Here is a 53,117-nt window from a genome sequence, read left to right as displayed (position 1 = left end):
CGTGGCAATCGCATTGAAAAGCAGACTTGCCACATCACCGTGACCGTAGGCAATTGAGGGGTTAGCAATGGGTCAGAAGATTCATCCGACGGGTTTCCGTCTTGCCGTGACTAAAAACTGGTCTTCGAAGTGGTTCGCCAGCTCCCAGGATTTTCCGGGCATGCTGAAGAAGGACATCGAAGTCCGTGAGTTCCTGAAGAAGCGTCTCGCACACGCTTCGGTTGGCCGCATCGTCATCGAGCGTCCGGCCAAGTCCGCCCGCATCACCATCCACAGCGCCCGTCCGGGTGTCGTGATTGGCAAGAAGGGTGAAGACATCGAACTGCTGAAGCGCGAGCTGCAGAACAAGCTTGGCGTGCCGGTTCACGTGAACATCGAAGAAATCCGTCGTCCGGAAACCGACGCGCAGATCATCGCTGACGGCATCGCCGCCCAGCTCGAGAAGCGCGTGATGTTCCGTCGTGCGATGAAGCGTTCCATGCAGAACGCGATGCGCATGGGCGCCCAGGGCATCAAGATCATGAGCTCGGGCCGTCTGAACGGTATCGAAATCGCACGTACCGAATGGTACCGCGAAGGTCGCGTGCCGCTGCACACGCTGCGTGCGGACGTTGACTACGCGACCAGCGAAGCCAAGACGACCTACGGCATCATCGGCATCAAGGTTTGGGTGTACAAGGGCGATCTGAAGCCGGGTCAGGTTCAGGCCGCACCGGTTGCCCCGGAGAAGAAAACGAGAAAGGCAGGGGCACGAAATGCTGCAGCCAACTAGACTCAAGTACCGTAAACAGCACAAGGGCCGCAACACCGGTATCGCCACTCGTGGCAACAAGGTGAGCTTCGGCGATTTCGGCCTGAAGGCTGTCGGTCGTGGCCGTCTGACCGCGCGTCAGATCGAAGCTGCCCGTCGTGCGATGACCCGTCACATCAAGCGTGGCGGCCGCATCTGGATTCGCGTGTTCCCGGACAAGCCGATTACCTCCAAGCCTGCTGAAGTGCGTATGGGTAACGGTAAGGGTTCCCCGGAATTCTACGTGGCTGAAATCCAGCCTGGCAAAATGCTGTACGAAATGGACGGCGTGGCTGAAGAACTGGCCCGCGAAGCATTCCGTCTGGCTGCTGCCAAGCTGCCGATCGCTACGATGTTTGTGACTAGACAGGTGGGTCAGTGATGAAAGCGTCCGAACTGAGAGCTAAAAACGTGGACGAGCTGAAGGCGGAACTGCTGAGCCTTCTGAAGGCACAGTTCGCCCTGCGGATGCAGCATGCCACGCAGCAACTCGCCAAAAACAGTGAACTGAAGAAAGTGCGCCGCGACATCGCTCGCGTCCGTACCGTTCTGAAAGAGAAGGCTGCTTGATATGAGCGAAACCAAAGTGGTACGTACGCTGACCGGCAAAGTGGTCAGCGACAAGATGGACAAGACCGTGACCGTCCTGGTCGAGCGCAAGGTCAAGCACCCTGTCTACGGCAAGGTGATCCGTCTTTCCAAGAAGTTCCACGCGCACGACGAGGGTAACGAGTACCGTGAAGGCGACATCGTTGTTATCAGCGAGTCCCGTCCGCTCTCGAAGACCAAGACGTGGGTCGTGACCAGCCTGGTCGAGAAAGCTCGTCAGGTGTAAAGCTTGCAGAGGGGGCGACCCCTCTGTATAATGGCCACTTTCCTGCCCTGTCTGGCAGGATTCTGCCCTTACGGGGTCCAAAACTGGCCGTTTGATACGCCGCATTCGCGGCGTTTCATCTGTAAAGCCGCTCAAACATGCAGCGGTGGATCAGGTGAAAGTGACGGGTTAAGTTGGATAGAAAAGGTAATCAAATGATCCAAATGCAGACCATGCTTGAGGTCGCAGACAACACTGGTGCGCGTCATGTGCAGTGCATCAAGGTGTTGGGCGGCTCCAAGCGTCGCTACGCAAGCGTTGGCGACATCATCAAGGTGAGCATCAAGGATGCTGCTCCGCGCGGTCGTGTCAAGAAAGGCGACGTCTACAACGCAGTTGTGGTTCGTACCGCCAAGGGCGTTCGTCGTCCTGATGGCTCGCTGATCAAGTTCGACGGCAACGCCGCCGTTCTGCTGAACGCCAAACTCGAGCCGATCGGCACCCGCATCTTCGGGCCTGTTACGCGTGAACTGCGTACCGAGCGCTTCATGAAGATCGTGTCGCTGGCACCGGAAGTGCTGTAAGGAGCTAGCATGCGCAAGATTCGCAAAGGTGATGAAGTCGTAGTAATCACTGGTAAGGACAAGGGCAAGCGCGGCACCGTTCTGCGCGCTCTGGAAGGCAAGGTCGTGGTTGAAGGCATCAATGTCGCTAAGAAGCACATGAAGCCGAACCCGGTTCGCGGCATCGCCGGCGGCATCGTCGAAAAGACCATGCCTGTTGACGTTTCCAATGTTGCCATTTTCAACCCGAACACCCAGAAAGCTGACCGCGTTGGCTTCAAGACGCTGGAAGACGGCCGCAAGGTACGCGTCTTCAAGTCGTCCGGTGAAGTGATCGGGGCTTAAGGAGTCAACATGGCACGTCTGTACGATTTCTACAAAGAAACGGTTGTCGCCGAGCTGACCAAGCAGTTCGGTTACAAATCCATCATGGAAGTACCGCGCATCGAAAAGATCACCCTGAACATGGGTGTTGGTGAAGCGGTTGCCGACAAGAAGGTCATGGAATTCGCCGTGGGCGACCTGGAGAAGATCGCCGGTCAGAAGCCCGTGGTGACCACCGCCCGCAAGTCGATCGCCGGCTTCAAGATTCGCGATCACTACCCGGTCGGCTGCAAGGTGACTCTGCGCCGTGAACGCATGTACGAGTTCCTCGACCGCCTGGTGACGATTTCGCTGCCGCGCGTTCGCGACTTCCGTGGTGTTTCCGCCAAGTCCTTCGACGGTCGCGGCAACTACAACATGGGCGTCAAAGAGCAGATCATCTTCCCGGAAATCGAGTACGACAAGATCGATGCTCTGCGTGGTATGAACATCACCATCACCACCACGGCGAAGACTGACGAAGAGGCCCGCGCTCTGCTGGCTGCGTTCAAGTTCCCGTTCAAGGGTTAAGCACATGGCAACACTTGCACTGATTAACCGTGAAGAGAAGCGCGCCAAGCTGGTAGCCAAGTACGCTGCCAAGCGCGAGCAACTCCTCGGCATCATCAACAACGAAAGTCTGTCGGACGAAGAGCGCTTTGCTGCTCGTCTGAAGCTGCAACAGCTGCCGCGCAACGCTAGCCCGGTTCGCCAGCGCCGCCGTTGCGCCATCACCGGTCGTCCGCGTGGCGTATTCCGCAAGTTCGGCCTCGGCCGCAGCAAGCTGCGTGAAATCGCCATGAAAGGTGAAATTCCTGGCGTAACAAAGGCCAGCTGGTAATAGGAGAACACGAATGAGTATGCACGATCCTATTTCCGATATGTTGACCCGCGTGCGCAACGCCCAGCGCGCTTCGAAGACCACGGTTTCCATGCCGTCGTCGAAGCTGAAGGTTGCGATCGCCCAGGTTCTCAAGGAAGAAGGCTACATCGAAGACTTCGCCGTCGCCGGTGAAGAGAAGAAGCCGTCGCTGGACATCCAGCTCAAGTACTACGCCGGTCGTCCGGTCATCGAGCGCATCGAGCGCGTTTCCCGTCCTGGCCTGCGTGTTTACAAGGGCTCCGGCGAGATCCAGAAGGTGATGAACGGCCTGGGAGTAACCATCCTGTCGACCTCCAAAGGTGTGATGACCGACCGCAAGGCACGTGCTGCCGGCATCGGTGGTGAACTCCTTTGCATCGTGGCGTAATGGGAGGATTACATGTCTCGCGTAGCTAAAAATCCCGTTGCGATTCCGGCAGGCGTTGAAGTCAAATTCACCGCCGAAGAAATCGTCGTAAAAGGCCCGATCGGCACGCTGAGCACTGCACTGTGCGCAGACGTCGACGTCAAGCTCGACAACAACGAGCTGACCTTCGCAGCCAAGAGCGACAGCAAATTCGCGCGTTCCATGTCCGGTACGCTGCGTGCGCTGCTGAACAACATGGTGACCGGTGTTTCCAAGGGCTTCGAGCGCAAGCTCCAGCTCGTCGGCGTGGGCTATCGTGCCCAGGCCCAGGGTGATGCCGTGAACCTTTCTCTCGGTTTCTCCCACCCGGTCGTCCACAAGATGCCGGCAGGCGTCAAGGTCGAGACCCCGTCTCAGACCGAGATCCTGATCAAGGGTGCAGACAAGCAGCAAGTTGGCCAGGTCGCGGCAGAAATCCGCGCCTACCGTTCGCCGGAGCCTTACAAGGGCAAGGGCGTGCGTTACGCCGACGAGGTTGTGGTTCTGAAAGAAACCAAGAAGAAGTAATTGAGGCACTGACATGGATAAGAAACAAGCTCGACTCCGCCGCGCACGCAAAACCCGTGCCCGGATCGCGGAGCTCAAGATGGTGCGTCTGTCGGTACATCGTACCAACTGCCACATTTACGCTCAGATCATCGATGCGACCGGCAGTAAAGTGCTTGCCAGTGCTTCCTCCCTGGAAGCAGAAGTGCGCGCCGACATCGCCAACGGTGGCAACACCGCTGCTGCAGCGATCGTGGGCAAGCGCATCGCCGAAAAGGCCAAGGCTGCCGGCGTCCAGCAGGTCGCCTTTGACCGCTCGGGTTTCAACTACCACGGCCGTATCAAGGCCCTGGCAGATGCAGCCCGTGAAAACGGCCTGCAATTCTAATTCGGAGTGAAGAATGGCTAAGCACGAGATTGAAGATCGTGGCGACGGTCTGATCGAGAAGATGATCGGCGTCAACCGCGTCACCAAGGTGGTGAAGGGCGGTCGCATTATGGCTTTCTCCGCTCTCACCGTTGTCGGTGATGGCGATGGTGGCATCGGCATGGGCAAGGGCAAGTCGAAAGAAGTGCCCGTTGCCGTGCAGAAAGCCATGGAGCAAGCACGTCGCAATATGGTGAAGATCCCGCTGAAGAACGGCACCCTGCACCACGCAGTGGAAGGCCGTCACGGTGCAACCACCGTGTTCATGCAGCCGGCCAAGGACGGCGCTGGTATCAAGGCTGGTGGTCCGATGCGCGCGATTTTTGACGCCATGGGCGTTCGCAATGTATCCGCCAAGATCCATGGTTCGACCAACCCGTACAACGTGGTTCGCGCCACCCTGGACGGCCTGATGAAGATCTACACCCCGGCTCAGATCGCCGCCAAGCGTGGCCTGACCGTGGAAGACATTCTGGGGGCAAACCATGAGTGATCGTAAAACCGTCAAAGTGACCCTGGTGAAAAGCCTGATCGGTCGCCTTGAGTCGCACAAGGCATGCGCTCGCGGTCTGGGTCTGAAGAAGATCCGCCAGACCGTCGAAGTGCTGGATACGCCTGAGAACCGTGGCATGATCAACAAGATCAGCTACCTGCTGAAATGCGAGGGCTAACATGGAACTCAATACCATTCAAGCCGGCGTAGGCGCCAAGCACGCCAAGCGTCGCGTGGGTCGTGGCATCGGTTCCGGCCTGGGCAAGACCGCTGGTCGCGGTCACAAGGGTCAGAAGAGCCGTGCCGGTGGTTTCCACAAGGTTGGCTTCGAAGGCGGTCAGATGCCTCTGCAGCGTCGTCTGCCGAAGCGCGGCTTCAAGTCGCTGTCGGCTGGCAAGACCTGCGAAGTACGTCTGTCCGACCTGGCTGCCCTGCCGGTTGACGAGATTGATCTGCTCGCACTGAAGCAGGCTGGTCTCGCGACCATCCAGGCTCTGTCTGCCAAGGTGATCCTGTCCGGCAAGATCGAACGCGCCATCAAGCTGCGTGGCGTTGCTGCCACTGCCGGTGCCCGTGCCGCGATCGAAGCTGCTGGTGGCTCCATCGTTGAATAAGGCGTAAGTACGTGGCGAATACTTCTCTAGCGGCAAACACCAATAAGTTTGGTGATCTCAAGCGCAGGATCTGGTTTCTGGTCGGTGCGCTGATCGTTTACCGTATTGGTGCGCATATTCCGGTTCCCGGGATCAACCCTGCCGAACTAGCGAAGTTGTTCCAGTCGTCACAAACGGGCCTGCTGGACATGTTCAACATGTTCTCCGGCGGTGCCCTGTCGAGATTTACGGTATTTGCCATCGGCATCATGCCGTACATCTCGGCCTCCATTATTCTGCAGCTGGCTGGGGAAGTGATTCCCCAGCTCAAGCAGCTGAAGAAGGAAGGCGACGCGGGACGTCGTAAGATAACCCAGTACACGCGTTACGCCACCGTTCTGCTCGCGACTTTCCAGAGTTTCGGCATTGCGGTGATGCTTTATAAACAGCCCAACCTGGTGGTTGTCGGCCAATGGGAGTTCTATCTCTCGACGGTCGTGACCCTGGTGACTGGCACCATGTTCCTGATGTGGCTCGGCGAGCAGATCACCGAGCGGGGTATTGGCAACGGTATCTCGCTGATCATCTGTGCCGGTATCGCGTCCGGTGTGCCGTCGGCGATCGGCAAGACCCTGACCCTCGCGGGCCAAGGGTCGCTGCCGGTGCTGCTGACCATCCTGTTGTTTGTCGGCGTGATTGCGGTGACCTACCTTGTCGTGTTCGTCGAACGCGGCCAGCGCAAGGTCCTGGTCAACTACGCGAAACGCCAGGTCGGCAACCGCGTGATGCAGGGTCAGAGCACGCACCTGCCGCTGAAACTGAACATGGCCGGCGTAATTCCGCCGATCTTTGCGTCCAGCATCATCCTCTTCCCGGCAACGGCCCTCGGCTGGTTCGGGAGTGGTGAAGGCGTAGGCTGGCTGAAGTCCATTGCAGACAAGCTGCATCCGGGCCAGCCGCTCTACGTTCTGCTCTACGCAGCAGCCATCGTCTTCTTCTGTTACTTCTACACCGCCCTTGTGTTCAACCCCAAGGAAACGGCAGACAACCTGAAGAAGAGTGGGGCTTTTATCCCCGGCATCCGTCCTGGTGAACAGACTTCCCGTTACATCGAGAAGATCATCATGCGGCTGACCCTGATCGGGGCCGTCTACATCACTCTGGTGTGTCTGCTGCCAGAGTTCCTGATCCTGAAGTGGAACGTGCCGTTCTATTTCGGCGGGACCTCGCTGCTGATCATCGTGGTGGTGACGATGGACCTGATGACCCAGGTGCAGTCGTACGTGCTGTCCCACCAGTACGAGAGCCTGTTGAAGAAAGCAAACTTCAAGGGCGGCGGCCTCAGCCGCTGAGTCCGGGGTTAGCTGGGTTATCTGGCTAGGCAAACGATCCAGATTCGCCGGGCCGCCTGCGGGCGGTTCCGGTGCTCTTCTGTCCCGCCAGGCGGGGTAGTCGGGCGTCTGGCTGGTGGTAACGGACACCACCCGGTGTCGATGGCTCTTCGGGAGCCGGTTGACCGGCCCACGGCCGGTTCGACCTTTTGTGTTCGATAAGGAACTGATATGCGAGTACAACCCTCGGTAAAGAAAATTTGCCGTAACTGCAAGATCATCCGCCGCAACCGTATCGTGCGCGTGATCTGCACCGACCCCCGTCACAAGCAGAAGCAAGGCTAACATTTGTTAGACCTTCATTTGCGTGATACAATCGCAAACTTTTCAAGGTCTTAAGGATAGACTATGGCCCGTATTGCAGGGGTAAACATCCCCAATCATGCGCATGCCGTCATTGGCCTGCAGGCAATCTACGGCATCGGTCAGACGCGCGCTAAGCAGATTTGTGCTGCTACTGGCGTGAATCCTTCCTCCAAGGTTAAGGATCTGACCGACGCAGAGATGGAAACGCTTCGTGAAGAAGTGGCCAAGTTCACCGTAGAAGGTGACCTGCGCCGCGAAATCACCATGAGCATCAAGCGTCTGATGGACATGGGCTGCTACCGCGGCTTCCGCCATCGCCGTGGCCTGCCGTGCCGCGGTCAGCGTACTCGCACCAATGCTCGTACTCGTAAGGGTCCGCGCAAGCCGATCGCTGGCAAGAAGTAATTTTAAGGATCTCTGATAATGGCTAAAGCAAACACAGCAGGTCGTGTACGCAAAAAAGTGCGCAAGAGCGTAAGCGAGGGCATCGTCCACGTTCACGCTTCCTTTAACAACACCATCATCACCATCACCGATCGTCAAGGGAATGCTTTGTCTTGGGCTACCTCCGGCGGTGCTGGTTTCAAAGGGTCGCGCAAGAGTACACCGTTTGCAGCACAGGTTGCTGCAGAACATGCTGGTAAAGTTGCCCAAGAATACGGTGTCAAGAATCTGGAAGTTCGCATCAAGGGCCCTGGCCCGGGTCGCGAATCTGCAGTTCGTGCTCTCAACTCGCTTGGCTTCAAGATTACCAGCATCTCCGACGTGACGCCGGTACCGCACAACGGTTGCCGTCCGCCCAAGAAACGTCGTATCTAATTCGGAGATTTTGAGAAGATGGCACGTTATATCGGCCCCAAATGTAAACTTGCGCGCCGCGAAGGCACCGATCTCTTCCTGAAGAGCGCGCGTCGTGCGCTGGACTCCAAGTGCAAACTCGACACGCCGCCGGGCCAGCATGGTGCCCGCAAGCCGCGTCTGTCGGACTATGGTTCCCAGCTGCGCGAAAAGCAGAAAATCCGCCGCATCTACGGCGTGCTGGAGCGTCAGTTCCGCAACTACTTCGCTGAAGCTGCCCGCCTGAAGGGTTCGACCGGCGAAAACCTGCTGCAACTCCTCGAGTCCCGTCTGGACAACGTGGTGTACCGCGTAGGTTTCGGTTCGACCCGTGCAGAAGCGCGTCAGCTGGTCAGCCACAAGGCGGTTACAGTCAATGGCAAGACCGTGAACATCCCGTCCTACCAGGTGAAAGCCGGTGACGTGGTCGCCATCCGCGAAAAGAGCAAGAAGCAGGTTCGTATCCAGGAAGCTCTGGCGCTGGCCGAGCAAATCGGTCTGCCGGCCTGGGTGTCCGTTGACGCCAAGAAGATGGAAAGCGTCTTCAAGTCCGTTCCGGAGCGTTCCGAGCTGTCGAGCGACATCAACGAACAGCTGGTTGTGGAATTCTATTCCAAGTAATCGCTAGCCAGAGGAATGTCTATGCAAAACAGCGCTTCGGAATTTCTTAAACCCCGTCTGATCGACGTGCAGCCGGTAAGCGCCACGCACGCCCATGTCTCCATGGAGCCGTTCGAGCGTGGTTACGCGCATACCCTGGGTAATGCGCTGCGCCGTATCCTGCTGTCCTCGATGCCGGGCTTTGCTCCGACCGAAGTGACCATCGCTGGCGTTTTGCATGAGTATTCCGCACTTGACGGTGTTCGGGAGGATGTCGTCGACATTCTCCTGAACCTCAAGGGCGTAGTGCTTAAGCTGCATGGTCGTGACAGCGTCGTGCTGACCCTCAAGAAAGAGGGTGAGGGCGCAGTCCTGGCCAGCGATATCGATCTTCCGCACGATGTGGAAGTGGTCAACCCCGACCATGTCATCTGCCACCTGTCGGCAGGCGGCAAGGTCGAGATGGAGATCAAGGTCGAAACGGGCCGCGGTTACCAGCCGGTATCCGCCCGTGTCAACAGCGAAGATAACCGTGCGATCGGTACCATCCAGCTCGACGCGTCGTTCTCGCCGATCAACCGTGTAAGCTTTGCTGTCGAAAGCGCACGCGTTGAGCAGCGTACCGACCTCGACCGCCTGGTTCTGGATATCGAGACCAACGGCGTGATCGAGCCTGAAGAGGCTGTTCGTGCCGCCGCACGCATCCTGATTGACCAGCTGTCCATTTTTGCCGATCTCCAGGGCACGACGGTCGAAGTCATCGAAGAGAAGCAGCCGCCGATCGATCCGATCCTGCTGCGCCCGGTCGACGATCTCGAACTGACGGTTCGCTCCGCGAACTGCCTGAAGGCCGAGAACATTTATTACATCGGCGATCTGATCCAGCGCACCGAAACCGAGCTTCTGAAGACTCCGAACCTCGGCCGCAAGTCGCTGAATGAGATCAAGGAAGTTCTCGCCTCCAAGGGTCTGACGCTCGGCATGAAGCTTGAGAACTGGCCGCCGGCAGGTCTGGAAAAACCGTAAGCTACGGGATAAAAGGACAAAAGAATGCGTCATCGTTATAGCAATCGTAAACTGAACCGCACGACCAGCCATCGTCTGGCGATGCTCCGCAACATGGCGAACTCGCTGCTGCGTCACGAAGTGATCGTGACCACGCTGCCGAAAGCCAAGGAGCTGCGTCGTGTAGCCGAGCCGCTGATCACCCTCGGCAAGAAGCCGTCGCTGGCCAACCGTCGTCTGGCCTTCGATCGCACCCGCGACCGCGAAATCGTGGTCAAACTGTTCGACGTGCTGGGTCAGCGTTACGCTACCCGCAACGGCGGTTATGTTCGCATCCTGAAGTACGGTTTCCGCAAGGGCGACAACGCCCCGATGGCTCTGGTTGAGCTGCTGGACCGTCCGGAAGGCGAAGCCGTCGTCGTTGACGAAGCCGAGTAATCGGAGGGCGCAAGCCCTGGCAAAAAGGCCACCCCTAGGGGTGGCCTTTTTCATTTGTGGCGCAGCGTGCCGAGGAAGTCCCACAAGCGGCTGTTGCGGCTGTAAGCGACGTTGAAGCGCCACCAGTCGGCGTGGCTGCCGTCGCAGGAAAACAGCCTGCCCGGCGCGAGGACGATGCCGGCGTCGCGCGCCTGTTCGGCGAGTACCGGTGCGGCGTGCGGCGGGCGGGCGAGCAGGAAGAGCCCGTGCGCGGGACGGGCGAACAGCGTCCACCCCGCCGCTTCGAAGCGTTGCTGGCACACATACTGTGCCTCCTGCAGCGCCTCGCGCGCTTCATTCAGCTGGCGGCGGCTGCCGGCCGCTTCAGCCAGTTCCATCGCGAGCATCTCGTTGAGGACCGGTGTGGTCAGGCCGGTGATCATCTTGTAGCGCAGCAGCCGCTCTATCCTTTCATGGCTGGCGACCACGTAGCCCACGCGCAGGCCCGGCGCGAGCGATTTGGAGAAGCTGCCGATATATACATGCCGTTCCGCGCCACCCAGCGAGCACAACGGTGGCGGCGGTGCCGGGTGGAAGGGCTGTGCGACGTTATCCTCGACTAGGGTACACCCCGCGTCGTCCAGCAGCTTCATCACCCGGTAGGCGGTTGACAGCGTGTAGCTGGCACCGCTCGGGTTGTTCAGCAGCGGGTTGCTGAAGAAGAGCCGCGGCTTATGTTGCGCGAGCAGGGTTGCCAGGCGTTCGCAGTCGGGCCCGTCGGCGTTCCACGGCACGCCTACCGGCTTGAAGCCGCGCAGGCGCAGGCAGGAAATCAGGTTGCAGTAGCCCGGTTCGTCGATCAGTACGGTGTCGCCCGGTTCGGCGAGCGTGCAGGCGACCATGTCGAGCGCCTTGCTCGCGCCCTGCGTCATCAACACCTGGTCGGCACCGACATGCAGGTGCTGCGTGCAGAGGCCGCGCGCGATCTCCCTGCGCAGCGGCTCGTAACCCTGCGGGTCGCCGTAGGGGTGGAAGGGGGCCTTGCGGCGGGCGATGCTGCGCATCGCCGCGCTATTGGCGTCGCGGTCGTACCAATGGTCAGGCAACCAGCCGCAGCCGGCGTACAGGATGGACGGGTCGCGCTGGTAGATGCGGCTGAGCAGCCAGTCGTCGTCGATCGGCAGGGTCGACAGCGCCGGTAGTGCCTCGCGGGGCCGGCCTAGCGGCGGCGCGACGAAATAGCCGGCGCCGCGGCGGGCGACCAGCAAGCCGCGTGTGGTCAGGCGCTGGTAGGCGTCGCTGACCGTGAAGGTGCTAATGCCGCGGCTGCGCGCCGCCTCGCGCACCGAAGGCAGCCGCTCGCCGGGGCGCAGGCCGCCGCTCTCGATGCGGCGGGTAATTTCTGCCGCCAACTGCTCGGCGAGCGCGACTGTACTGGTCGATTGTGCGTGTTCCGGCATGGCTTGTCGGTCAATCTGATAATTGCCCAGCATACATGGCCAATTGATCCGCTTCCAGCGCCGGCCGTACGTCAACCGTGCAGGTATTTAATCTGTACGGCCATGCATTCTTCCTTCCAACTGTCGCTGTTGTCTGCCAGCCGCGCTGGCTACATTCAGCGCAGGGCACAACGGTGCCGACAAGGAGAACAAAGATGAAGCAGGAGACCATGCAGGCTTACTGGATGCCGTTCACCGCCAACCGGCAATTCAAGTCGGCGCCGCGGATGCTGGTGAGCGCCGACGGCATGTACTACAAGGACGACGCCGGCCGCGACATCCTCGACGGCAGCGCCGGCCTGTGGTGCGTGAACGCAGGGCATAACCGCAAGCCCATCGTCGAGGCGATCCAGCGCCAGGCGGCGACGCTCGACTACGCGCCGCCCTTCCAGCTTGGCCATCCGCTCGCCTTCGAGGCGGCCGAGCAACTCGCCGCGATGGCCCCCAAGGGGCTGGGCAAGGTGTTCTTCGTGAACTCGGGCTCCGAGGCGGCCGACACCGCGCTGAAGATGGCGATCGCCTACCACCGCGTGCGCGGCGATGCGGCGCGCGTCAAGCTGGTCGGCCGCGAGCGCGGCTACCACGGCGTGAACTTCGGCGGCATCTCGGTCGGCGGCATCGCCGGCAACCGCAAGCTGTTCCCGGTGACACTCACGGCGACCGACCACCTGAAGAGCACGCACGACCTCGCCCGCAACGCGTTCAGCCGCGGCGAACCGGAATTCGGCGCCGAGCTTGCCGACGAACTGGAAGCGCGCATCACCACCCTGCACGACCCGTCGACCATCGCCGCGGTGATCGTCGAGCCGATGGCCGGCTCGACCGGCGTGCTGATCCCGCCCAAGGGTTACCTCAAGCGCCTGCGCGAGATCTGCGACAAATACGGCATCCTGCTGATCTTCGACGAGGTGATCACCGGTTTCGGCCGTCTGGGCGCCGACTGGGCGGCCAACCGCTTCGACGTGCTGCCCGACATCCTGACCTGCGCCAAAGGCCTGTCCAACGGCGTGGTGCCGATGGGCGCGGTGCTGGTCAAGCCCGAGATCCACGACGCGTTCATGGCTGCCGCCGGCGAGCGGATGATCGAGTTCCCGCACGGCTACACCTATTCGGCGCACCCGCTCGCCTGCGCGGCGGCGATCGCGACGCTTAACCTGTACCGTGACGAAGACCTGTTTGGTCGTGCGGCCGCGTTCGCGTCGCGCTTCGAGGAGAAGGCACACGCCCTGCGCGGCGAGCGCCACGTCAAGGACATCCGCAACCTGGGCCTGGTCGCCGGCATTGAGCTGGACAGCCGGCCGGGCGCGGCCGGCCAGCGCGGCTTCGACGTGTTCCTCAAGTGCTGGGAGAAGGGCGTGCTGGTGCGCTTTACCGGCGACATCATCGCCTGCTCGCCGCCCCTGATCATCGAAGAGCAAGAGATCGACCGACTGTTCGCCGTGATCGGCGAAGCCATCCGTGAAACCGAATAAACAGGACCACAAGATGCAGCATATCCAGCATTTCATCGGCGGGCAGAGCGTCGCCGGCCAGGGCGGCCGCAGCGCCGACGTGTACAACCCGGCGCTGGGCGAAGTGGTCGCCCGCGTCGCGCTGGCCGACCGGGCCGACGTCAACGCCGCGGTCGCCGCCGCGCGTGCCGCGTTCCCGGCGTGGGCCGACACCTCGCCGCTGCGCCGCGCCCGCGTGATGTTCAAGTTCAAGGAACTGCTTGAAGCCAACCAGCGCAAGCTCGCCGAGCTGATCTCGTCCGAGCACGGCAAGGTGGTGTCCGACGCGATGGGCGAAGTCACCCGCGGCCTCGAGGTCGTCGAATTCGCCTGCGGCATCCCGCAACTGCTCAAGGGCGAGTTCACCGAGCAGGTCGGAGGCGGCATCGACAGCCATTCGATGCGCCAGCCGCTGGGCGTGGTCGCCGGCATCACCCCGTTCAACTTCCCGGCGATGGTGCCGCTGTGGATGTTCCCGGTGGCGATCGCCTGCGGCAACACCTTCATCCTCAAGCCGTCCGAGCGTGATCCGTCGGCCGCGCTGCTGCTCGCCGAGCTGCTCAAGCAGGCCGGCTTGCCGGATGGCGTATTCAACGTGGTGCACGGCGACAAGGAGGCGGTCGACACCCTGCTGACCCACCCGGACGTGTCGGCGGTGAGTTTCGTCGGCTCGACGCCGATCGCGCAGTACATCTACGAGACCGGCGCGCGCCACGGCAAGCGCGTGCAGGCGCTGGGCGGCGCCAAGAACCACCTGGTGGTAATGCCGGACGCCGACCTCGACGGCACGGTCGAGGCGCTGACCGGCGCCGCCTTCGGCTCGGCCGGCGAGCGCTGCATGGCGATTTCGGTCGCGGTCGCGGTCGGTGACATCGCCGACGCGCTGGTCGACAAGCTGGCCGCGCGCGCGAAGACGCTGAAGATCGGCGTCGGCGCGGACGGCGAGGCGGAAATGGGGCCGCTGGTGACCCGCGTGCACCGCGACAAGGTGAAGGGCTACGTCGACACCGGCGTCGCCGAGGGCGCCAGGCTGGTGGTCGACGGCCGCGGCTACCGCCACCCGGGCTACGAGAGCGGCTTCTTCCTCGGCCCCTGCCTGTTCGACCAGGTGACGCCCGAGATGACCATCTACCGCGAGGAGATTTTCGGGCCGGTGCTCGCCGTGGTGCGTGTGCCGGACTTCGAGAGCGCCGTCGCGCTGATCAACGCGCACCCGTACGCGAACGGCACCAGCATCTTCACCCGTTCCGGCGCTGCGGCGCGCGAATTCAGCCACCGCATCCAGGTCGGCATGGTCGGCGTCAACGTGCCGATCCCGGTGCCGATGGCGTTCCACAGCTTTGGCGGCTGGAAGGCGTCGCTGTTCGGCGACCACCACATGCACGGCCCGGAAGGCGTGCGCTTCTACACGCGGATGAAGACGATCACCAGCCGCTGGCCCGAGCGGCTGGACGCCGAGTTCGTGATGCCGACGATGAAGTAAGGGTTGACTCGTGGGGAGGTGGGGCCGGCGCATGCCGGCCCTTTTTTCATTCAGCGCCGGCGCGCCAACAGGCTGCCCGCCACCAGCAGCAGGACGCACAGCAGCAGCATGGGCAGGTTGCCCGTGCGCATATACGGGGTCAGCCCGCTGCGGCCGGTCACTTCGACGTTCAGCACCTGCGTGGTGTTCGGCGCGGCGAGCGCCTTGACGGTGCCGTCCGCCTCGATAAGCGCCGTCATCCCGGTATTGGTCGAGCGCAGCATCGGCCGGCCGGTCTCGAGCGAGCGGGCTTGTGACAGCTGCAGGTGCTGGTCCATGGCGACGCTGTCGCCGAACCACGCGAGGTTGCTGACGTTGGCGAGCAGGGTCGCGTCGCGCGCCGGACCGATCAGTTCCTCGCCGAAGCTGTCTTCATAGCAGACGTTGAACGCGACCTGCTGGCCGGCCAGCGCGAGCGGCGCCTGCGCGCTGCCGCCGCGGCTGAAGCCTGACAGCGGCATGTCCATGTAGCGGTAGATCCAGCCGATCAGCGAGGGCAGCGGGATGAACTCGCCGAACGGGACCAGGTGGTCCTTCGCGTAGTAGGGCAGGCGCTCGTCGCTGAAGGCAACCACCGCGTTCAGATAGCCCTGGCCGTCGTCGGTGCGGCGCGGGATGCCGACGGCGACCGCCATCTTCTTGGCGTGCGCCTCACGCTGGATCATGGTGATCACGCCGGAGGGCAAATCGTCGAGGAACAGCGGGATCGCCGTCTCGGGCAGGATCAACAGGTCGGCGCGCGCGGTCGCGATCATGCGGAAGTAGCGTTCCAGCGTCAGCTGCTGGAGGTCGGGGTTCCACTTGAGTGATTGCGGGATATTGCCCTGCGCCAGCGCGACGCGGGTCGGCGTGCCGACCGGCTGCGTCCAGCTGATGCCGCTCAAGGCTGCGCCGCCGCCCCATGCCGCGGCAACGAGCGCGGCCATGGCGAGCCTAGCGCGCGTGTTCGACAGCGGCAGTTGCGCGAGCACGCCGGCGGTGAGGGCGACGAGGAAGGTCACCGCGTGGATGCCGCCGACGGCTGCGTAGCCGGCGAGCGGGCTCTCGTTGATCTGGCTGTAGCCGACCGCACCCCACGGAAAACCGGTCAACAACCAGCTTCTCAACCATTCGGCCAGCGTCCACAACGCCGGGAACAGCACGAGGTGGGCAAGCAGCGCTCGCCCGCGCGCGAGGCGGTGGGTCAGCGCGAGGGCGGCGGCCGGGAACAGCGCGAGGTAGGCGGGCAGCAGCAGCGTGGCCGCCGCCGCCGGCAACGACGGCAGGCCAGCTACCGTATGCAGGCTGTGGTAGATCCAGTTGAAGCACGCGGTATACGCGGCGAGGCCCCACAGGTAGCCGGTCAGGAAGGGGCGGGCCCCTGCGCGCGCGGACAGCGCGAGCGGCACCGCCAGCAGCAGCGGCATCAGCCAGAACAGGCGGTAGGGCGCGAACGCGAACAAGACGGCAGCGCCGCTGGCGACCACCAGCGTCCAGTAAAGCGGCGCTCGCATCAGGCGTCCTGCTCGGGGGCGGGGGGCTCGGCCTCGCGCCTGGGGGTGACGATCAGCGTGTGCAGGCGACGGCTGTCGGCGCGCAGCACCGTCACGTCGAGCCGGCCGAGGCTCACCCGCTCGCCGCGGTGCGGCACGTGGCCCATCGCGCCGAGTACCAGGCCGCCCAGGGTGTCGGCGTCCTCGTCGGCGAAGTCGGTGCCGAAGAAAGCGTTGATGTCCTCGACCTCGGTGGTCGCCTTCACGCGGTAGCGGCTGCCGCGGATCGGCACGATATTGTCTTCGGTCTCGTCGAAGTCGTATTCGTCGTCGATGTCGCCGACGATCTGCTCGATCACGTCCTCGATGGTGACGAGGCCGGACACGCTGCCGTACTCGTCGACCACGATCGCCATATGGTTGCGCGCGTTCCTGAAGTCGCGCAGCAGCACGTTCAGCGGCTTGGACTCGGGGATGAACACCGCCTGCCTGAGCGAGTCGTGCAGGTCGAAGTTCTTCGGGTCGTGGAAGTAGCGCAGCAGGTCCTTGGCCAACAGGATGCCGACGATATTGTCCTTGTCGCCATCGATCACCGGAAAGCGCGAATGCGCGGTGTCGATCACCATCGGCAGGAAGCGCTCGATCGGCTCGTCGGTGCGCACCACGTCCATCTGGCTGCGCGGCACCATCACGTCGCGCACCGACAGCTCGGCGAAACCCAGCACGCTCTCGATCATCGACAGCGCGTCGGCGTCCATCAGGTTGCGCTCGAACGCCGCGCGCAGTTGCGCGAGCAGCTCCTCGCGGTCGTCCGGTTCGTGGGTGAAGCGGTTGAGCAGGCGTTCGAACCAGTTGGGCGTGGGTTTGCCGTCGTCCATCAGGCGTTCCCCTTCTCGCCCTGGTAGGGGTCGGCGAAGCCCAGGCGGGCGAGGATGCGCGTCTCCAGCGCCTCCATGGTGTCGGCCTCCTGGTCGTCCTCGTGGTCGAAGCCCTGCAGGTGCAGCATGCCGTGCACGGTCAGGTGCGCGTAGTGCGCGGCCAGCGGCTTGCCCTGCTCGGCCGCCTCGCGCTCGACCACCCCGGCGCACAGCACCAGGTCGCCGCACAGCGGCATGCCGGGGATGGGCTCGCCCTCGTTCAGCGCGAAGCTCAGTACATTGGTCGCGTAGTCCTTGCCACGCCACTGGCCGTTCAGCTCGCGGCCCTCTTCGGCATCGACCACGCTAAGGCTGATCTCGGCGCGCTCGTCGCCGCCTTGCAGCGCGGCGCGCGCCCAGCGCTCGAACAGCGCGCGGCTTGGCAGTGCCTGCGCGCTGCTGCGGTTGTCGTAGGCGAGGGTCAGGCGCGCGGCGCGGCGCGCCAGCAGGGGGTTACGCTTGGCTTTTTTCATCTTGTTCGGTCGCGTGTCGGTCGTAGGCGTCGACGATCTTCTGCACCAGCGGGTGGCGCACGACGTCTTCGCTCTGGAAGTGGTGGAAATGGATGCCGCGCACCGTGTTGAGGATGCGCTCGACCTCGACGAGGCCGCTCTTCTGGTGGCGGGCAAGGTCGATCTGGGTGACGTCGCCGGTGACCACCGCCTTCGAGCCGAAGCCGATGCGGGTGAGGAACATCTTCATCTGCTCGGGCGTGGTGTTCTGCGCCTCGTCGAGGATGATGAAGGCGTTGTTCAGCGTGCGCCCGCGCATGTAGGCGAGCGGCGCGATCTCGATCAGGTTCTTCTCGAACAGCTTGGCGACGCGGTCGAAGCCCATCAGGTCATAGAGGGCGTCGTACAGCGGGCGCAGGTAGGGGTCGACCTTCTGCGCGAGGTCCCCCGGCAGGAAGCCCAGCTTCTCGCCGGCCTCGACCGCCGGGCGCACCAGCACGATGCGCTTGACCGCGTCGCGCTCCATCGCGTCGACCGCGCAGGCGACCGCGAGGTAGGTCTTGCCGGTGCCGGCAGGGCCGATGCCGAAGGTGATGTCGTGTTCGAGGATGGCCTTGATATAGCCGGCCTGGCGCGGCGTCCGCCCCTTGAGGTCACCGCGGCGGGTGATCAGCACCGGCGCGTCGGCCAGGGCGGTGCGGTTCAGGTGCTGGCGGATCTCGACCAGCGTCAGCTGCACGTCGTCGACCGACAGTTCCTGCTTTTCGCTCAGGAGGTAGAGGCGGGTCAGCGCGTCGGCGGCGTCGCGCGCGCGCTCGCCCTGGATGCGGAACGCTTCGCCGCGGCGGGTGATGGTGACGTCCAGACCGGTTTCGATCTGCTTGATGTTCTCGTCGAGCACGCCGGCCAGACGGGCCAGCCTTTCGTTGTCGACAGGGGTGAAGCTCAGGTGTTCGCTGTGGGACATGGTATCCGTGTGAGGGGCCGCCGGCAGGCGGCCCCGGGGTCGTCATGCCCTGATGGTATTACACCGACTCGGTCGTGACTACCTCGCCGCCCAGCGAGTGCGGGTACGCCTCGGTGATGCGCACGTCTATCATCCGGCCCAAGAGGCGCGGCTGGCCGACGAAGTTGACCACGCGGTTGTTGGCGGTGCGCGCGGCGAGCATGCTGGCGTCGCGCTTCGACACCGACTCGACCAGCACGCGCTGGGTGGTGCCGACCATCGCGCGGTTGATCGCGTAGCCGTTCGCCTCGATCACCTCGTTCAGCGCTTCCAGGCGGCGCACCTTCTCGGCGTGCGGCGTGTCGTCCGGCAGGTTGGACGCCGGCGTGCCCGGGCGCGGGCTGTAGATGAACACGAAGCTGAAGTCGAACGCGAGGTCCTGCACCAGCTTGAGCGTCGCGTTGAAGTCGGCCTCGGTCTCGCCGGGGAAGCCGACGATGAAGTCCGAGCTCAGGCAGATGTCGGGGCGCACCGCACGCAGCTTGCGGATGATGGACTTGTACTCGAGCGCGGTGTAGCCGCGCTTCATCGCCATCAGGATGCGGTCGGCGCCGCTTTGCACCGGCAGGTGCAGGTGCGAGACCAGCTTGGGCAGCCGCGCGAAGCAGTCGATGATGCGGTCGGTGAATTCGCGCGGGTGGCTGGTGGTGAAGCGGATGCGCTCGATGCCGGGCACCTCGTGCACGTAGTCGAGCAGGAGCGCGAAGTCGGCGATCTCGCCGTCGGCCATCAGGCCGCGGTAGGCGTTGACGTTCTGGCCCAGCAGCGTCACTTCCTTGACGCCCTGCGCGGCGAGGCCGGCGATCTCGGTCAGCACGTCGTCGAACGGACGCGACACTTCCTCGCCGCGGGTGTACGGCACCACGCAGAACGAGCAGTACTTCGAGCAGCCTTCCATGATCGACACGAAGGCGGCGCCGCCGTCGACCTTGGCCGGCGGGATGTGGTCGAACTTCTCGATCTCGGGGAAGGAAATGTCGACCTGCGAGCGGCCCTCGGCGCGGCGTGCGCGGATCAGCTCGGGCAGGCGGTGCAGCGTCTGCGGGCCGAACACCACGTCGACGTAGGGCGCGCGCTTGACGATCGCCTCGCCCTCCTGGCTCGCGACACAGCCGCCGACGCCGATCACCAGCGCCGGGTTCTTGTCCTTCAGCTCGCGGATGCGGCCCAGGTCGGAGAACACCTTTTCCTGCGCCTTCTCGCGCACGCTGCAGGTGTTGAACAGGATGACGTCGGCGTCCTCGGGACGGTCGGTCTTGACGGCGCCTTCGGCGAGACCGAGTACGTCGACCATCTTGTCGGAGTCGTATTCGTTCATCTGGCAGCCGAAGGTCTTGATGTAAACCTTTTTCATCTGTCTTGCGCTCGGGAAATGATAAATGCCAGCAATGTCCCGCCTGATTCCCGTCGCCGGGTGCGGTTTTTTGCTGGCAAATGAATGGCTTGCGCGCGAGTGTACCACAGGCGCGGCAAAACGGTCGGGGCCGCCTCAGTGCATCAGCGGCGCGAGCATGCCTTCGGCGCCGTCGCCGTAGCACGCGAGCTTGCCGCGGCCAAGCGGGTAGGGCTTGAAACCCAGCTTTCGCCAGTAGCTGGCGGCGCCCTGTACGGCGACCAGCCGCGCGTAGCGGTAGCCACGGGCCCGTGCCGAGCGTAGCGCCTTTTCCATCAGGCGTGGCGCGACGCCGCGCCCGCGCAGCCGTTCGCTGATCGCCATGTCGTGCAGGAATAGCGTGTCGCAGTGCTCGGGCAGTGCCGGTAAGGGGGTGTCCAGCGCCGGCGGCGTCTCGCCTTGCCAGGGGTGGGCGAACAGGTAGCCGCGCACGCGGCCGTCCTCTTCGGCGACAAAGCAGGTGTCGGGCGACAGGCGCTGGCGGGAGGCCAGCGCGTCGCGGCTTTCGATCAGCTCGGCGCGGTAGCATTGCGACTGCACGGCGAGCACGGCGTCGATATCGGCCGCGCGCATCGCGCGCAGCGTGACCTCCGCCTGCGGGCGGGAGGCAAGGTTCTGGCTTGGCATGGTTGGGCAGGCGCGCTCGGGTCGCGCCGTATGTTTTTATACAATCTACAGTGGATTGTCGCGATGCAGCATGAATACGTCAAGGCGGGGCTGAATGCAAAAAAGCCAGCGCAGTGCGCTGGCTTTTTTATTGGTGGCGAATCAGGGACTCGAACCCCGGACCTGCGGATTATGATTCCGTCGCTCTAACCGACTGAGCTAATTCGCCGTGAGACCTGACAAGTCAGATCCCGGTAAAACGGGTGGTGGCGAATCAGGGACTCGAACCCCGGACCTGCGGATTATGATTCCGTCGCTCTAACCGACTGAGCTAATTCGCCACGCTTTCGATGCCTTGGCATCGAGGCTGCGAACTATAAGGGCAGCCCGATGGGCTGTCAACCCTGGCCATGACAAAATCCGCCATTTTCCGTAGTGTCCGCCGGTTTTTTGGCCGGATTGTGCCTAAGGATCAATGGCTTGGGTTTTTTATAGCGTGTGGCAGCGGTCGCCCTGAGTGAAGCCCGTCCAGTCAATGCCGACACCGCGGCCGAACGCGACCACCTTGAAGAGTTCGCCCATCTCGGCCGGTGACACCAGTTTCTGCGCGGCGGCCGCCTGCGGCGCGTAGCGCGCGGCGTCGCTACTGTCCAGACGCGACAGCTCGTCGGCGAGCCCCGCGTTGACGAGGAACTGCGCCTGCGACAGGTAGCCGATCAGGTCGAGCCCGGCTGAGAGTCCCGCCTCGGCGACAGCGGTGAAGTCGACGTGGCAGGTGAGGTCCATCAGGCCGGGCAGGAATAACGGGTCGTCGACCGTGTGGTGGCGGTAGTGGCCGATCAGCGTGCCGCGGCTGCGTTGCGGGTGGTAGTACTCGGCGCGCGGGAAGCCGTAGTCGATCAGGATGACCGCGCCGCGAACGAGGCGCGCACCCAGCGTGGACACGAAGGCCGCGTTGGCCGGGCTCACCTCGCTGACGTAGCCGGGGAGGGCCGGCAGGCAGGCGTCGGCACGTTCAGCGAGTGCCGCGTCGGCGGGGCGGTCGGCGAAGGCGAAGGCGGCGCCCTCGCGTACCACGCCACGGCGCAGCACGGCGCCATTCTCTCCGCGTACCACCAGCTCGCACGGCATCGCGTCGAGCACCTCGTTGCCGATCACCACGCCGTCAAGCCGTTCAGGCAGCTCGCCCGCCCAGCTGACGCGGTCCAGCCACGTCGGCGCCTTGGCCGCCAGCAACGCCTGCTGGCGATCGATCAGGTCGGGCGACAAATCGATAATCACGTAGCGCTCGGGCAGGCAGCCCAGTTCGGCGAGCCGCGCGAGCAGGTCGGCGGCGAGGCGGCCGCTGCCGGCGCCGAACTCGTAGACGGTGCCGCCGGTTTGCGGCAGCAGTTCGGCAATCTGGCGGGCGAGGGTGGCACCGAACAGCGGGGTCAGCTCAGGCGCGGTGGTGAAGTCGCCGCCGGCGCCGAGCTTGGCGCTGCCCGCCGCGTAGTAGCCGAGGCCAGGCGCGTACAGCGCGCGCTCCATGTAAACGGAGAACGGCAGCCAGCCGCCGGCGGCGTCGATTTCGGCGCCGATCAGCGCGCACAGTTGTTCGCTTGCGGCCTGGGCGGCCGCGTCGGGAGCGGGAAGCTGGGTCATCACGGGATTCCGGTACAATATGACGAGATTGTCTGCCAAAGCCCCGGCCATGAGAAGGGCATGGCAGGGGAACGGACCGCAGGAGGCGAGATGGACGACAAGGTGGTGCTGGTAACGGGGGCCGCCCGGCGGGTCGGCGCGGGGATCGCGCGGTACTTGCACGCTCGGGGCTGCAAGCTGGTGTTGCACTACCGCGGCTCGCGTCTTGAAGCCGAGGCGCTGGCCGATGAGCTTGAGCGCGTGCGCGCGGGTTCGGTCTGCCTCGCGCAGGCCGACCTGACCGCGGCGGGCGCGCCCGAGCGGCTGATCGCCGAGGCCGTGGCTGCCTTCGGCCGGCTCGACGCGCTGGTCAACAACGCGTCGAGCTTCTACCCGACCGAGGTCGGGGCAATCGGCGAGGCCGACTGGGACGACCTGATCGGCTCCAACCTGAAGGCGCCGCTGTTTCTGGCGCAGGCAGCGGCGCCGCACCTCGCGGCGAGCCGCGGCGCGATTGTCGGCATCGTCGACATCCACGCCGAGCGGCCGATGGCGAAGCATCTGGTGTACAGCGTCGCCAAGGCCGGCCACGCGCAGCTGATCCGTGCGCTGGCGCTGGAGCTTGCGCCGCGGGTGCGCGTCAACGGCGTCTCGCCCGGGGTCAACCTGTGGCCGGAGGACGAGGTGTCGTTCGACGCGGCCGAGCGCGCGCGCATCGAGGCGAGCATCCCGCTGGCGCGCACCGGCGGGCCGGACGACATCGCGCGGGCGGTCGCCTTCTTGCTGCTGGATACCGGCTACGTGACCGGGCAGATCCTGGCGGTCGACGGCGGGCGCAGCGTGGTGCTGTAGCGGCGCTGGCGAAAGCGGGCGGTTTGGCGCTAAAATCGCCGGCTTTTCAGCCCCTTACAGCCTGCCATGACTGATTCGAACGACGCCGCCCTCAAGGCGGACAAGGCCGCCTACGAGGGCAACAAGCTCACCAAACGTCTGCGTCACCATGTCGGCGACGCGATCAACGATTTCAACATGATCGAGGACGGCGACCGCGTGATGGTCTGCCTGTCCGGCGGCAAGGACAGCTACGCGCTGCTCGACATCCTGCTCGGCCTGCAAAAGTCGGCGCCGATCAGTTTCTCCATCGTCGCCGTCAACCTCGACCAGAAGCAGCCGGGCTTTCCGGCCGACGTGCTGCCGGCCTACCTCGAGTCGATCGGCGTCGAGTACCGCGTCGTCGAGGAAGACACCTACTCGATCGTCAAGCGGGTGATCCCCGAGGGCAAGACCACCTGCAGCCTGTGCTCGCGCCTGCGCCGCGGCGTGCTCTACCGCGTCGCCGAAGAGCTGGGCGCGACCAAGATCGCGTTGGGCCACCACCGCGACGACATCCTGCAGACGCTGTTCCTCAACATGTTCTACGGCGGCAAGCTCAAGGCGATGCCGCCCAAGCTGGTGTCGGACAACGGCAAGCATGTGGTGATCCGCCCGCTCGCCTACTGCCGCGAGAAGGACCTCGAGCGTTACGCCGAGCTGCGCCAATTCCCGATCATCCCGTGCAACCTGTGCGGCTCGCAGCCCAACCTGCAGCGCCAGGTGGTGAAGGAAATGCTCAACGACTGGGACCGCCGCTTCCCCGGCCGCATCGAGACCATGTTCCGCGCCCTGCAGAACGTGGTGCCGTCGCACCTGGCCGACACCCAGCTGTTCGGCTTCGTGGACCTGGTCGCGGGCGAAGTGCCGGCGGCCGGCGGCGACACGGCCTTCGACAAGGAAGAGTTCCACGACCCGCAGCCGGTGGACGAGGACGGGCAGGCGAGGAAGCGGATCAGCATCCTTGACTCGCGTCCGAAGGAGAGCGCCTGTGGCGGGTAAGGCGCGCCACCCGTTCCGCCGCCGCGTGCGCGGCGGCGTCGACGCGATGCCCGAAGTCGAGATCTCGGAGACTGGCAACATCCGCTCGCTGCACCTCGGTTCGGAGACCGTGCAAAGCTCGATGAACCTCGACGAGCCGTCCGAGCTGGTGCTCAGCTACACGCGGGCGATGGCGGGCTTCCTGCTGTTCAGCGAGGCGCCGGAGCACATCCTGCATATCGGCCTGGGCGGCGGCTCGCTGGTGCGCTTCATCGACGAGTACCTGCCCGACGCGCGCCAGGTCGCGGTCGAGATCAATCCGCAGGTGGTCGCGGTCGCGCGCTCGTTCTTCCAGCTGCCGCCGGAGGGCGAGTACTTCGAGATCGTCGAGGCCGACGGCGCCGACTACGTGAAGATTCCGCGCGATTCGGCCGACGCCATCCTGGTCGACGGCTACGACGGCCTGCAGATCGTCGACGCGCTGGTCAGCGACGACTTCTTCGAGGACTGCAAGCGGGCGCTCAGCCCGCGCGGCGTGTTCGTCGCCAACTGGTGGAGCGGCGACAAGCGCTATCAGGGCTTCCTCGAGCGGCTGCTCGCGGTGTTCGACGGGCGCGTGCTCGAGCTGCCGTCGGCCGGCCACGGCAACGTCGCGGTGCTGGCGTTCAGGCAGAGCCCGGTGCCGACCGCGTGGGACGCGCTGGAAGAACGCGCCGCCCGCCTGGAATGCCGCTACGGCGTCGAGTTTTCCGACTTCGTGCGCCGCCTGCGCGAGAGCAACCTGCACAGCGCCGGACGATTGCTGGTCTGACCCTGCGATCCGCCTGTCCAGCCCGCCTTCCGGCGGGTTTTTTCTTGTGCGCGACAGCGGGCTGTCGAGCCCTATTGCATGGAGGAATAAGGCGTATAATCGCGACTTTTGCGGCTTCGCGCCGTGCCGGCCACCTGCGTCGCCGGCGGCCGCGTCCTGCTTGCGGACGCGCCCGGGTAATCACTTCCGTGGAATCCATCGTGATCAGACAGCAACTTCTCTCCCGCATTGCCGACAAGTCGGCGGTCATCGGCATCGTCGGCCTGGGCTACGTCGGCCTGCCGCTGATGCTGCGCTTCGCCGAAGTCGGCTACAAGGTCATCGGCTACGACATCGACCAGCGCAAGGTCGACGCGCTGATGAACGGCAGCAGCTACATCGAGCACATCAGCGCCGACAGCATCCAGCGCGCGCTGATGGACGGCTTCGAGGCGACCTGCGACTTCGCGCGCGCGGGCGAGGCCGACGCGCTGATCCTGTGCGTGCCGACGCCGCTCAACAAGTACCGCGAGCCGGACCTCTCCTTCGTACTGAACACCATCGATTCCCTGGTGCCTTACCTGCGCAAGGGGCAGCTGGTGTCGCTCGAGTCGACCACCTACCCGGGCACCACCGACGAGGAGCTGCTGCCGCGCATCGAGTCGCGCGGGCTCAAGGTCGGCCAGGACGCCTTCCTGGTGTTCTCGCCCGAGCGCGAAGACCCGGGCAACCCGAACTTCACCACCCGCACCATCCCCAAGGTGTGCGGCGGCGTCACCCCCGCCTGCCAGGAAGTCGGCGTCGCGCTGTATGGCGCGGTGATCGACCAGGTGGTGCCGGTGTCGAGCACCCGCGCGGCCGAGATGACCAAGCTGCTGGAGAACATCCACCGCGCGGTGAACATCGGCCTCGTCAACGAGATGAAGATCGTCGCCGACAAGATGGGCATCGACATCTTCGAGGTGATTCGCGCCGCGGCGACCAAGCCATTCGGCTTCGTTCCCTACTACCCAGGCCCGGGCCTGGGCGGGCACTGCATCCCGATCGACCCGTTCTACCTCACCTGGAAGGCGCGCGAGTACGGCGTGAACACCCGTTTCATCGAGCTGGCCGGCGAGGTGAACTCCGGCATGCCCGACTGGGTGGTCGCCAAGGTGGCGTCTGCCTTGAACGGTCGCAAGAAGGCGATCAACGGCAGCCGCGTGCTGGTGCTGGGCATCGCGTACAAGAAGAACGTCGACGACATGCGCGAGAGCCCGTCGGTGTTCCTGATGGAAAAGCTGCGCGCGCTGGGTGCCGAAGTCGCGTATAGCGACCCGCACGTGCCGGTGTTCCCGCTGATGCGCGAGCACCACTTCGACCTGGCGAGCACCGAACTTTCCGCCGCCTCGCTCGCGTCGTTCGACTGCGTGCTGCTCGCGACCGACCACGACAAGTTCGACTACGCGCTGATCAAGGCGAACGCGAAGCTGATCGTCGACACCCGCGGCAAGTTCCTCGAGCCGGCCGACCATATCGTGAGGGCGTAAGCGATGCACTCATTCGAAACCATCCGGGGCCGCAAGGTCCGCTTCGCGCTGGTTGGCTGCGGCCGTATCGCCGCCAACCACTTTAACGCGCTGGAAAAACACGCCGACCGCGCAGAGCTGACCGACGTGTGCGACATCGACCCGGCGGCGCTCGCCGCAGCGGTTGCGCGCACCGGCGCGCGCGGCCACGCCAGCATCGACGCGCTGCTGGAAGCGAGCGACGCCGACGTCGTGATCCTGACCACACCGTCCGGCCTGCACCCGGCGCAGAGCATCGCCGCGTCGCGCGCGGGCTTTCACGTGATGACCGAAAAGCCGATGGCGACGCGCTGGGAAGACGGCCTCGCCATGGTGCGCGCGGCCGACGAGGCCGGCCGCCGCCTGTTCGTCGTCAAGCAGAACCGCCGCAACGCGACCCTGCAGCTCTTGAAGCGCGCGATGCAGGCCAAGCGCTTCGGCCGCATCCATATGGTCAACGTCAACGTGTTCTGGACGCGGCCGCAGTCCTACTACGACCAGGGCGCCTGGCGCGGCACCTGGGAGTTCGACGGCGGCGCCTTCATGAACCAGGCCAGCCACTACGTCGACCTGCTCGACTGGCTGATCGGCCCGGTCGAGAGCGTGCAGGCCTATATGGCGACGCTCTCGCGCGACATCGAGGTCGAGGACACCGGTACCGTCAGCGTCAAGTGGCGCTCCGGTGCGATGGGCAGCATGAACGTCACCATGCTGACCTACCCGAAGAACCTGGAAGGCTCGATTACCATCCTGGGCGAGAAGGGCTCGGTGCGCGTCGGCGGCGTCGCCGTCAACGAGATCCAGCACTGGGAGTTCGAGACGCCGCACGAGATGGACGCCGAGATCAAGGACGCCAGCTATGCGACGACCAGCGTGTACGGCTTCGGCCACCCGCTCTATTACGACAACGTGATCCGCGTGATGCAGGGCGAGGCCACGCCTGAGACCGACGGCCGCGAAGGGCTGAAGTCGCTCGAGCTGCTGATCGCGATGTACCTGTCCGCGCGCGACGGCCGCCGCGTCAGCCTGCCGCTCGACTACTGAGCGCACGCACGAGGAACAAGGGATGAGTGAAACGATGATCCACCCGACCGCCATCGTCGATGCGGGCGCACAAATCGGTGAAGGCACCCGCGTCTGGCACTGGAGCCATGTCTCGGCCGGCGCGCGTGTCGGCGCCGGCTGCTCGTTCGGCCAGAACGTGTTCGTCGCCAACGACGTGGTGATCGGCGACAACGTGAAGGTGCAGAACAACGTGTCGATCTACGACGCGGTGACGCTGGAAGACGACGTGTTCTGCGGGCCTTCGATGGTGTTCACCAACGTGAACAACCCGCGCAGCCACGTCAGCCGCAAGCACGAATACCGCCGCACCGTGGTGAAGAAGGGCGCGACCATCGGCGCCAACGCCACCGTGGTGTGCGGCCACGTGATCGGCGAGTACGCGTTCATCGGCGCCGGCGCGGTGGTTACCAAGGATGTGCCGCCTTACGCGCTGATGGTCGGTACGCCGGCCAGACGCATCGGCTGGATGTGCCAGTGCGGCGAGCGCGTCGACAGCACGCTGGGCGAGCACGAGTGCGCTGCCTGCAACACCCGCTACCAGGTCACCGGCAACAGCTGCACGCCTGTCTGACCAAGGCGCCGGGCGGGTGAGCCGCAGAGCGGCGCCCGCCCGGTTTTCCGTTTTCCGTCCCGGCTTTCGCCCGCAGGGCAACAAGGTTTACCCATGTCCATCCAGTTCATCGACCTCAAGGCGCAGTACCAGCATCTGAAAGCCGACATCGACGCGCGCATCCACGCGGTGCTCGACCACGGCCAGTACATCATGGGCCCGGAAGTGGCCGAGCTTGAGGCGGCGCTCGCGTCCTACGTGGGCGTCAAGCACGCCGTCGGCGTCAGCGACGGCACCACCGCCTTGCAGATCGCGATGATGGCGCTGGGCATCGTCCCGGGCGACGAGGTGATCACCAGCCCGTTCACCTTTATCGCCACCGGCGAGATGATCGCGCTCTTGGGCGCCAAGCCGGTGTTCGTCGACATCGACCCGACCAGCTACAACCTCGACCCCGCGCTTGTCGAGGCGGCGATCACCCCGCGTACCCGCGCGATCATGCCGGTCAGCCTGTACGGCCAGTGCGCCGACTTTGCCGCGATCAATGCGATCGCCGAGAAGCACGGCCTCGCGGTGATCGAGGACGGCGCGCAGAGCTTCGGTGCGAGCCAGCGAGGCCGCCGCTCGGGCAGCCTGTCCACCATCGGCTGCACCAGCTTCTTCCCGTCCAAGCCGCTGGGCTGTTATGGCGATGGCGGCGCGTGCTTCACCGACGACGATGCGCTTGCCAAGAAGATGCGCGAAATCCGCGTGCACGGGCAGGACAGGCGCTACCACCACCCGGTGATCGGCCTCAACGGCCGGCTCGACACCCTGCAGGCGGCGGTGCTGCTGGCCAAGCTGCCGAGCTTCCCGGATGAGGTCGAGGCGCGCGCGCGCATCGGCGCGCGCTACAGCCGCCTGCTGCAGGATGTCGCCCGCGTGCCGGTGGTGGGCGAGGGCAATACCCATGTCTACGCGCAGTACACCATCGAAGTCGCCAACCGCGAGGCGGTGCAGGCCAGCCTGAAAGAAGCCGGCGTGCCGACCGCGGTGCACTACCCGATCCCGCTGCACCTGCAGCCGGCGTTCGCTGGTCTTGGCCAGGGCGCGGGCAGCTTCCCGGTCGCCGAGGCGGCCGCGGCGCGGGTGATGAGCCTGCCGATGCACCCCTTCCTCGACGAGGCGAGCCAGGATGCGATCGTCGCCGCGGTGAGGCAGGCGCTGGCGTGACGGGTGGCTTGATGCGGCGCGCGCGCGCGCTGTTTGCCGGCGGTTTCGCCCGCAACGTGACGCTGCTCGCCGGCGGCGCCGCGCTGTCGCAGTTCCTGCCGCTGATGGCCGCGCCGCTCTTGACCCGGCTCTACACGCCGGCCGACTTCGGCGTGCTGGCGATCTACACCGCGTGGCTCTCTTCGCTCGCGGTGCTGATGACCGCACGCTACGACATGGCGATCGTGCTGCCGCGCGAGGAGGCCGACGCCGAACGGCTGATGGCGCTCTCGCTGCTGCTGTCGTTTGCCCTGTCCTTTGTCGCCATCCTGCCCTTGTGGCTGGCCGGCGACGCGCTCGCCGCGTGGGCGGGCGAGGCATCGCTCGCCCGGCTGTTGCCGTGGCTGCCGCTCTCCCTGTGGCTGGGGGGGCTGATGCAGGCGTTCACCAGCTGGAACAACCGCCACCAGCGCTACCGCGCCAACGCGGGCGGCCGCCTCGCGCTGGGCGGCAGCCTGGTCGGCGTGCAACTGGCGGCGGGTTTCGCGGGGATGGGGGCGACCGGCCTCGTGCTTGGCCAGTTGGCCGGGCAGGCCGCGTCGACGCTGGTGCAGGCCTGGCAGGACATCCGCGCGAAGTTCGGCTGGCGGCGCGGCGTCGACCGCGCGGGGCTCGCCGCCGTGGCGCGCCGCTACCGCGAGTTTCCGCTGATCAACGCGCCGCACGCCTTCGTCGCGTCGCTGCAGGACATGCTGACGGTGACGCTGCTGACCGCAACTTCCGGCTCGGCGACCGTCGGCCTGTATGGCCTCCTGATGCGGGTGCTGAAGCTGCCGGCGGCGCTGGTCGGCCAGGCGGTCGCGCAGGTCGCCTACCGCGACCTTGCCGCTGCGCACGCGGCGCATGAGTCGCTGCGGCCCCTGCTCGCGCGGCTAATGGCCATCCTGTTCTCGCTCGCGCTGCCGCCCTTCGTGGTGATCGTGCTGTGGGGGGATGCGCTGTTCGCGTGGGTGTTCGGCGAAGCCTGGCGGCAGGCGGGCGAATACGCGCGCATGCTCGCCCCCTACATCCTGTTCCATTTCGTCGCCTCGCCACTGGGCATGGTGCCCTTGGTGATCGGCCGCCAGCGCACCGCGTTCGCGTTCACCGTCGTCGGCATCTCGTTGTTCCTCGCGGCGCTGTCATTCGGTTTCGAGCGATTCGGCGACGTCGGCGACGCTTTTGCGTTAGTCTCGGCAGTGATGACTGTCTATTTTTCTGCTTACTTTGTCTGGTTGTGGAAGGCGGTGCGGCGATGAGGCTGTGGCGCGCCCTGTTGTACCGGCTCTCCGGGCTGATCGGCCCGCGCATGGTGGTCGGCTTCACCCGCTACGACGGCGTACGCCTGCCCCGCGTGCGCGTCTCCAACATGACGCGGATCGAGCACCCGCACCAGCTGATGGTCGACGACAACGTGTTCATCGGCCACTTCAACCTGATCGACGCCTCCGGCGGCCTTGCCATCGGCGAGGGCTGCCAGATCACCAACTATGTGTCGCTGCTCACTCACTCCAGCCACGACGCGCTGCGCCTCTATGGCGCGGCCTACCTCGACCACCGCGAGCATGTGGCTTACCTGAAAAAGCCGACTGTGCTCGGCAAGTACTGTTTCGTCGGCCCGCACTCGGTGCTGATGCCGGGCGTGCGGCTGGGCAAGGGGTGTCTGGTGTCCGCGTATTCGCTGGTGGAGGCGGGCGACTACCCCGACTTCGCGGTGCTCGCCGGCAACCCGGCGCGCGTGGTCGGCGACACCCGCAGCCGCGACGAGAAATTCCTCGCCGCGCATCCCGAACTCAAACCCCTGTACGAGGCCTGGGCCCATGATTGACAGACTCTTGGTGGTGGGCTCGGCGTCGGTGCACACCTGGCGCTACCTCGCAGGCATCGCGCCGCATGTGCGCGAAGTGTGGCTGGCGACCAGCGACGAGGTGCCGCCGGCGCGCCGGCCGGCCAACCTGGCAGGCGTCCTACGCGTCGACTTCCGCTTCTCCTCGTTCTCGGCGGTCGGCAAGTTGCGCGGCTGGATGAAGTCCATCCGCCCCGACGTCGTGCATATCCACCAGGCCAACAGCGTCGCCTGGCACGCGACGCGCGCCGCGCGCGGCCTTGGCATTCCCATCGTGCTCACCGCGTGGGGGTCGGACGTGCTGCGGCTGCCGCAGCAGAACCCGCTGATGGGGCAGATGGTGAAGGCCAACCTCGCCGCCGCCGACCTGATCACCTCGGACTCGCTGCATATGGCGGCGAAGATCCGCGAATTCACCGGGGAGAAGGCGCGCATCGCGGTGCTCAACTACGGCATCGACGCGCTGCCGGCTGCGGTCGACGTCGCCGCCAAGCCCTATCAGGTGCTGTCGTGCCGGCTGCACAAGAAGCTCTACCGCGTCGATGCAATCTTGCGCGCGTGGGCCGAAGTCGAGGCCGACCCGCGTTATGCGCGCTGGAGCCTGACCGTCGCCGCCAGCGGCGAGGAGACCGACGCCTTGCAGGCGCTCGCCGCCGGGCTGAACCTCTCGCGGGTGGTGTTCACCGGCTTCGTGCAGGCCTCGCGCCTCGCCGAGCTTTACTCGCAAAGCCGGGTGTTCGTCAGCGTGCCCGAGTCGGACGCGACCAGCATCAGCCTCTTGGAGGCGATGGGGCACGGTTGCCTGCCGCTGCTCTCCAACCTGCCGGCCAACCTCGAGTGGGTGATCGACGGCATGGGCGGGGTGATCGCCGAAGATATCGGCCGGCTGGGCGACGCGCTCAAGGGCGCGCTCGACACTGCCGGCGATGACGCGCAGTTGACCGACGCCGCCATGCTCAACCGGCGCCTGGTCGAAGCCAAGGCGCTCCACCACGAAAACATGGCGAAATTCGCCGCGCTCTATACGGAAGTGACCGGCGCCGCCCGCGCCGCAGAGAAAGCATGAAAGTTGTCCATCTGACCAGCGCGCACCCGCGCCACGATATCCGCATCTTCGTCAAGGAGTGCCAGAGCCTCGCCGCCGCCGGCTTCGACGTCAGCCTGATCGTCGCCGACGGCCAGGGCGAGGAGATCCGTGGCGGCGTGCGCATCCACGACGCCGGCGCCAAGAGAGGCGGCCGCTTCTCGCGCATGACCGGCACCGTCCACCGCGTGTACGAGGCGGCGCGCGCGCTCGCGCCCGACGTCGTCCACTTCCACGACCCCGAGCTGATCCCGGCCGCGCTGCGCCTGAAGCAGGCCGGCATCAAGGTGGTCTACGACGTGCACGAGGATGTGCCGCGGCAGATCCTCGCCAAGCACTGGATCCCCGGCGCCGCCAGGCCCTGGGTGTCCGGCGGCTTCGAGCGGGTTGAGGACTGGGCGATCGCGCGTTTCGACGCGGTGGTCGCCGCGACCCCGCATATCCGCGAGCGCTTCGCGCAGCGCGCCCTGCATTGTGTCGACGTGTGCAATTACCCCATCCTCGACGAATTTCTGCAGGAAACCGACTGGAACGCGCGGCGCAACGAGGTGTGTTACCTGGGTGGCATCAGCCGTATCCGCGGCATCGGCCCGGTGGTTGACGCGCTGCCGGAGACCTGCGCGCGGCTGAACCTGGCCGGCCCGTGGAGTGAGCCTGCGCTGCGCGACGAATTGGCCCGGCGCGAGGGCTGGGCGCGCGTCAACGAACTGGGCGTGCTCGGCCGCGACGGCGTCGCCGACGTGCTCGCGCGCAGCAAGGCGGGGCTGGTGACGCTGTTCCCGACGCCCAACTACGTCGACGCGCTGCCGATCAAGCTGTTCGAGTACATGGCGGCCGGCCTGCCAGTGATTGCCAGCGACTTCCCGCTGTGGCGCGCCATCGTCGAGGACGCCGGCTGCGGCCTGTTGGTCGACCCGCAAGACGCGGGCGCGGTCGCGCAGGCGATCAACACGCTGTTCGCCGACGAGACGCGCGCGCGAGAAATGGGCGAGGCCGGCCGCCGTGCGGTGCTCGCCAAATACAGCTGGGCGGCCGAGGCGGAAAAGCTGGTCGCGCTCTACCGCACGCTCGAAGCCGCAGGCTGAGGCGGCCACCCCGCCATCAAAGAACAAGATGAAGATCCTCTATATCAACCACTACGCCGGCTCGCCGGCCCACGGCATGGAGTTCCGCCCGTACTACCTCGCGCGCGAATGGGTGCGCGCCGGGCACGAGGTGAACATCGTCGCCGCCGACTTCTCGCACCTGAGGCAAAACAACCCCGAGCTCGGCAAGGCGTACGCCGACCAGGTGATCGACGGCATCCGCTACACCTGGTGCCGCACGCCGCGCTACGAGGGCAACGGCGCGAAGCGGGTGGTCAATATCTTCGCCTTCCTGCGCCGGCTGATGGGCCTGTCCGGGCGCTTCTTGCGCGACTGGAAGCCGGACCTGGTGATCGCGTCGAGCACCTACCCGCTCGACACAGTGCCGGCGGCGTTCATCGCCGGCAAGACCGGTGCGCGCCTCGCCTACGAGGTGCACGATTTGTGGCCGCTGACGCCGGTTGAAGTGGGCGGCATGAGCCCGAAGCACCCGTTCATCCGTCTCTTGCAGTGGGCCGAGGACTTCGGCTACCGGAAGGCCGACACCGTGGTGTCGATGCTGCCGTGCGCGAAGGACTACATGCTCTCGCACGGCATGGCGCCCGGGAAATACGCGGTGGTGCCCAACGGGGTGGATGTCGCCGAGTGGCAGGGCGAGCCGCTGCCGTTGCCCGACGCGCACCGTGCGCTGCTGGAGGGCTTGCGCGCAGACGGACGCTTCATCGTCGGCTACGCCGGCGGGCACGGCCTCGCCAACGCGCTCGACTTCCTGCTGGAAGCGGCGGCGGGCCTGACGGACAGCCGGGCCGCCTTCGTGCTGGTCGGCGACGGGCCGGACAAGACGGCGCTGGAAGGTGAGGCGCGGCGGCTGGGTCTTGCCAACGTGCACTTCCTGCCGGCCATCCCTAAGCGCGCGGTGCCGGCCTTCCTCGCCGCGACCGACGCGCTGTATATCGGCTGGCGCAAGTTGCCGATCTACCGCTTCGGCATCAACCCGAACAAGCTGTTCGACTACATGATGGCCGGCAAGCCAGTGATCCATTCGGTCGACGCCGGCAACGACATCGTCGCCGCGGCCGCTTGTGGCATCAGCGTGGCGGCGGAAGATCCGGCGGCGATCGCGCAGGGCGTGCGCGCGATGATGGCGAAGACGCCGAACGAGCGCGGCCGCTTGGGCGCGGCCGGCCGCCAGTACGTGCTGGCCAACCACGATTACAAGGTGCTGGCGCGGCGGTTTATCGACGCTTGCTGCCCGTGATGGCGATGGTGGGTTACGCCGCGCACCCGCGGCTAAGCCACCCTACGCGGTGATCAATAAATGTAGGCTGGGTTAGCCCCAGACTGAGCGCGGCAAGCGAAGCGGCGCGAAGGAATGGGGGCGTAACCCACCGGTCTGATAATGGGAAAATGAAGATGAGCGAAGCCAAATTCCTGCCGTTTGCCCTGCCCGATATCGGGGAGGAAGAGATTGCCGAAGTGGTCGACGCGCTGCGTTCGGGCTGGGTGACCACCGGCCCCAAGACCCGCCAGTTCGAGGCTGATTTTGCCGAATTCATCGGCGACGGTGTCGAGGCGATCGCGGTCAACTCGGCCACCGCCGGCCTGCACCTGGCGCTCGAGGCGCTGGGCATCGGCCCGGGCGACGAGGTGGTGGTGCCGACCTATACCTTCACGGCGACCGCCGAGGTGGTGCGCTACCTGGGCGCCGACCCGGTGTTCGTCGACGTCGACCCGCTGACGCTCAACATGACCGCCGAGGGTCTGCGCGCGGTGATCACCCCCAAGACCCGCGCCGTGATGCCGGTGCACTTCGCCGGCCTCGCCTGCGAGATGGACGCGATCATTGCGGTGGCGCGCGAGCACGGGCTGAAGGTGGTCGAGGACGCCGCGCACGCGCTGCCGACGCTGTACCAAGGCAAGCTGGTCGGCGCGCTGGACTCGGATGCGACGGTGTTCAGCTTCTACGCGAACAAGACGATGACCACCGGCGAGGGCGGCATGGTGGTGTCCAAGGACAAGGACCTGATCGCGCGCTGCAAGGTGATGCGCCTGCACGGCATCAGCCGCGACGCGTTCGACCGCTACCGCTCGACGACGCCGGCGTGGTTCTACGAGGTGGTCGCACCCGGCTTCAAGTACAACATGCCGGACATCGCCGCCGCGATCGGCCTGCACCAGTTGCGCAAGATCCGCCGCTTCCACGCCCAGCGCGAGGAGATGGCGACGCGCTTTGACGCCGAACTCTCCGACCTGCCGCTGATCCTGCCCTCGCGCCCCGCGCACGCATCCAGCAGCCACGCCTGGCATCTCTACCCGGTGCGCCTCAAGCCGGAGGCGGGCATCAGCCGCGACGACTTCATCGCGCGCATGGCCGAAAAGGGCGTCGGCTGCTCGGTGCACTTCATTCCGCTGCACCTGCACCCGGTGTGGCGCGACGGCTACGGCCTGACGCCGGCCGACTTCCCGGCGGCGCAGGCGGCGTTCGAAGCCGAGGTGACGCTGCCGCTTTACACCAGGATGAGCGCCGACGACCAGGCGCGGGTGATCGCGGCGGTGCGCGAGGTGCTCGGCGCATGAGTGGCGGGCCTTCCGTCCTGCCTTGCTGCGCCGGCAGCGGCCACGGCTCGCCGCTGATCAAGCGGCTGTTCGACATCGCGGCGTCGCTCGCCGGGCTTGCGCTGCTGTCGCCCTTTTTGCTGCTGATCGCGCTGTGGGTGAAGCTCGACTCGCCGGGACCGGTGTTCTTCCGCCAGGTGCGGGTGGGGCGGGGCGGCGTGCTGTTCCGCATCCACAAGTTCCGCACCATGCAGGAAAACAGCGAGCGGCACGGCCAACTGACGGTGGGGGCCGACACGCGGGTGACCGGCGCCGGGCATTTTTTGCGCAAGAGCAAGCTCGACGAGCTGCCGCAGCTGATCGACGTGCTGGTAGGGGACATGAGCGTGGTCGGCCCGCGCCCCGAGGTACCCAAGTATGTCGCGCATTACCCGGATGACGTGAAGGCGCTGGTGCTGTCGGTGCGCCCGGGGATCACCGACTGGGCGTCGATCAGGATGATCGACGAGAACCAGATCCTCGGCGCCGCCGCCGACCCCGAGCGCGCGTATATCGACGAGGTGCTGCCGCAAAAGCTCGCCCACTATGTGCGCTACGCGCAGGGCTACTCGCTGCTGGGCGACTTGCGCATCATCCTCGCCACTCTCCACAAGATCGTCGACCGTTGAGTCCTTCCATGTCGTTCGAACGCCTGCTCTCCTTCTCGCGCCACCACAAGATGGCGCTTCTGATGTTGCTGGACGCGCTGTTGCTGCCGCTGGCACTGGTGTCCGCCGTGCTGCTGCGCCTGGGGGGCAACTGGGACCCCAAGCTCGACCCGTTCTGGTGGCTGTTCCTGGTGCCGCCCTTGTGGGTAATCCCGATCTTCATCAAGTTGGGCCTTTATCGCGCGGTGCTCAAGTACGTCGACGACCGTATCGTGTATACGGTGCTGGCCGGGGTGAGCCTGGCGGTACTGGTGCTGATGGCGGTGATCGTGATGGCGCGGGTGGGCCCGTTCCCGCGCTCGTCGGTGATCATCTTCTGGGTGTTCGCGATGGCGTATATCGGCGCCAGCCGCTTCCTGCTTCGGGGTCTGGTGCGGCGGATCGACGCGGTCGACGCGCCGCGCGAGCATGTCCTGATCTACGGCGCGGGGCATGCTGGCGTGCAGTTGATGCTCGCCCTGCAGGCAGGGCGCGAATACCGGCCGATGGCCTTCGTCGACGACAACCCGCAGCTGTGGCGGCGCACCTACCGGGGCCTCGCCGTGCACGCGCCGGCCGAGCTGCCGGTGCTGGTGGACGAGCTGGGTATCAAGTCGATTTTGCTTGCGATGCCGTCGGTCGGCCGCGCGCGCCAGCGCGAGATCCTGGTGTCGCTGGAGAAGCTGCGGGTGCCGATCAAGCAGCTGCCGGGGATGGCCGAGCTGGTGTCGGGCGAGGTGCGCGTCGAGGCGCTGCGCGAGGTGTCGATCGAGGACCTGCTCGGGCGTGAACCGGTGCCGCCGCGCGAAGACCTGCTCGCAGCGAACATCCGCGGCAAGGTGGTGATGGTCACCGGCGCCGGCGGCTCGATCGGTTCCGAGCTGTGCCGGCAGATCGTCCGCCACGGCCCGGCCAGGCTGGTGCTCTTCGAGGCGTCCGAATTCGCGCTCTACGCGATCGACCAGGACCTCGCCGCGCGCGCCCCTGCGGTGCCGCGCGACCCCATCCTGGGCTCGGTCACCGACGAGGCGCGCCTACAGTCGGTGATGCGCGCCTTTGGCGTCAACACGGTGTACCACGCCGCCGCGTACAAGCATGTGCCGATGGTCGAGTACAACACGGCGGCAGGCGTGTGGAACAACGCCTTCGGCACCGACCGCTGCGCGGCCGCCGCCGAGGCGTGTGCGGTGGAAACCTTCGTGCTGATCTCGACCGACAAGGCGGTGCGCCCGACCAACGTGATGGGCGCCTCCAAGCGGCTGGCCGAATTGTGCCTGCAGGCGCGCCACGCGCGCGGCAGCCGCACCCGCTTCGTGATGGTGCGCTTCGGCAACGTGCTGGGCAGTTCGGGCTCGGTGGTGCCGCTCTTCAAGCGGCAGATCGCCGCGGGTGGCCCGCTGACGCTGACGCACGAGGCGATCACCCGCTACTTCATGACCATCCCCGAGGCCGCGCAACTGGTGATCCAGGCCGGCGCGATGGGCGAGGGCGGCGACGTGTTCGTGCTCGACATGGGTGAGCCGGTGAAAATCATCGACCTTGCGCGGCGCATGGTGCACCTCTCCGGGCTCGAGGTGCGCGACGCGGCGCACCCGCACGGCGACATCGAGATCCGCATCACCGGCCTGCGCCCGGGCGAGAAGCTGTACGAAGAGCTGCTGATCGGCGACGGCGCCGAGCCGACCGACCATCCGCGCATCCTGCGTGCGCGCGAGTATCACCTGCCCGAGGCCGAGCTTACGCCGCTGCTTGCGCGCCTGGCCGAAGCGTGCCAAGCGGAGGACGGCGCGGCGGTGTTCGAACTGATGCCGTCGCTGGTGCACGAATTCACGCCGGCCGGTGCGTGCACCGACCGCGTGGCGGCCGTGTCAGGCCGTCTCTAGGCGGACGGCGGGCTGCTGGCGGGTAATGGCCGCGCGGCCCAGGCAGCTGTTGCAATGTTCGCTGGCACACTGCCTGAGCGGGCAGACCACGCCGTTGCGCCCGCTGTGCTTGGCCGCGTACATGCGTTCGTCGGCGAGCTGGACCAGCGTGCGCCAGTCGGGTGCGTGGTCGCAGGTGCGTTCGGCGACGCCGATGCTGGCGGTCACCGGCTTGCCGCTCGGGCGCTCGCCAAGCCCGGTGCCGTACAGGCGGGCGAGCACCTGCATCGCCTGTTCGCAGTCGGTCGACGGCAGGATCAGCACGAATTCCTCGCCGCCCCAGCGCGCGAGGATGTCACCGCCGCGCAACTGGCTGTTCACGCTCCTGGAGAGGTTTTTCAGCAGGACGTCGCCGGCGTCGTGGCCGTGCTCGTCGTTGACCCGCTTGAAGTGGTCGAGGTCGATGAAGGCGACCGACAGCGGGGTGCCCGAGCGTAACGACTGGTCGAACTGGATCGCCAGCATCTCCTCGCCGCTGCGGCGCGAGTAGCAGCCGGTCAGCGGGTCGCGCAGCGCCTGGCCGACCAGCGCGCTCATCAGCACCAGCTGGCACAGGCTGGCCAGCGCGGCGACGCCGGTGATCAGGATCAGCAGCCAGAACTCGGCGGTGAACGACGGCCAGTCGCTGCCCCCCCACTCGGCGAGGCCGGCCAGCCCGTAAGCGAGCAGTACCGGCGCGGCGAACGCGGCAGTTTCCAGCAGGGTCAGCGGGAACACCGCGAAGCCGGCCAGCAGCACGAAGGGCAGGAAGGCGTAACCGGTGCCGAGCGCGGCGGACAGGCCGTCGAGCCGGTGTTGTGCCATCAGCAGGTGCGAGATCACGTAGAACAGCGTGGGGATGGCGAACAGCGTCGCCATCGAGCGGTACGCGTGCAGCAGGCTGCTCTTGCCGCGTGCCCGGCTGAACAGGGCAGCGAAGGCCGCCGTCGCCGTGAGCCTGAGCGCCGCCAGTTGCGCCCACAGCGGAAAAGGCAGCGTCGCGACGTCGACAACGATCCACAGGGGCGTGAGCAGCGCGAACAGCAGGGCGAACAGGCGGACCCGGTTGACGATCATGGTCGCGCGGCGGGTGGTCAACAGCGGCAGGTGGCCGATCGGGCTGAGCAGTTGGCGGCTGTCGCTGCGCTCCAGCTCGTCGGGCAGCAGGCCGGCCAGCATGCGGCTGAGAAAATCGGTCGGTGTGGGTGTGCTCAAGTCCGTCTGGCTTCCGGTGCAAGCTGGGCTGGGAATGTTTGCCAGACAATATACCATCATAAACCCATAAGGCATATTGCGGTGCGGCGAGCCGGTGCTAGCCGGCCACAAAGGGAAGGGACCAATGGAAACGCGCTGGCTGGAAGACTTTCTGGTGCTCGCCGAAACCGGCAGCTTCACGCGCTCGGCCGAGTTGCGCCATCTGACGCAGCCGGCCTTTTCGCGCCGCATCAAGTCACTGGAGGGCTGGGCCGGCTGCGAGCTGATCGACCGCACCACCTACCCGACCCGGCTGACCGCCGCCGGCGAAGCGCTGCGCGAAGAGGCGCTCGCGCTGCTCGGCAAGCTGGGCAGCGCGCGCGGTAGGCTGGCGAGCCTGCGCGCCGCGCAAGACGACATGCTTGAGTTTGCGGTGCCGCATACCCTGTCGTTCTCGTTCTTCCCGCGCTGGCTGTCCGGGGTCGAGGACGCGTTCGGCGAACTGCCTTGCCGCCTGTCGGCGAGCAATGTGCACGACGCGCTGCTTGCCTTCGTCGAAGGCGGCAGCGACCTCTTGATGTGCTACCACCATCCGCGACAGCCGGTCGAACTGACCGACGCGCGCTACCGCGGCCTGCAACTGGGTACCGAATACCTGCGCCCGTACGCGCGGGCCGGCAAGGACGGCACGCCGATGTTCCGCTTGCCGGGCGAGACGCGCGCGGCGATCCCCTTCCTCGGCTACGCGCCCAACGCGTATTTCCACCGGATGAGCGAGTTGTTGTTAGAGGCAGTCGGCGTGCCATGCGCGCTCAGGCTGCGCTACGAGACCGACATGGCCGAGGGGCTCAAGCATATGGTGCTGCAAGGGCACGGCCTCGCCTTCCTGCCCGACAGCGCGGTGGCCGGAGAGCTTGCGCGTGGTGAACTGGCAGTGGCGGGTGAACCGGAATGGCAGGTGGCGATGCAGGTGAGGCTGTACCGCGACGTGCGGCGGCGCAAACCGGCGCTCGACGCGCTGTGGCACAGCCTGTCCGGGCGTTACCCGGCGGTGTGAGGCGTGGCCGCTCAGAAGTGGTAGCTGGCGCCGGCCTGCAGCGCCATCACTTCTACGCTGGCTTCTTTATTTCCGTATGCGTCTTCGAAGTCGACCTTGCCGTAGTGGGTGAGTTCGGCGAACACGCGCCAGTCGCTGCTGAGCGTGCTCTCGACGCCAAAGCCGAAGACCGGGCGGTAGTCGTGCTGGGTTGCGCTCTCGCCGTTGACCGTCGCGCGGGCGCGGACTTGGGAAGCGCCCAGACGGCCGTATACGCCGAATGCGTCGTTGACCGGCAGGTGGCCCAGCGCGCTGAACGACACCGAGCGGAAGTTGGTCTTAAGTTTGTTTGCACCGTAGTTGCGCTTGCTGTCGCCTAGGTCCGCGTAGGCTAGTTCCAGCGACAACTGCGGCATCAGGTAGTAGCCGGCGTTGATCGCGATGCCGGCACGGGTGTTTTCCTGATTGCTGCCGTTACCACCGAGCACGCCGAAATCGGTCTTGTGACGGGCTATGGCGCCGGCGATGCCGATATATTCGTCGGCCGGCTGCGCGGCGTGGGCGCCGGCAGCGAGAACGGTCAGGAGCAGGGCAGAAGTCAGTTTTTTCATGTGCGTTGGCTTTGGTGATGACTTTGCAATGCTATATGAATATTTGTACGCCAGCAAAAACCATGGCAAGGGGCTGCTGCGGCTGTTGCTTTCGCATCATGCATTTTTTGCATGACACCATCCGCATTCGGAATTGGCCGGCAGGCGATGGGCTCGTCTAGAGTTTGAGCCTTCTTCGCCCCAGTGGCGTAACGCTCCGAAAGCCTTGAACATGCAAAACCGCCTCGAACACGACCTGATCGGCGACCGCGAGATTCCTGCCGACGCCTACTGGGGGATCCATACCCTGCGCGCGGTGGAAAACTTTCCGATCACCGGCGTGCCGATCTCGCATTACCGCGAACTGGTGCTCGCGCTTGCGCTGATCAAGCAGGCGGCCGCAGAAGCAAACCGCGAACTGGGCTTGCTCGACGAGCGCAAGGCAGAAGCGATCGCAGCCGCGTGCGGCGAGATTCGCGCCGGCGCCTTGCACGAGGCGTTTGTCGTCGACGCGATCCAGGGCGGCGCCGGCACGTCGACCAACATGAACGCCAACGAGGTGATCGCCAACCGCGCGCTCGAGCTGATGGGCTGCGCCAAGGGCGATTACACGCAGCTGCACCCGAACGAGCACGTGAACCTGTGCCAGAGCACCAACGACGTCTACCCGACCTCGCTCAGGCTGGCCACGCATATGGGTATTGCGCGTCTGGTCGAGGCGATGAGCCGCCTGAAGGCGCATTTCGACGCCAAGGCCGACGAGTTCGCCGACGTGCTGAAGATGGGGCGCACCCAGTTGCAGGACGCGGTGCCGATGACGCTGGGCCAGGAATTCCGCACCTACGCGGTGATGCTGGGCGAGGATATCGAGCGCCTGCAGGAAGCCGCGCGGCTGATGCTGGAGATCAATATGGGTGCGACTGCGATCGGTACCGGCATCTGCGCCCACCCCGACTACGCGCCGTTGGTGTGCCAGCACCTGTCGAAGCTCTCCGGCCTGCCGCTGGTGACCTCGCCCAACCTGATCGAGGCGACGCAGGACTGCGGCGCTTTCGTGCAGGTGTCCGGGGTGCTCAAGCGCGTCGCGGTCAAGCTCTCAAAGACCTGTAACGACCTGCGCCTGCTTTCGTCCGGCCCGCGTGCAGGGTTGGGCGAAATCAACCTGCCGGCGCGCCAGGCCGGTTCGTCGATCATGCCGGGCAAGGTCAACCCGGTGATCCCGGAGGTGGTCAGCCAGGTCGCGTTCGAGGTGATTGGCAACGACGTGACGGTCACCATGGCCGCCGAGGCCGGCCAGTTGCAGCTTAACGCCTTCGAGCCGGTGATCGCGTACAGTCTGTTCCGCAGCATCGGCCACCTGATCGCCGCCTGCGACACGCTGGGCGAACACTGCGTTTGCGGCATCACCGCCAACCGCGACTTCCTCAAGCGCCAGGTCGAGCACTCGATCGGCCTCGTCACCGCGCTGTTCCCGATCATCGGCTACGCGGCGGCGACCGAAGTGGCCGGCGAAGCGTTCAGGAGCGGCGGCAGCGTCGCCGACATCGTGCTTGAGCGCGGCCTGATGAGCCGCGAGCAGCTCGACGCGGTGCTGCAGCCCGAAGCGCTGACCCGCCCGCGCTGGGTCAAGGTGTGATTTGATGCAGGGACCATGGCGGGCTATCCTTTATTGTGCATTGCACAATGGAGGCTGTCATGGCCGACTTTCCCGCGCTTGTGGATGCCCGTGCGTCCGCCGTCCTGCGTAGCCAGCACGCCTGGCTGCGTTCCTGTCTCTTCTTTACAGCGAGGCAGCTGCGCTCGCCCGAAGCGTTGCCTGAGCGCTGCCGGCGGCTGCTGCGTCGCCAGCAGGCCGACCGCTTCGCCTTGCTGCACGACACATTGCCGGCCCTGCTATGGCCGGCGATTTGCTGGTGCGCCGCCCTGCCGCCCGCGCACGCGGGGCAGTGTCTCGCCGCGCTGGATAGCGCTGCGTGCCGGCAGCGCCGGCTGATCGTCGACGCCGCGCGCTCGCTCGACGCGCTGGCGCAGGCGTGAAAAAGCCGGGGCTTGCCCCGGCTTTTTCTTGTGCTGCAGCTTGCGGCCTGCTTACCACTCGATATTCCACAGGTCGGCCAGTTCGTCGGCGTCGACCGCGTCGACTTCGTCGCGCGCGTTCAGCCACGCGATCAGCGCCGCGCGCATTTCCGCGGTGACCTTGGTGCGGCCGACCGGGAACACGATGCCTTCGAAGCGCTGCACTTCGTCGCCGCCGAAATGGCCGCCGAAGCTTACGCCCTCAGCGTCGACCGCCTCGAGCCAGGCGTCGAGCAGCGCGTCCTGCGCGTCGGCCGCCAGTTGCGGCTTGAGGGTAACCAGCAGCGAGAAGCCCAGTTCGGTGAATTCGCCGACCTTCATCTTCTTGCGCTGGCGCGGGCTCAGGCGTTTCAGGCGCTGCTTGCTGTTCGGGTTGTGCATGGGAAAGTCCTTCCTTGGAGATAGCCCGCGATGATGCAGTGTATCTTTTTTTGTCACAAGCCCCTTGAAGTCTTTATGCAAATTGGGTTGCGTTGCGGTTTGGGAGGATAATCGCAGGCAATCTTGTTGGCAGGACAAAGTGAAGGGATAAACAATGGCAAAAAAGGCGCTGGGCCTGATTGGCTGTCTGCTGCTGTCCGCGTGCGGTGGCGGTGGCGGTGGTGGTGGCTCTCCTGGCTCGCTGGGTAGCTCGTTCGGTGAAACACCGGTCAGCGTCAGCAGTTGCGTCAGCCTGGCGGCCGGTAACGAGTGTGCGCCCGGCGTACGAGTCGAGAGCAATTCCATTGCAGATGGCAGTGCCGTGCTCACCTACGAAAACCAGGGATCGGTACCCCGGGATCTGCTGGTGAGTGGGGTAGGCGGCATCCACACGGTAAGCGCAGTGCTGTATTCGAGCGATACGACACCGAATAACCTGCCGGATTCCGGTAGCGGCGGCAAGTTGTTCGACACGGTGTCCCGGCAGCACAACAGTATCCCCGTGCAGATTTCGAGGGAAAACCTGCAAGCGCCAGCCGACTTGCGGGATCTTTTGAAAAACAACGTCGGGACTTCTGCGCCTGCGCCAGTCCAGCCGAGTGGAAACTGGACATCGATCGTCAATGGCAACATCGCCACGGTGCCAACCGCAAAGCTTGCCGAGAGCGATTTGCCGAACAGCGGAGGCGGGAAGGTCGTGGTGTGGGGACAGAACAGCGTCCTGACGAACGTTAACTCTTGCGGTGCGCCACTGACGGGCGATGACCTTGCCAAGGCCGACATGAAAGTGAATGCATGTCAGGCTCGGGCGATGGCCGACATGTTCGCATCCAAGGTCTATCCGCTGGCGAGCGAGCTGATCGGCACGCCGTGGGGGGACGGAGTGCCTGCCGCGCTGCAGCCCTGGTTGCTGGACAGGTCAACCAAGGACATCCATATCGTACTGCTCGACATCACCCCCGATGGCCAACCGTTGGGCACGATCGGCTACTACTGGTCGGTCAACAGCTTCCGCAAGGGCGTGAAGCCCTACAGCAACGAGGCCCTGGTGTTCTATATGGACGCGGCGACGTTCGCCAAGCTGGATCGCTACAAGGATGGCGAAACCGAATCCGGGATTTGGCATGCCGAGGGTACGTACCCGGCGCTGGGCATGACGACGCTCGCGCACGAGTTCCAGCACATGATCCAGTTCTACCAGAAGCAGGTGCGGCACGGCGCTCCGGTGGGCGCAGGCGACACCTTCCAGAACGAGACGGCCGCGCAGGCCTTGGGTTATCTGGCCGGCCGGCAGATGTTCCCCAATGTCGAGACAGACCCGCATCTGAGGACAGAAGTTGTCGGTGGCTTCGAAGGGGAGTTCAGGCAATCGCTCGGATATTCGGGTTGTCTGATGGATAGTTGGGGCGGCAGCGGCGACGTGTGTTCCGCAGGCGCGCACTACCCGCAGGCGCTGAGCCTTGCGATGTACATGCTGCACCAGTACGGGCCCGGCATCCTCAAGGATTGGGTGCAGGGGCCGGAGAACGGAATTGCCGCCATCGAAAAGGGGTTGGCGTCGGCAAGTGCCGGGCTGAAGTACCACGAAGTCGTCCGCCGCTGGGGCATCTCGACCCGTATGGAAAAGGCCGCGGGTAATTTGGGCTTCCCCGCCAGGCAGTGGCCGCTCGGAGCGGCCACCATTGACTTGGGCGCAGTCAGCCCGGGTGCCTATTTCAACTTCAAGGTGGGAAGCTTTAAGACGACTCTCCCGTCCGGAAGTGCCCCGCGCTACGCGGTCAATGTCCAGCCGGGGATTGCAGAGAACACGCGCGTGCGCGTACCCGGCGGCAGCGGGCTGCATCTGGTCGTGTATTGAGTGCAGAACGTAAGAAGGGAGGCCTTGGCCTCCCTTCTTCCTGATGTACCCACTTACAGCCCCAGCTCATTCCACATCGCGTCAACCCGGGCGCGGGTCGCGGCGTCCATCACGATGGGCGTGCCCCATTCGCGCGTGGTTTCGCCCGGCCACTTGTTGGTCGCATCGAGCCCCATCTTGCCGCCCAAGCCCGATACCGGGCTGGCGAAGTCGAGGTAGTCGATCGGGGTGTTCTCGATCAGCACCGTGTCGCGTACCGGGTCCATGCGGGTAGTGATCGCCCAGATCACTTCCTGCCACGAGCGAGTGTCGACGTCGTCGTCGACCACCACGATGAACTTGGTGTACATGAACTGCCGAAGGAAGGACCACACCCCCATCATCACCCGCTTGGCGTGCCCCGGGTACTGCTTGTTGATGCTGACCACCGCCATCCGGTAGCTGCAGCCCTCGGGCGGCAGGTAGAAGTCGGTGATCTCCGGAAACTGCTTTTGCAGGATGGGCACGAACACTTCGTTCAGCGCGACGCCGAGGATGGCCGGCTCGTCCGGCGGCTTGCCGGTGTAGGTGCTGTGGTAAATCGCGTTCTCGCGCATGGTGATGCGGTCGACGGTGAGCACCGGGAAGCGGTCCTGCTCGTTGTAGTAACCGGTATGGTCGCCGTACGGGCCTTCCAGCGCGGTGTCGTCCGGGTGGATATGGCCTTCGAGCACGATCTCGGCGCGCGCCGGCACCTGCAGGTCGGAGCCGATGCAGCGGGCCAGTTCGGTGCGCGCGCCGCGCAGCAGGCCGGCGAACTGGTATTCGGACAGGGTGTCGGGTACCGGGGTGACCGCGCCCAGGATGGTCGCCGGGTCGCAACCGAGCACCACCGCGACCGGGTAGGGGGTGCCCGGATTTCGCGCGCAGAATTCGCGGTAGTCGAGCGCGCCGCCGCGGTGCGCGAGCCAGCGCATGATCACGCGGTTCTTGCCGATCACCTGCTGGCGGTAGATGCCGAGGTTCTGCCGCTTCTTGTTGGGGCCGCGGGTGACGGTCAGACCCCAGGTGATCAGGGGCGCGACGTCGCCCGGCCAGCAGTGCTGGATCGGCAACTGCTCGAGGTCGACCTCGCTGCCTTCCCACACGATTTGCTGGCACGGCGCCTTGCTGACTTCCTTCGGCGCCATCGACAGCACCTGTTTTAACAGCGGCAACTTGTCCCACGCGTCGCGCAACCCCTTCGGCGGCTCGGGCTCCTTCAGGTAGGCGAGCGTTGCGCCGATCTCGCGCAGCTTGTCGACGCTGTCCGCGCCCATGCCGCGCGCGACACGCTCGGGCGTGCCGAACAGGTTGGCGAGCACCGGGTAGGTGTAGCGCACGCCGTCACGCTCGGGGCGCTCGAAGAGCAGGGCGGGGCCGCCCGCGCGCAACACGCGGTCGCCGATCTCGGTCATTTCCAGATGCGGTGACACCGGGCGGGTGATCCGCTTGAGCTCGCCGTCGGCTTCCAGTTGTGCGATGAATTCGCGCAGGTCGCGGTATGTTTTTTTCATATTTATGTTCTTTTCATGATCTGGCTCAAGGTTTCGCGCCGGAGGCTTTGCTAATTTTCCGCCATTGATACGCGTATGGAATTTTTGAGCCGCGCGTCTTGACCATGGATTCTAAACGCAAAAACCTCACCGTTCAGGAGAACAACAATGAAGAAGCTCGCAATCGCTGCAATCGCCGCCGCCCTGGCCGCACCCGCCTTCGCCGCCCAGGGTGACATCCTGGCCCGCTTCCGTGTGATCAACATCAATCCGGATGTGACTTGGAACAACAGTGGGGCCGTGAAAGGTTTGAATGTTGATGTGAAAGATCAGTGGGCTCCAGAGCTCGACTTCACCTACATGATTACTAACAACATCGGTGCAGAACTAATTCTGGGAACCGCTCGTCATGAAGTGACCGCTTCGGTGGGTGGTAAGTCTGCTTCGCTGGGTAAAGTCTCTGTTCTGCCGCCGACCGTGACCCTGCAGTACCACTTTGCGCCGGAAGCGGCCTTCCGTCCGTACGTCGGCGCCGGTATCAACTACACCCGCATCTACGATGTGGGCATTGGTGCGCAGGGCTTGGGCCTGCCTACCGATCTGAGCGTTGACAAGAACAGCTGGGGCGGCGCGCTGCAGGTTGGTGCCGACTACGCGATCAACAAGGACTACTTCATCAACATCGACGTCAAGAAGATCTGGATCAAAACAGATGTGACGGCTGACGCCCTCGGTGGTGCCAAGGTAGGCGAGCTGAAGATCAACCCGTGGGTATTCGGCGTCGGTATCGGCACCAAGTTCTGATCCTGTTCCTTCCGATCCAAGGCGCCTGCGGGCGCCTTTTTGCATTGTGTGGCGGTGCTGCATCGCCGGCGCTACACCGTTGATAAGCCTTCCGCGCGGGCAGTCGGTAAAAGGTACTGTGTGCCCGCTTTGCGCGATCCGCATTTGAGGCGGATCAGCAAGATGCGCTGAGGCCTTGAATTTGCAGGGCATTCCCGGCTTCCCCCCGGGGGGATTTTTGCTACAATTGCGCCCTTTTTATGGGCGGGGACCAAAGATGGCGCTCCTTGAAATCCGCAACGTCGTAAAACAGTTCGATGACTTCACGGCTGTCAACGACGTGAGCCTGTCGGTCGAGGCAGGCGAGTTCTTCACCCTGCTGGGCCCTTCCGGCTGCGGCAAGACCACCTTGCTGCGCATGCTGGCGGGTTTCGAGCAGCCGGACGCCGGGCAGATCCTGCTCGACGGGCAGGACATGTCGCGGGTGCCGCCGGAGAAGCGTCCGGTGCACACGGTATTCCAGAACTATGCCTTGTTCCCGCACATGACGGTGCGCGAAAACATCGCGTTCCCGTTGAAGATGGCCGGTTGGGCCAAGGACAGGCTGGACGCGCAGGTCGACGAGCTGCTGGAGGACGTGCGCCTCACCGAATTCGGCAAGCGCTTCCCGCATGAGATGTCGGGCGGCCAGCGCCAGCGTGTCGCGATCGCGCGCGCGCTGGTCGACCGTCCGCGCCTGTTGCTGCTCGACGAGCCGCTGTCCGCGCTCGACGCCAAGCTGCGCGAGGAGATGCAGCTAGAGCTGATCAAGCTGCAGAAGGAAGTCGGCATCACCTTCGTCTACGTCACCCACGACCAGGGCGAGGCGCTGGCGCTCAGCCACCGCATCGCGGTGATGAGCCACGGCCAGGTCGAGCAGCTCGACATCCCCGAGAACATCTACGGCAACCCGAAGAACCGTTTCGTCGCCGACTTCATCGGCCAGTGCAACGTGCTGGAGGGGACGGTGCGTGCCCTCGACGGCGAGACGATGACGGTCGACATCAAGGGCTGCGGCGAAGTGCGCGCGCTCGCGGTGCCGGGCGTGGCTGCCGGCCAGCAAGGCTGGCTCGCCCTGCGTCCGGAGAAGATCAAGCTCGACAAGGAATTGCCGGACCTGCCGGATGAGGCCTACTTCAAGGGACGCATCCACGACTGCCTGTACCTGGGCGACGTGACGATCTACATCGTCGAGGTCGCCGACGGCGTGCTGATCGAGGCGATGCTGCCCAACAACATCCCCGGCGTCGCCAAGTTCTTCGACGACGGCGACATCGTCGAGATCGCCTGGCGTTTTGACGCCGGCAGCTTCCTGACCGAGTAAGCGCGATGAAGAACCGTCTGGGCAAATGGCTGCTGTCGTGGCCGCCGCTACTCTACCTGGTGCTGTTTTTCCTGATCCCGACCGGGATCATGTTCGTCGCGGCGTTCCGCTTCCCGGGCGACTACGGCGGCCTCGCGCCGATGTATTACTACGAGGAAGGCAAGCTCGTCTGGGACCTGACGCTGGAGAACTTCACGCGCCTTGTCGAGGAGCCGATCTATTTCGAGCTGTTCGCCAAGTCCGCGTGGTACGCGGTGCTGACCACGCTGATCTGCCTGGTGATGGCGTACCCGCTGTCGTGGCTGATCGCGCGCTCGGCGAAGAAGTACCGTGACCTCTTGCTGCTGTTGGTGATCCTGCCGTTCTGGTCGAATTTCCTGATCCGCATCTACGCGTGGATGATCATCCTCGGCCCGCAGTCGGCGTTCACCCGCGCCGTCAACTGGGTGTGGACCGGCCTGGGCTTTGAACCGGTGCAACTCTTGTTCACGCCGTTCGCGGTGATCGTCGGCATGGTCTACGTACACCTGCCGTTCATGGTGCTGCCGCTGTACGCCAACCTGGAGAAGCACGACCTGTCGCTGTTGTCGGCCGCGCAGGACCTGGGCGCCAACGCGTGGCAGCGCTTCTGGAAGATCACCTGGCCCCTGAGCCTGCCCGGCGTGTTTGCCGGCTCGGCGCTGGTGTTCATCCCGGCGCTCGGCATGTTCGCGATCCCGGACATCCTGGGCGGGACCGACTCGATCATGATCGGCAACCTGATCAAGCAGCAGATCCTCGACACCCGCGACTGGCCGTTCGGCGCGGTGCTGTCGATCATGCTGACGGCGGGGGTGCTGGCGATTGCAATGCTGGGCGCGCTGATCGCGCGCAAGGGGGTGAAGCGTGGCTAAGGCCAAACAGTCCGCCTGGCTGAAGGTATCGGCCTGGGTGACCTATCTGTTCCTCTATCTGCCGCTGGTGATCGTGGTGGTGTTCTCGTTCAACGACTCCAAGCTCAACGCGGAGTGGGTGGGCTTCACCACGCGCTGGTACAGCCAGCTGTTCGCCAACGAGAAGATGCTGACCGCGGCGGGCAACTCGCTGCTGATCGCGCTATCGGCGAGCTTTTTGTCGACGGTGCTGGGCACGCTGGCCGGCATGGCGCTGCACAAGCACAAGGTGCCGTTCCTGAGCTTCCTGGTGCTCACGCCGATCGCGATTCCCGAGCTTTTGACCGGGGTCAGCCTGGTGATCTTCTTCGTGCTGGTCAACCAGGTCCTCGGCATCCTCGAGCTTGGGCTGTTCACTATCCTGCTCTCGCACGTCGCGTTCTGCATCGGCTTCGTCGCCATCGTGGTCAAGGCGCGCATGCAGGGAATGGACGAGAGCCTGGTCGAGGCCGCGCGCGACTTGGGCGCGACGCCTTTTCAGGCGTTCCGGCTGGTGACGCTGCCGGTGATCCGCCCGGGCATCATCGCCGGCGCCCTGATGGCGTTCACGCTGTCGATCGACGACTTCGTGATCACCTTCTTCACCGCCGGTGCCGGCGCGTCGACGCTGCCCTTGGAGATCTATTCGATGATCAAGATCGCGGTGACGCCGGAAGTAAACGCGGTGTCCAGCCTGCTGATGCTGCTGACGCTGGTGCTGATCGTGATCGCGTCGCGCGTCTCGCCCGGCGCCTTGCGCGCGAACGACTGAACGCGCATCACCGGGATCGGGGCAGGCTTGGGCCTGCCCTTTTCATGTGTGCCGCCGGTGGGGTAGGGTGCTTGCCCGCCGGCGGGCGCCGCCGTATGCTCTAGCGGTTAATAACCTGTCGCTCCAATGCCGTGGTCAACGCTGCGCGTTCCCATGTGGCCCATTACACGGCCCTGATCACCTTCGTGGTGATCGTCTTCACCAGCTTCTACCCGTTTACCGGCTGGGCCTATAGCGGCCGGCCGCTGTTCGAGTTCCTCGGCTACCCGCTGCCTTACTACTTCCGCGTTTTTGATAACGCGGTCAATTTCATCGTCTACCTGCCCTTGGGCTTCGCGCTGGCACTGACCTGCCGGCCGCGCATCATGGGCTGGCTGCTCGCCGTGCTGCTGTGCGGGCTGGCCAGCCTGCTGGTCGAATTCGGCCAGCAATTTTTGCCCAGCCGCGTGTCGTCCAACCTCGACATGCTGTACAACGCCGCCGGCGGTGCGCTGGGCGCGACGCTGGCGGTCAGCCCGCTGTTTCGCCGGCTATGGCACCGCATCTGGCGGGCCCGCCAGCGCTATTTCCGCAGTGAAACGGCAGCCGACTACGCGGTGGTGCTGATCGCGCTGTGGTTCGTCACCCAGCTTGACCCGTCGGTGCCGCTGTTCGGCGTGGTGGTGCGCCCGCTGGGCCTGCCGCAGCCCTTCGTGTCGCCGCTGGAAAACCCGATGCTGTTCCTGCTGCTGGTCGAGGCCGGCAGCGTGATGCTGCACCTGCTCGCCGTGCTGCTGTTTGTCACCGCTTTCCTGGCGGACCGGCGCTACTACGCGCGCGCGGTCATGCTGGTGATGTTGCTGCCGTGGCTGCTGAAGATGATGACTGCGGGCGCGCTGCTCAAGCCGATGGCGCTGTTCGAGTGGATCAGCTTCAACGTGATGACCGGCTTGTCGGCTGGTTTCCTGCTGGTGTGGCTGTTCACCCGCTTCCCGCCGCTGGTGCAGGCGGTGGTCGCCCTGCTGGCGCTGGCCGGCACCCGGGTGCTCGCCGCGATGTGGCCGCTGACCCGTTCGGACGAGGAAATGCTCTCGCTGTTCCGCTGGCATTACGGCCACCTGGCCAATATGAACGCGCTGATCGCCTTCCTGTCGCAGTTGTGGCCGTACGCGGCGCTGGCGACGCTATTGGGCTTGCTGTGGCAGTCCGCCAGCCAGCGCAAGGCGTGACAGCTCGCTGATGCGGCTGATGCGCGCGTCGACGTAGTCGGGGCGCTGCGGCTTGCGGCTGAGCCAGACGGTCTTCATGCCCAGCGCCTTGGCCGTCTTCAGGTTGTCCAGGCTGTCCTCGACCATCACGCAGTGGTGCGCGTTCAGGTTGTGGTCGACCAGCACGCGGCGGAAGGCCGACGCGGCCGGCTTTGGGGTGAAGTCCAGCCGCTCGACGCCGTAGTGCGCGCAAAAGTGCTGGTGGACGCCCATCGCGCGCAGCAGGTCTTCCACGTAATGCTGCGGCCCGTTCGAGAGCAGGATCTTGCGGCCGGGCAGCGCGCGCAGCACGCTGTCGAGGTCCGGTTCCCAGCGCAGCATGGGGCGGAACGTCTCGGTCGGGTGGGTCTCGCGCAGGAAGTCGTGCGGGTCGATGGCGTGGTGTTCGACCAGCCCGCGCAGCGTCGCGCCGTATTGCTGCCAGTAGCGTTCGCGCAGCGCGTGCGCGGCCTCCTCATTCACTGCCAACTTGTCCATGATGTAACGGGTCATCAGCGCGTTGATGTGCGGGAAGATGCCGTGGTCGGCGTCGTGCAGGGTATTGTCGAGGTCGAAAATCCAGGTCGGGTGGGGCAAGGTGGTCTCCTGTGAACAGGCTTGCGATTATCCGGCAAGCGCTACCCTGGGCGAAGGTTGAAATTTTTTGTGATTCTAATCAAGGGGATGACTGATTTCTGCCGTTTTTCGCGCAGGAAGGTGTTGACGGCGTCGGGCCGCAAACGTATAGTTCGCCACCTCGACGCAGCGCACACAACGCGAAACGTCACTGCTCTTTAACAGAACGAACAACCGATAGGTGTGAGTGCTT

The 53,117-nt window shown here is 65.1% G+C and carries 61 protein-coding genes and 2 tRNA genes (1 of these 63 running past the window's edge); 48 read left to right on the top strand and 15 right to left on the bottom strand.

What is annotated here, in order from left to right:
* The 22 genes from rplV to rplQ form a co-directional block, all read left to right on the top strand.
* Nucleotides 1-57, top strand: partial view of a 50S ribosomal protein L22 gene (gene rplV / locus E5K04_RS14970; protein WP_136555585.1) — the final stretch only. Its footprint begins 273 nt before the window's first position; 57 of the gene's 330 nt are visible here — the last part of the coding sequence; the start codon falls outside the window, past its left edge; the stop codon is at nt 55-57.
* 10 nt (nt 58-67) lie between these two features.
* Entirely contained in the window at nt 68-772 is a 705-nt protein-coding gene (gene rpsC, locus E5K04_RS14965; RefSeq protein ID WP_136555583.1) for a 30S ribosomal protein S3, read from the top strand.
* The gene (rplP, locus tag E5K04_RS14960; RefSeq protein WP_136555581.1) at nt 756-1,172 is read left to right on the top strand and encodes a 50S ribosomal protein L16; all 417 of its coding nucleotides are present in this window, start codon (nt 756-758) and stop codon (nt 1,170-1,172) included. Before rpsC ends, rplP begins: the two co-directional genes overlap by 17 nt.
* A complete protein-coding gene (rpmC, locus tag E5K04_RS14955; protein WP_136555579.1) occupies nt 1,172-1,360 on the top strand; it encodes a 50S ribosomal protein L29 in 189 nt (62 codons plus the stop codon). Before rplP ends, rpmC begins: the two co-directional genes overlap by 1 nt.
* 1 nt (nt 1,361) lies before the next feature.
* Nucleotides 1,362-1,625 carry a 30S ribosomal protein S17 gene (gene rpsQ, locus E5K04_RS14950; RefSeq protein WP_136555577.1) on the top strand — a complete coding sequence of 88 codons (264 nt, stop codon included), beginning with the start codon at nt 1,362-1,364 and terminating at the stop codon, nt 1,623-1,625.
* A 194-nt stretch (nt 1,626-1,819) separates the two neighbouring features.
* A complete protein-coding gene (gene rplN / locus E5K04_RS14945; RefSeq protein ID WP_136555575.1) occupies nt 1,820-2,188 on the top strand; it encodes a 50S ribosomal protein L14 in 369 nt (122 codons plus the stop codon).
* A gap of 9 nt (nt 2,189-2,197) precedes the next feature.
* The gene (gene rplX / locus E5K04_RS14940; RefSeq protein ID WP_136555573.1) at nt 2,198-2,512 is read left to right on the top strand and encodes a 50S ribosomal protein L24; all 315 of its coding nucleotides are present in this window, start codon (nt 2,198-2,200) and stop codon (nt 2,510-2,512) included.
* Between the two features lie 9 nt (nt 2,513-2,521).
* Nucleotides 2,522-3,061, top strand: a complete 540-nt coding sequence (gene rplE / locus E5K04_RS14935; RefSeq protein ID WP_136555571.1) for a 50S ribosomal protein L5 — start codon at nt 2,522-2,524, stop codon at nt 3,059-3,061.
* 4 nt (nt 3,062-3,065) lie between these two features.
* Complete coding sequence (gene rpsN, locus E5K04_RS14930) at nt 3,066-3,371, top strand: 30S ribosomal protein S14 (RefSeq protein WP_136555570.1); 306 nt, start codon at nt 3,066-3,068, stop codon at nt 3,369-3,371.
* A gap of 13 nt (nt 3,372-3,384) precedes the next feature.
* A complete protein-coding gene (gene rpsH / locus E5K04_RS14925) occupies nt 3,385-3,780 on the top strand; it encodes a 30S ribosomal protein S8 (protein ID WP_136555568.1) in 396 nt (131 codons plus the stop codon).
* Between the two features lie 12 nt (nt 3,781-3,792).
* Entirely contained in the window at nt 3,793-4,326 is a 534-nt protein-coding gene (rplF, locus tag E5K04_RS14920) for a 50S ribosomal protein L6 (RefSeq protein ID WP_136555566.1), read from the top strand.
* A 13-nt stretch (nt 4,327-4,339) separates the two neighbouring features.
* The gene (rplR, locus tag E5K04_RS14915) at nt 4,340-4,693 is read left to right on the top strand and encodes a 50S ribosomal protein L18 (RefSeq protein ID WP_136555564.1); all 354 of its coding nucleotides are present in this window, start codon (nt 4,340-4,342) and stop codon (nt 4,691-4,693) included.
* A gap of 13 nt (nt 4,694-4,706) precedes the next feature.
* Nucleotides 4,707-5,225, top strand: coding sequence for a 30S ribosomal protein S5 (gene rpsE / locus E5K04_RS14910; RefSeq protein WP_136555562.1), 519 nt, complete (start codon nt 4,707-4,709; stop codon nt 5,223-5,225).
* The gene (gene rpmD / locus E5K04_RS14905; protein ID WP_136555560.1) at nt 5,218-5,403 is read left to right on the top strand and encodes a 50S ribosomal protein L30; all 186 of its coding nucleotides are present in this window, start codon (nt 5,218-5,220) and stop codon (nt 5,401-5,403) included. The genes rpsE and rpmD overlap by 8 nt, the downstream gene beginning before the upstream one ends.
* Nucleotide 5,404: 1 nt before the next feature.
* A complete protein-coding gene (gene rplO / locus E5K04_RS14900) occupies nt 5,405-5,839 on the top strand; it encodes a 50S ribosomal protein L15 (RefSeq protein ID WP_136555558.1) in 435 nt (144 codons plus the stop codon).
* A gap of 11 nt (nt 5,840-5,850) precedes the next feature.
* A complete protein-coding gene (secY, locus tag E5K04_RS14895; protein WP_136555556.1) occupies nt 5,851-7,170 on the top strand; it encodes a preprotein translocase subunit SecY in 1,320 nt (439 codons plus the stop codon).
* Between the two features lie 210 nt (nt 7,171-7,380).
* A complete protein-coding gene (gene rpmJ / locus E5K04_RS14890; protein ID WP_077296114.1) occupies nt 7,381-7,494 on the top strand; it encodes a 50S ribosomal protein L36 in 114 nt (37 codons plus the stop codon).
* 63 nt (nt 7,495-7,557) lie between these two features.
* Nucleotides 7,558-7,920: a 30S ribosomal protein S13 gene (gene rpsM, locus E5K04_RS14885; RefSeq protein ID WP_136555554.1), complete on the top strand. Its 363-nt coding sequence runs from the start codon at nt 7,558-7,560 to the stop codon at nt 7,918-7,920.
* A gap of 18 nt (nt 7,921-7,938) precedes the next feature.
* Nucleotides 7,939-8,334 carry a 30S ribosomal protein S11 gene (gene rpsK / locus E5K04_RS14880; RefSeq protein ID WP_124735762.1) on the top strand — a complete coding sequence of 132 codons (396 nt, stop codon included), beginning with the start codon at nt 7,939-7,941 and terminating at the stop codon, nt 8,332-8,334.
* A gap of 18 nt (nt 8,335-8,352) precedes the next feature.
* Nucleotides 8,353-8,973 carry a 30S ribosomal protein S4 gene (rpsD, locus tag E5K04_RS14875; protein WP_136555552.1) on the top strand — a complete coding sequence of 207 codons (621 nt, stop codon included), beginning with the start codon at nt 8,353-8,355 and terminating at the stop codon, nt 8,971-8,973.
* Nucleotides 8,974-8,994: 21 nt separating this feature from the next.
* On the top strand, nt 8,995-9,978 hold the full coding sequence (locus E5K04_RS14870) for a DNA-directed RNA polymerase subunit alpha (protein ID WP_136555550.1): 984 nt from the start codon (nt 8,995-8,997) through the stop codon (nt 9,976-9,978).
* Between the two features lie 24 nt (nt 9,979-10,002).
* A complete protein-coding gene (gene rplQ / locus E5K04_RS14865; protein WP_136555548.1) occupies nt 10,003-10,395 on the top strand; it encodes a 50S ribosomal protein L17 in 393 nt (130 codons plus the stop codon).
* A gap of 50 nt (nt 10,396-10,445) precedes the next feature.
* On the opposite strand, the gene E5K04_RS14860 is transcribed toward rplQ, so the two are convergent.
* The gene (locus E5K04_RS14860; RefSeq protein WP_168929248.1) at nt 10,446-11,834 is read right to left on the bottom strand and encodes an aminotransferase-like domain-containing protein; all 1,389 of its coding nucleotides are present in this window, start codon (nt 11,832-11,834) and stop codon (nt 10,446-10,448) included.
* Between the two features lie 194 nt (nt 11,835-12,028).
* Between E5K04_RS14860 and E5K04_RS14855 the strand changes: the two genes are divergently transcribed.
* Both E5K04_RS14855 and E5K04_RS14850 read left to right on the top strand, forming a co-directional pair.
* Entirely contained in the window at nt 12,029-13,345 is a 1,317-nt protein-coding gene (locus E5K04_RS14855) for an aspartate aminotransferase family protein (RefSeq protein ID WP_168929247.1), read from the top strand.
* Between the two features lie 13 nt (nt 13,346-13,358).
* Nucleotides 13,359-14,846 (top strand): CoA-acylating methylmalonate-semialdehyde dehydrogenase, encoded by a 1,488-nt coding sequence (locus E5K04_RS14850; protein WP_136555544.1) that lies wholly within the window; start codon nt 13,359-13,361, stop codon nt 14,844-14,846.
* 50 nt (nt 14,847-14,896) lie between these two features.
* Here the strand turns inward: E5K04_RS14850 and lnt are convergent, their stop codons facing one another.
* From lnt to E5K04_RS14805, 9 genes are all read right to left on the bottom strand, one after another.
* Nucleotides 14,897-16,378: an apolipoprotein N-acyltransferase gene (gene lnt, locus E5K04_RS14845; protein ID WP_136555542.1), complete on the bottom strand. Its 1,482-nt coding sequence runs from the start codon at nt 16,376-16,378 to the stop codon at nt 14,897-14,899.
* Nucleotides 16,378-17,235 (bottom strand): HlyC/CorC family transporter, encoded by an 858-nt coding sequence (locus E5K04_RS14840; RefSeq protein WP_136555540.1) that lies wholly within the window; start codon nt 17,233-17,235, stop codon nt 16,378-16,380. The genes lnt and E5K04_RS14840 overlap by 1 nt, the downstream gene beginning before the upstream one ends.
* Nucleotides 17,235-17,747, bottom strand: coding sequence for an rRNA maturation RNase YbeY (gene ybeY / locus E5K04_RS14835; protein WP_136555538.1), 513 nt, complete (start codon nt 17,745-17,747; stop codon nt 17,235-17,237). Before ybeY ends, E5K04_RS14840 begins: the two co-directional genes overlap by 1 nt.
* Nucleotides 17,728-18,693, bottom strand: a complete 966-nt coding sequence (locus E5K04_RS14830; protein ID WP_136555536.1) for a PhoH family protein — start codon at nt 18,691-18,693, stop codon at nt 17,728-17,730. Before E5K04_RS14830 ends, ybeY begins: the two co-directional genes overlap by 20 nt.
* 58 nt (nt 18,694-18,751) lie before the next feature.
* Nucleotides 18,752-20,086, bottom strand: a complete 1,335-nt coding sequence (gene miaB, locus E5K04_RS14825) for a tRNA (N6-isopentenyl adenosine(37)-C2)-methylthiotransferase MiaB (RefSeq protein WP_136555534.1) — start codon at nt 20,084-20,086, stop codon at nt 18,752-18,754.
* 135 nt (nt 20,087-20,221) lie between these two features.
* The gene (locus E5K04_RS14820; RefSeq protein ID WP_136555532.1) at nt 20,222-20,752 is read right to left on the bottom strand and encodes a GNAT family N-acetyltransferase; all 531 of its coding nucleotides are present in this window, start codon (nt 20,750-20,752) and stop codon (nt 20,222-20,224) included.
* A 131-nt stretch (nt 20,753-20,883) separates the two neighbouring features.
* Nucleotides 20,884-20,960: transfer RNA gene (locus tag E5K04_RS14815), tRNA-Met, on the bottom strand.
* A gap of 35 nt (nt 20,961-20,995) precedes the next feature.
* Nucleotides 20,996-21,072, bottom strand: a tRNA-Met gene (locus E5K04_RS14810).
* Nucleotides 21,073-21,220: 148 nt separating this feature from the next.
* Nucleotides 21,221-22,375, bottom strand: coding sequence for a class I SAM-dependent methyltransferase (locus E5K04_RS14805; RefSeq protein ID WP_136555530.1), 1,155 nt, complete (start codon nt 22,373-22,375; stop codon nt 21,221-21,223).
* Between the two features lie 90 nt (nt 22,376-22,465).
* Between E5K04_RS14805 and E5K04_RS14800 the strand changes: the two genes are divergently transcribed.
* The 15 genes from E5K04_RS14800 (at nt 22,466) to E5K04_RS14730 (ending at nt 38,527) form a co-directional block, all read left to right on the top strand.
* Entirely contained in the window at nt 22,466-23,206 is a 741-nt protein-coding gene (locus E5K04_RS14800; RefSeq protein ID WP_136555528.1) for a pteridine reductase, read from the top strand.
* A gap of 66 nt (nt 23,207-23,272) precedes the next feature.
* Nucleotides 23,273-24,226, top strand: coding sequence for a tRNA 2-thiocytidine(32) synthetase TtcA (gene ttcA, locus E5K04_RS14795; protein ID WP_136555526.1), 954 nt, complete (start codon nt 23,273-23,275; stop codon nt 24,224-24,226).
* Nucleotides 24,216-25,016, top strand: a complete 801-nt coding sequence (locus E5K04_RS14790; protein ID WP_136555524.1) for a polyamine aminopropyltransferase — start codon at nt 24,216-24,218, stop codon at nt 25,014-25,016. Before ttcA ends, E5K04_RS14790 begins: the two co-directional genes overlap by 11 nt.
* 203 nt (nt 25,017-25,219) lie before the next feature.
* Complete coding sequence (locus E5K04_RS14785; protein WP_136555601.1) at nt 25,220-26,524, top strand: nucleotide sugar dehydrogenase; 1,305 nt, start codon at nt 25,220-25,222, stop codon at nt 26,522-26,524.
* Between the two features lie 3 nt (nt 26,525-26,527).
* Nucleotides 26,528-27,586, top strand: a complete 1,059-nt coding sequence (locus E5K04_RS14780) for a Gfo/Idh/MocA family protein (RefSeq protein WP_136555522.1) — start codon at nt 26,528-26,530, stop codon at nt 27,584-27,586.
* A 22-nt stretch (nt 27,587-27,608) separates the two neighbouring features.
* A complete protein-coding gene (locus E5K04_RS14775) occupies nt 27,609-28,178 on the top strand; it encodes an acyltransferase (RefSeq protein WP_136555520.1) in 570 nt (189 codons plus the stop codon).
* A 93-nt stretch (nt 28,179-28,271) separates the two neighbouring features.
* Complete coding sequence (locus E5K04_RS14770) at nt 28,272-29,369, top strand: DegT/DnrJ/EryC1/StrS family aminotransferase (RefSeq protein ID WP_136555518.1); 1,098 nt, start codon at nt 28,272-28,274, stop codon at nt 29,367-29,369.
* A gap of 11 nt (nt 29,370-29,380) precedes the next feature.
* Nucleotides 29,381-30,646: a lipopolysaccharide biosynthesis protein gene (locus E5K04_RS14765; protein WP_136555516.1), complete on the top strand. Its 1,266-nt coding sequence runs from the start codon at nt 29,381-29,383 to the stop codon at nt 30,644-30,646.
* Nucleotides 30,643-31,215 carry an acyltransferase gene (locus E5K04_RS14760; RefSeq protein WP_136555514.1) on the top strand — a complete coding sequence of 191 codons (573 nt, stop codon included), beginning with the start codon at nt 30,643-30,645 and terminating at the stop codon, nt 31,213-31,215. The genes E5K04_RS14765 and E5K04_RS14760 overlap by 4 nt, the downstream gene beginning before the upstream one ends.
* Nucleotides 31,208-32,299 carry a glycosyltransferase gene (locus tag E5K04_RS14755; protein WP_136555512.1) on the top strand — a complete coding sequence of 364 codons (1,092 nt, stop codon included), beginning with the start codon at nt 31,208-31,210 and terminating at the stop codon, nt 32,297-32,299. Before E5K04_RS14760 ends, E5K04_RS14755 begins: the two co-directional genes overlap by 8 nt.
* On the top strand, nt 32,296-33,402 hold the full coding sequence (locus E5K04_RS14750) for a glycosyltransferase family 4 protein (RefSeq protein WP_136555510.1): 1,107 nt from the start codon (nt 32,296-32,298) through the stop codon (nt 33,400-33,402). Before E5K04_RS14755 ends, E5K04_RS14750 begins: the two co-directional genes overlap by 4 nt.
* 28 nt (nt 33,403-33,430) lie before the next feature.
* Nucleotides 33,431-34,660 carry a glycosyltransferase family 4 protein gene (locus tag E5K04_RS14745; RefSeq protein WP_136555508.1) on the top strand — a complete coding sequence of 410 codons (1,230 nt, stop codon included), beginning with the start codon at nt 33,431-33,433 and terminating at the stop codon, nt 34,658-34,660.
* A gap of 155 nt (nt 34,661-34,815) precedes the next feature.
* Nucleotides 34,816-35,979 (top strand): DegT/DnrJ/EryC1/StrS family aminotransferase, encoded by a 1,164-nt coding sequence (locus E5K04_RS14740; protein ID WP_136555506.1) that lies wholly within the window; start codon nt 34,816-34,818, stop codon nt 35,977-35,979.
* Nucleotides 35,976-36,626 (top strand): sugar transferase, encoded by a 651-nt coding sequence (locus E5K04_RS14735; protein WP_136555503.1) that lies wholly within the window; start codon nt 35,976-35,978, stop codon nt 36,624-36,626. The genes E5K04_RS14740 and E5K04_RS14735 overlap by 4 nt, the downstream gene beginning before the upstream one ends.
* A gap of 8 nt (nt 36,627-36,634) precedes the next feature.
* Nucleotides 36,635-38,527, top strand: coding sequence for a polysaccharide biosynthesis protein (locus E5K04_RS14730; protein WP_136555501.1), 1,893 nt, complete (start codon nt 36,635-36,637; stop codon nt 38,525-38,527).
* Here E5K04_RS14730 and E5K04_RS14725 read toward each other — a convergent pair.
* Nucleotides 38,513-39,760: a GGDEF domain-containing protein gene (locus tag E5K04_RS14725; protein WP_235844393.1), complete on the bottom strand. Its 1,248-nt coding sequence runs from the start codon at nt 39,758-39,760 to the stop codon at nt 38,513-38,515. The genes E5K04_RS14730 and E5K04_RS14725 overlap by 15 nt on opposite strands.
* Nucleotides 39,761-39,884: 124 nt before the next feature.
* On the opposite strand from E5K04_RS14725, the gene E5K04_RS14720 reads away from it, so the two are divergent.
* Nucleotides 39,885-40,796: a LysR substrate-binding domain-containing protein gene (locus tag E5K04_RS14720; protein ID WP_136555499.1), complete on the top strand. Its 912-nt coding sequence runs from the start codon at nt 39,885-39,887 to the stop codon at nt 40,794-40,796.
* An 11-nt stretch (nt 40,797-40,807) separates the two neighbouring features.
* Here E5K04_RS14720 and E5K04_RS14715 read toward each other — a convergent pair whose 3' ends face one another.
* Nucleotides 40,808-41,386 (bottom strand): porin family protein, encoded by a 579-nt coding sequence (locus E5K04_RS14715; RefSeq protein ID WP_136555497.1) that lies wholly within the window; start codon nt 41,384-41,386, stop codon nt 40,808-40,810.
* A 211-nt stretch (nt 41,387-41,597) separates the two neighbouring features.
* Here E5K04_RS14715 and aspA point away from each other — a divergent pair, with 211 nt between their 5' ends.
* Entirely contained in the window at nt 41,598-43,001 is a 1,404-nt protein-coding gene (gene aspA, locus E5K04_RS14710) for an aspartate ammonia-lyase (RefSeq protein ID WP_136555495.1), read from the top strand.
* A gap of 59 nt (nt 43,002-43,060) precedes the next feature.
* Nucleotides 43,061-43,402, top strand: a complete 342-nt coding sequence (locus tag E5K04_RS14705) for a hypothetical protein (protein WP_136555493.1) — start codon at nt 43,061-43,063, stop codon at nt 43,400-43,402.
* A 51-nt stretch (nt 43,403-43,453) separates the two neighbouring features.
* On the opposite strand, the gene E5K04_RS14700 is transcribed toward E5K04_RS14705, so the two are convergent.
* Nucleotides 43,454-43,822: a 50S ribosome-binding protein YggL gene (locus E5K04_RS14700; RefSeq protein WP_136555491.1), complete on the bottom strand. Its 369-nt coding sequence runs from the start codon at nt 43,820-43,822 to the stop codon at nt 43,454-43,456.
* Between the two features lie 154 nt (nt 43,823-43,976).
* On the opposite strand from E5K04_RS14700, the gene E5K04_RS14695 reads away from it, so the two are divergent.
* The gene (locus tag E5K04_RS14695) at nt 43,977-45,719 is read left to right on the top strand and encodes a M30 family zinc metallopeptidase (protein ID WP_136555489.1); all 1,743 of its coding nucleotides are present in this window, start codon (nt 43,977-43,979) and stop codon (nt 45,717-45,719) included.
* A 53-nt stretch (nt 45,720-45,772) separates the two neighbouring features.
* On the opposite strand, the gene ubiD is transcribed toward E5K04_RS14695, so the two are convergent.
* Nucleotides 45,773-47,254, bottom strand: a complete 1,482-nt coding sequence (gene ubiD / locus E5K04_RS14690) for a 4-hydroxy-3-polyprenylbenzoate decarboxylase (protein WP_168929246.1) — start codon at nt 47,252-47,254, stop codon at nt 45,773-45,775.
* A 147-nt stretch (nt 47,255-47,401) separates the two neighbouring features.
* Here ubiD and E5K04_RS14685 point away from each other — a divergent pair, with 147 nt between their 5' ends.
* From E5K04_RS14685 to E5K04_RS14665, 5 genes are all read left to right on the top strand, one after another.
* Nucleotides 47,402-48,037, top strand: coding sequence for an OmpW/AlkL family protein (locus E5K04_RS14685; RefSeq protein WP_136555485.1), 636 nt, complete (start codon nt 47,402-47,404; stop codon nt 48,035-48,037).
* 256 nt (nt 48,038-48,293) lie between these two features.
* The gene (locus E5K04_RS14680) at nt 48,294-49,379 is read left to right on the top strand and encodes an ABC transporter ATP-binding protein (protein WP_136555483.1); all 1,086 of its coding nucleotides are present in this window, start codon (nt 48,294-48,296) and stop codon (nt 49,377-49,379) included.
* A gap of 5 nt (nt 49,380-49,384) precedes the next feature.
* Nucleotides 49,385-50,272 carry an ABC transporter permease gene (locus E5K04_RS14675; RefSeq protein WP_136555481.1) on the top strand — a complete coding sequence of 296 codons (888 nt, stop codon included), beginning with the start codon at nt 49,385-49,387 and terminating at the stop codon, nt 50,270-50,272.
* On the top strand, nt 50,265-51,062 hold the full coding sequence (locus E5K04_RS14670) for an ABC transporter permease (protein WP_235844392.1): 798 nt from the start codon (nt 50,265-50,267) through the stop codon (nt 51,060-51,062). Before E5K04_RS14675 ends, E5K04_RS14670 begins: the two co-directional genes overlap by 8 nt.
* A 155-nt stretch (nt 51,063-51,217) precedes the next feature.
* Nucleotides 51,218-52,270 carry a VanZ family protein gene (locus E5K04_RS14665; RefSeq protein ID WP_235844391.1) on the top strand — a complete coding sequence of 351 codons (1,053 nt, stop codon included), beginning with the start codon at nt 51,218-51,220 and terminating at the stop codon, nt 52,268-52,270.
* On the opposite strand, the gene E5K04_RS14660 is transcribed toward E5K04_RS14665, so the two are convergent.
* The gene (locus tag E5K04_RS14660) at nt 52,226-52,885 is read right to left on the bottom strand and encodes a pyrimidine 5'-nucleotidase (RefSeq protein ID WP_136555477.1); all 660 of its coding nucleotides are present in this window, start codon (nt 52,883-52,885) and stop codon (nt 52,226-52,228) included. The genes E5K04_RS14665 and E5K04_RS14660 overlap by 45 nt on opposite strands.
* Nucleotides 52,886-53,117: the final 232 nt, after the last annotated feature.

Origin of the sequence: Crenobacter intestini (genome assembly GCF_004919095.1) — a bacterium.
GTDB classification, from domain to species: Bacteria; Pseudomonadota; Gammaproteobacteria; order Burkholderiales; family Chromobacteriaceae; genus Craterilacuibacter; species Craterilacuibacter intestini.
The sequence above is the reverse complement of the archived record's forward strand: the minus strand, read 5'-3'. Positions and strand labels throughout refer to the sequence as shown.

What these genes read in the sequence shown, in the direction of transcription:
- E5K04_RS14760 (WP_136555514.1), top strand. Translation starts at nt 30,643, where the DNA reads ATGAGGCTGTGGCGCGCCCTGTTGTACCGGCTCTCCGGGCTGATCGGC.
- rpsE (WP_136555562.1), top strand. Translation starts at nt 4,707, where the DNA reads ATGGCTAAGCACGAGATTGAAGATCGTGGCGACGGTCTGATCGAGAAG.
- rplE (WP_136555571.1), top strand. Translation starts at nt 2,522, where the DNA reads ATGGCACGTCTGTACGATTTCTACAAAGAAACGGTTGTCGCCGAGCTG.
- E5K04_RS14830 (WP_136555536.1), bottom strand. Translation starts at nt 18,693, where the DNA reads ATGTCCCACAGCGAACACCTGAGCTTCACCCCTGTCGACAACGAAAGG.
- E5K04_RS14755 (WP_136555512.1), top strand. Translation starts at nt 31,208, where the DNA reads ATGATTGACAGACTCTTGGTGGTGGGCTCGGCGTCGGTGCACACCTGG.
- rplR (WP_136555564.1), top strand. Translation starts at nt 4,340, where the DNA reads ATGGATAAGAAACAAGCTCGACTCCGCCGCGCACGCAAAACCCGTGCC.
- rplN (WP_136555575.1), top strand. Translation starts at nt 1,820, where the DNA reads ATGATCCAAATGCAGACCATGCTTGAGGTCGCAGACAACACTGGTGCG.
- rpmJ (WP_077296114.1), top strand. Translation starts at nt 7,381, where the DNA reads ATGCGAGTACAACCCTCGGTAAAGAAAATTTGCCGTAACTGCAAGATC.
- ybeY (WP_136555538.1), bottom strand. Translation starts at nt 17,747, where the DNA reads ATGAAAAAAGCCAAGCGTAACCCCCTGCTGGCGCGCCGCGCCGCGCGC.
- E5K04_RS14800 (WP_136555528.1), top strand. Translation starts at nt 22,466, where the DNA reads ATGGACGACAAGGTGGTGCTGGTAACGGGGGCCGCCCGGCGGGTCGGC.
- rplF (WP_136555566.1), top strand. Translation starts at nt 3,793, where the DNA reads ATGTCTCGCGTAGCTAAAAATCCCGTTGCGATTCCGGCAGGCGTTGAA.
- E5K04_RS14780 (WP_136555522.1), top strand. Translation starts at nt 26,528, where the DNA reads ATGCACTCATTCGAAACCATCCGGGGCCGCAAGGTCCGCTTCGCGCTG.
- E5K04_RS14860 (WP_168929248.1), bottom strand. Translation starts at nt 11,834, where the DNA reads ATGCCGGAACACGCACAATCGACCAGTACAGTCGCGCTCGCCGAGCAG.
- E5K04_RS14720 (WP_136555499.1), top strand. Translation starts at nt 39,885, where the DNA reads ATGGAAACGCGCTGGCTGGAAGACTTTCTGGTGCTCGCCGAAACCGGC.
- rplX (WP_136555573.1), top strand. Translation starts at nt 2,198, where the DNA reads ATGCGCAAGATTCGCAAAGGTGATGAAGTCGTAGTAATCACTGGTAAG.
- ttcA (WP_136555526.1), top strand. Translation starts at nt 23,273, where the DNA reads ATGACTGATTCGAACGACGCCGCCCTCAAGGCGGACAAGGCCGCCTAC.
- E5K04_RS14850 (WP_136555544.1), top strand. Translation starts at nt 13,359, where the DNA reads ATGCAGCATATCCAGCATTTCATCGGCGGGCAGAGCGTCGCCGGCCAG.
- E5K04_RS14770 (WP_136555518.1), top strand. Translation starts at nt 28,272, where the DNA reads ATGTCCATCCAGTTCATCGACCTCAAGGCGCAGTACCAGCATCTGAAA.
- E5K04_RS14740 (WP_136555506.1), top strand. Translation starts at nt 34,816, where the DNA reads ATGAGCGAAGCCAAATTCCTGCCGTTTGCCCTGCCCGATATCGGGGAG.
- E5K04_RS14855 (WP_168929247.1), top strand. Translation starts at nt 12,029, where the DNA reads ATGAAGCAGGAGACCATGCAGGCTTACTGGATGCCGTTCACCGCCAAC.
- E5K04_RS14695 (WP_136555489.1), top strand. Translation starts at nt 43,977, where the DNA reads ATGGCAAAAAAGGCGCTGGGCCTGATTGGCTGTCTGCTGCTGTCCGCG.
- rpsN (WP_136555570.1), top strand. Translation starts at nt 3,066, where the DNA reads ATGGCAACACTTGCACTGATTAACCGTGAAGAGAAGCGCGCCAAGCTG.
- rpsQ (WP_136555577.1), top strand. Translation starts at nt 1,362, where the DNA reads ATGAGCGAAACCAAAGTGGTACGTACGCTGACCGGCAAAGTGGTCAGC.
- rplP (WP_136555581.1), top strand. Translation starts at nt 756, where the DNA reads ATGCTGCAGCCAACTAGACTCAAGTACCGTAAACAGCACAAGGGCCGC.
- rpsK (WP_124735762.1), top strand. Translation starts at nt 7,939, where the DNA reads ATGGCTAAAGCAAACACAGCAGGTCGTGTACGCAAAAAAGTGCGCAAG.
- rpmD (WP_136555560.1), top strand. Translation starts at nt 5,218, where the DNA reads ATGAGTGATCGTAAAACCGTCAAAGTGACCCTGGTGAAAAGCCTGATC.
- E5K04_RS14700 (WP_136555491.1), bottom strand. Translation starts at nt 43,822, where the DNA reads ATGCACAACCCGAACAGCAAGCAGCGCCTGAAACGCCTGAGCCCGCGC.
- E5K04_RS14765 (WP_136555516.1), top strand. Translation starts at nt 29,381, where the DNA reads ATGCGGCGCGCGCGCGCGCTGTTTGCCGGCGGTTTCGCCCGCAACGTG.
- E5K04_RS14775 (WP_136555520.1), top strand. Translation starts at nt 27,609, where the DNA reads ATGAGTGAAACGATGATCCACCCGACCGCCATCGTCGATGCGGGCGCA.
- E5K04_RS14820 (WP_136555532.1), bottom strand. Translation starts at nt 20,752, where the DNA reads ATGCCAAGCCAGAACCTTGCCTCCCGCCCGCAGGCGGAGGTCACGCTG.
- lnt (WP_136555542.1), bottom strand. Translation starts at nt 16,378, where the DNA reads ATGCGAGCGCCGCTTTACTGGACGCTGGTGGTCGCCAGCGGCGCTGCC.
- E5K04_RS14715 (WP_136555497.1), bottom strand. Translation starts at nt 41,386, where the DNA reads ATGAAAAAACTGACTTCTGCCCTGCTCCTGACCGTTCTCGCTGCCGGC.
- rpsC (WP_136555583.1), top strand. Translation starts at nt 68, where the DNA reads ATGGGTCAGAAGATTCATCCGACGGGTTTCCGTCTTGCCGTGACTAAA.
- E5K04_RS14685 (WP_136555485.1), top strand. Translation starts at nt 47,402, where the DNA reads ATGAAGAAGCTCGCAATCGCTGCAATCGCCGCCGCCCTGGCCGCACCC.
- E5K04_RS14680 (WP_136555483.1), top strand. Translation starts at nt 48,294, where the DNA reads ATGGCGCTCCTTGAAATCCGCAACGTCGTAAAACAGTTCGATGACTTC.
- miaB (WP_136555534.1), bottom strand. Translation starts at nt 20,086, where the DNA reads ATGAAAAAGGTTTACATCAAGACCTTCGGCTGCCAGATGAACGAATAC.
- E5K04_RS14705 (WP_136555493.1), top strand. Translation starts at nt 43,061, where the DNA reads ATGGCCGACTTTCCCGCGCTTGTGGATGCCCGTGCGTCCGCCGTCCTG.
- rpsH (WP_136555568.1), top strand. Translation starts at nt 3,385, where the DNA reads ATGAGTATGCACGATCCTATTTCCGATATGTTGACCCGCGTGCGCAAC.
- E5K04_RS14805 (WP_136555530.1), bottom strand. Translation starts at nt 22,375, where the DNA reads ATGACCCAGCTTCCCGCTCCCGACGCGGCCGCCCAGGCCGCAAGCGAA.
- aspA (WP_136555495.1), top strand. Translation starts at nt 41,598, where the DNA reads ATGCAAAACCGCCTCGAACACGACCTGATCGGCGACCGCGAGATTCCT.
- rplO (WP_136555558.1), top strand. Translation starts at nt 5,405, where the DNA reads ATGGAACTCAATACCATTCAAGCCGGCGTAGGCGCCAAGCACGCCAAG.
- E5K04_RS14745 (WP_136555508.1), top strand. Translation starts at nt 33,431, where the DNA reads ATGAAGATCCTCTATATCAACCACTACGCCGGCTCGCCGGCCCACGGC.
- E5K04_RS14730 (WP_136555501.1), top strand. Translation starts at nt 36,635, where the DNA reads ATGTCGTTCGAACGCCTGCTCTCCTTCTCGCGCCACCACAAGATGGCG.
- E5K04_RS14750 (WP_136555510.1), top strand. Translation starts at nt 32,296, where the DNA reads ATGAAAGTTGTCCATCTGACCAGCGCGCACCCGCGCCACGATATCCGC.
- rpsM (WP_136555554.1), top strand. Translation starts at nt 7,558, where the DNA reads ATGGCCCGTATTGCAGGGGTAAACATCCCCAATCATGCGCATGCCGTC.
- E5K04_RS14870 (WP_136555550.1), top strand. Translation starts at nt 8,995, where the DNA reads ATGCAAAACAGCGCTTCGGAATTTCTTAAACCCCGTCTGATCGACGTG.
- E5K04_RS14735 (WP_136555503.1), top strand. Translation starts at nt 35,976, where the DNA reads ATGAGTGGCGGGCCTTCCGTCCTGCCTTGCTGCGCCGGCAGCGGCCAC.
- E5K04_RS14840 (WP_136555540.1), bottom strand. Translation starts at nt 17,235, where the DNA reads ATGGACGACGGCAAACCCACGCCCAACTGGTTCGAACGCCTGCTCAAC.
- ubiD (WP_168929246.1), bottom strand. Translation starts at nt 47,254, where the DNA reads ATGAAAAAAACATACCGCGACCTGCGCGAATTCATCGCACAACTGGAA.
- rpmC (WP_136555579.1), top strand. Translation starts at nt 1,172, where the DNA reads ATGAAAGCGTCCGAACTGAGAGCTAAAAACGTGGACGAGCTGAAGGCG.
- E5K04_RS14675 (WP_136555481.1), top strand. Translation starts at nt 49,385, where the DNA reads ATGAAGAACCGTCTGGGCAAATGGCTGCTGTCGTGGCCGCCGCTACTC.
- rpsD (WP_136555552.1), top strand. Translation starts at nt 8,353, where the DNA reads ATGGCACGTTATATCGGCCCCAAATGTAAACTTGCGCGCCGCGAAGGC.
- rplQ (WP_136555548.1), top strand. Translation starts at nt 10,003, where the DNA reads ATGCGTCATCGTTATAGCAATCGTAAACTGAACCGCACGACCAGCCAT.